The organism is Azospirillum sp. (genome assembly GCF_035627195.1).
Taxonomy (GTDB): domain Bacteria; phylum Pseudomonadota; class Alphaproteobacteria; order Azospirillales; family Azospirillaceae; genus Azospirillum.
Genome location: NZ_DASPMG010000046.1, coordinates 1 through 57,671, shown reverse-complemented (window position 1 = coordinate 57,671; position 57,671 = coordinate 1). Strand labels below are relative to the sequence as shown.

Below are 57,671 nucleotides of genomic sequence, written 5' to 3'. Positions count from 1 at the left end.
CTCGTAGCGTTCCAGGAAGCGCTTCAGCACCAGCCGGCTGGCCTCCGCCTCGCGTTCCAGGGCGCGCTGCTCGGCGGCGGTGGCGCCGATCGCCTGCACCTTGGCGTGCAGCCCGGCCAGGGTGGATTCCAGCGCGCGCACGCGGCCGGCCGCCATGGCGGCCGCCGTCTCGACCTGGGTGTAGAGGTCGGCGGCCTCGCGGTTCACCTGGTTGGAGACGATGGAGATTTCCGAGCGGATGTTGCGCACCCGCGGGTGGGAGGTGCCGTAGCCGCTGTTGGCCTCGGCTTCCGAGGCGCGCAGGCGCGTCTCCTGCTCGCGCAGGGAGTCGGCGAGCGGCGAGCGGATGACGCCGAAGATGCCGCGCGGGCCGAACTGGCGGATCGCGGCCTCGGCCCGGTCGCGCTGGGCCAGGAAGCCGGCGGCCTCCGACTGCGCGCGGGCGAGCTGGGCGTTGCTTTCGGCGATCTGCGCCTGGATGAGGGAGAGGTTGCTGCTGTCCGGGGCGCTCTGCGCCTTGAAGGCTTCGAGCGCCTCCTCCTGGCGGCGGACCTGGGCCTGCAGCTCCTCCAGGCGCTGGGACAGCCACAGGCTGGTGGCCTGCACGGCCTTGATGCGGTTGTCGACCTGCTGGGCGAGGTACATCTGCATCAGCGTGTCGACGATGCGCCGCGCCAGTTCCGGATCCTGGGAGGTGAACAGCACCTCCACGGCGCGGGAGCGCTCGATGGGCCGCACCTTCAGGGAATCGAGCAGCGCCTCGGTGGCCGGGTCGGTGCGGCCGCCGGACGATTCGAATTGCGGCAGGCCCATCCATTCGATGATCGTCCGCTTCGCCGCGCGCACCGCGCCGCGCACGGCGGCGATGGCGCGCGTCAGCGGGTCGGGCTCGCTGGCCGCCTCGGTCCCGGTGAAGCCGGTGCGGGCGGCGACGCGGCCGGCCAGCTCCGGCGAATAGAGCACCTGGATCTCGTTGTTCACCGACACCGATTCCGGCTTGATCGTGAACAGCGACTGGGGATCGAAGGCGGTCGGCTCCGACGGTGCCACCATCAGCGAGCCGGCGGCGGTGTAGTAGGGCGGCAGCGACAGGACGATGTAGGCGGCCGGCACGGTGACCGCCGTGACGATGGCCATCAGCAGCCAGATGTTGCGGCGCAGCATCTTGAACAGCTGGTGCATGCCCAGCGTCGGGCCCGATGCGCCGGGCGAGGCGGGAAGGTCGCCCAGGTCGATGGTGTCGGGCAGGAAGGTCTTCATGCGCGTTCTCCCGCGGCTTCGTCCCTGGAACCCCGGCGTGCGCCGCCGCAGCCGGACATCACGTCGAGGTAGGCGTCGACGGCGTTGTCGACGGAATGGCGCCACGCCTTGGCCCGCGCTGGCTCCACGTCGGGCCGGCCGTCCAGCGTGGCGCGCAGCGCGAGGCTCAGCGCCTCGGCGTCGCCGACGGGGACCAGCCGGCCGAGGCGCCCGCCCTCCAGCAGATCGCGCGGGCCGACGGTGCAGTCGCTGGCGATCACCGGCGTGCCGCAGGCCATCGCCTCGATCAGCACGGTCGGCATGCCTTCGGAAACCGAGGCGAGGACGAAGACGGCGGCCCTGGACATGACGGCGAAGGGGTTGCCGGCGAAACCGGGCAGGGCGACGTCGCCGGCCACGCCGAGGTGGGCGGCGAGGTGTTCCAGCGCCGCGCGGTCCGGCCCCTCGCCCAGGATCATCAGGCGCGCCGGCCGCTCGCGGCGCAGCAGGGTGAAGGCGCGGATCAGCGTGCCGAAGTCCTTCGGCCAGGCGAGGCGCCCGCACGACACGATGACGGGGGTGGATGCGTCCGCGAACCAGGGGTGCTCCACCGGTTCCGCGGCGCGTCGCAGCAGGTCGTCGGAGACGACGGCGTTGGGGACCACGGCGATGCGCCGGGGGGGCAGGCCGGTGAGGGCGGCCAGCTCCTCCGCCACGCCGCCGGACACGGCGACCACCGCGTCGGCCGCGCGGTAGGCCAGCGGGACGAGGCGGTGCGCCAGCCGCACGGCCGCCGTCCTGGCGTTGCGCCGCGCCTGTCCGGGCTGGCTGTGTTCGGTGAGGATGACGGGGGTGCCGGTGCCCGACAGCGCGCGGGCCAGCACCGCGGCCACGTTGACGTGCGGCAGCGCCGCGACCAGCGCCGCCGGGCGCGTGGCGCGCAGGTGGCGGGCGACGGCCGGCACCGCCGCCAGCGTGCGTCCGGCACCCAGCGGGACGACGCGCACGCCGGGATCCACGGCGGACCGATAGGGGCCGACCGGGTTGACCAGCAGCAGCTCCACCGCCCGCCCGCGCCTGGCCAGCCCGTTGGCGAGCTGCAGCATGACGCGCTCCGCTCCGCCGCCGTTCAGGTCCTGCAAGAAAAGCGTGATCGGCTGCATGCTGTTTTCTTTCGAAGCCAGTTCGTTCCTCAGTAAGCGTTCTCGTCCTTGAAGATGATCATCGCGGTGCGGGCGATGATGTTGAGATCCAGGAGCATCGACCAGTTGTCGATGTAGGCGAGGTCGTACTCCACCCGCCTGCGGGCCTTTTCCGGCGTGTCGATCTCGCCGCGCAGTCCATTGACCTGCGCCCAGCCGGTCATGCCCGGCAGGACGCGGTGGCGGGCGGCGTATTCGGCGATCAGCTGGTCGTAGGGCACGTGGCCCACCCGCATGGCCACGGCGTGCGCGCGGGGGCCGACCACCGACATCTCGCCGCGCAGCACGTTGAAGAGCTGCGGCAGCTCGTCCAGGCTGAAGCGGCGCAGCCAGCGGCCGAGCGGCGTCACGCGCGGGTCGCCGCGCACGGTGCGCAGGCCGCCCGACGGGTCGCTGCGGTCGGCGTACATGGTGCGGAACTTCCACACGCGGATGACCCGGTTCTTGAAGCCGAACCGCTCCTGCTTGAAGAAGACCGGCCCGCGGTCGGTCACCACGATCGCCAGCGCGATCAGCGCCATCAGCGGCGCGGTGAGCAGCAGCAGCCCGCCGGCCAGCAGCAGGTCCTCCGCCCGCTTCGTCACCGCGTTCCAGCCGACCAGGGGGCGCCGGGCGACGTGCAGCATCGGCAGGCCGGCGAAGCGCAGCGTCGCCACGGCGCCGGACGGGACGTCGCGCGGGTCCGGCAGCAGCCAGACGTCCACCGGCAGGCGGCACGCCGCCTCGATCGCGGCGCGCAGGTCCGGGCCGGACGCCCACGGCAGGGCGACGATCACGTCGTCCACGGAATGCTCGCGCAGGTGCCGGGGGAGTTCGTCGAGGCTGCCCAGGACCGGCTGGCCTCGCACGGCGGCGGGCGGCGTCCCGGTGCCGTCGGCGAAGACGCCGACGATCTGAATGGCCGCCGGGCCGCGCGCGGCGAGGCGGTCGAGGACGCCGCCGCCCGCCTCCCCGGTGCCGACCACCGCGACCCGGCGCGCGAAGCGGCCGGCGCGGCGCCAGCCGGCGATCTCCTGCGCCCACATCCGCCGCACCAGCAGCGTGCCCAGCGCCACCATGACGAACCAGACCGCCACCCGGTCGCCCGGCCAGCCGCCCGACCGGGCGAGCCAGCGATCCACCGCCAGCAGCAGCACGGCCGCGACGCCGCTGCCCAGCAGCAGCGCCACGATCTGGTCGGCGAAGCGGTCGAGCCGTTCCAGGCGGTAGAGGCCCAGCAGCTTGAAGGCATAGAGGCCGGCCATGGCCGCGGCGGCGACCGCCGCCGCTTCGCCCGCGCCGGCACCGGGCGGGGCCGGGGGGGCGACGGTCGACCACGCCACCTTCGGCCCGACGAGTGCGGCCGAGGCCAGCGACAGCACGATCAGGTCGCCGGCCAGCACCAGCGCCTGCGCCGCCAGCCCGGCGGAGCGCAAAGGGCCGTCGGCGCCGGGCGGCGCCTGATCGCCGGGGACGGAGACGGATACGGGCGATGTCGCCCGTTCCTCTTTCCCTGTTGTTTTCTGTATTTGGCCGCACACAACCGTTGTGCCGCCCTCAAGTCGAGAGCTGGCGTTGGAGCGGCGCCCATTCATATCGAATGCAGCCATTGTGGCCTTCTCGGAACAGTTGCGTAGTCGGCACGGCTGTCCTTGCTTCCGAGATGACGGGTGATTTCTTCGCCGAAAACAGTGCGGCATTCGCACAGGCCGGTAAATTCGCAATGCGACGGTCCGTCATCGTGCGGAGTGGGTGTGCGGCCGTACCGAATTCGGCCGATGCCTTGCCGCCGTCACCGCGCCGGTCACCCCCGTTCGGCGGATGGCTACGGGTTGGGAGTCCTAAAGGTAGCGGTATGTACAGGTAGGGAGTCCCAAACGGAGAGAAATTCGCCTTTCGCGGTCGGGGACGGCACCGGCGATGCCCCCGTCGGGCGCAGGCCTACATCCCTCGAACGCCTTGCGGGTGCTGGCCGCGCCAAGATATCGAATGAGGTGGCAATACAGCGGTGGCGTTCCTGGAGTCTACGGCCTTTAGCGGGAATGAGATATGAGAGTCACCGAAAAATGCCTCAAATATAGCCCTCACTGGCTCAGTGCGTGTTTCGCTATGGTCCTGGCCACAAGCAATGCAGCGACATGCATGGAGTTCGACGTGAACGAAATTCTTTTCTCGAACGTGACGCCGACCCGATATCTGTGGGTCTCCCCGACCGGCAACAACGCCAACAGCGGCTCCGAGTCCGCTCCGCTGCGGTCGATCCAGACGGCGCTCGACAAGGCGACGCCGGGGACCGCGGTGATGGTGAAGGCGGGCACGTACGACGGCAACGTGCGCTTCTACAACAGCGGCACGCCGGACGCCCCGATCCAGCTGATCTCCGCCGACGGCGCCGGCAAGGCCACCATCCGCGCCACCGACCAGAGCGTGTCCACCGTCAAGGGCCTGGGCGTGCACGACATCGTCGTGAAGGGCTTCACGGTCGATGGTGCGAGCAACTCGAACGGCATCCAGTTCTCGCAGCAGGGCAGCGACTTCTCCAAGCTGGTGAAGAACGTCGTCATCCGCGACAACACGGTGCTGAGCAGCGGCCAGGACAGCATCAAGATCTCCCAGGCTGACAAGATCTGGGTGGTGAACAACCACACCAAGGGCTCGGGCGGCCAGGGCATCGACTTCGTCGCCACCAATGACTCGGTGCTGGCCTACAACCACATCGAAGGCGTCACCAGCGACAACGCGCTGACCGTCAAGGGCGGCTCCACCCGCGTGCTGGTGGAAGGCAATCTGGTGCACGACGCCGACGTCGACGCCATCAAGATCGGCGGCTGGACGGGCGTGGAGTTCTTCCGTCCGGGCTACGACACCTACGAGGCCAAGGACATCCAGGTCATCGGCAACGAGGTGCACTCGGTCGGCCAGCGCGCGCTGATGTTCATCGGCGCCCAGAACTCGATCGCCACGAACAACTTCCTGCACCCCGAGAACAGCTACGGCGCCACCGTCGAGCTGGCCCGCAGCTCGATGTACCACGACGTGTTCAACACGAAGAACATCACGCTGAAGGACAACGTCTTCGAGACGACGAACTGGCTGCGCGTCAATTCGGGCCAGGGCGAGGGGCTGGTCAACACCAGCAACGACACCGACGGCGTGTGGTCGGGCACGGCCGGCTCCATGCCGACGTCGCCGACCCCGACCCCGACGCCCACCCCGGCGCCGACGCCCAGCACCGGTTCGGTCGGCACCTCGGGTGCGGACAACCTGGCGGGCACCACCGGCAACGACACACTGTCGGGCCTGGGCGGCAACGACACCATCAGCGGCCAGGCCGGCGACGACCTGATCAAGGGCGGCTCGGGCAACGACGTGCTGGACGGCGGCACCGGCTACGACACGCTGGACCTGTCGGACGGGACGGCGGCGGTGAAGGTGGACCTGCTGGCCAAGACGGTGACCGGCGGGACGGGTTCGGACAGCGTGACCATGTTCGAGCGCGTGGTCGGCAGCGGCTTCAACGACACCATGAGCGGCGACGACGCCACCAACGTCCTGCTGGGCGGTGCGGGCAGCGACCGTCTGGTCGGCCGCGGCGGCGACGACAAGCTGTTCGGCGAGGCGGGTGCCGACACCTTCGTGGTGGACAAGCTGGGCACCGGCACCGACCGCGTCGTCGACTTCAAGGCGATCGAGGACAAGATCGACCTGACGCCGATGATCGACGTGCTGAAGGCCGCGGGCAAGACGCTGCCGGCCAACGGGCTGAGCTTCGTCCAGGTCGGCACGAGCACAGAAGTGCGCGTGGACGTGGACGGCCCGACGGGCGCGGGCGCCTCGCAGACCGTGCTGACGCTGGACAACGTCACGTCGTCGGCGCTGAAGGTCGGCACCAACGTCATCGCGCCGGGCCTGGGGACCACGACCACCCCGACGACGGGCGGGACGGCGACGAACACCATCACGGTGAACGCGCATTCCAACTTGGCGGGCGGCGTCGGCGGGCACTTCAAGGTGCTGGTGGACGGCAAGCAGATCGGTGAGGCCACGGCCAACACCACCACCTCGCAGCCCTACACCTTCAAGGCGAGCCTGACGCAGGACGCGGCGCATAAGATCCAGGTGCAGTACGACAACGACGCCGTGGTCAACGGCGTGGACCGCAACCTGCACATCAAGGGCATCGCCGTGGACGGCAAGGCCATGGCCTCCACCGCCACCGGCGTCACCTACGACAAGTACGCCCTGGACGGCCAGGACGTCATCCCCGGCCAGACCGGCATGTGGTGGAACGGCACGCTGACGTTCAACCCGACCAAGGACTACTTCCACGCCTCGGCGCCGGTGGCGTCGGCGGCCCCGGCGGAAGCCGGTTCGGTCGACCTGTGGAACCACGTGGCCATGCAGCAGGCGCCGGCGGTCTCCGCCGAGGCGGTTGCGGCCCAGGCCACGACCTTCGACGCGGCGGCGCTCAATGCCCTGCACGCCGACCCGCTGTTCGATCAGCACGACCTGTCCGGCACCAACGCCGGCTAACGGGTCAACGGTTCGGCACACCTTCGGGGGCCGGCAGCGCGCGCTGCCGGCCCCTTTCCTTTTGCCGGGAAAGCAAGGCCGACAGGCCGGCCGCCAGGGCGAAGAAGACCACCAGCCACACCACGCGCGACTGGTAGCGGTCGCGCACGCTGGACAAGGCGCCGGTGATGAAGGCGTTGCCCGCCAGCCCGGCCAGGATCACCACGAACAGCGCCGTCCCGTGCCGGTCGCCCCGGCGCAGGAACCACGCCAGCCCCGCCACCGCCGCCGCGGCGCCGGCCAGCGTCAGGGGGCCGTGCAGGCGGCGGATGGCGTCGATGGGGAGCCGCCCGGTGCTTTGCAGGGATGCCGTGTAGGCGGCGTGGCTGGCGGGGAAGTGTTGGCGGATGCTGGGGTCGGGCTGCACGTCGGCGCCGAGGAAGGGGTGCAGGCGGTCGGCGCTGCGGGCGGTGACGAACTGCGTGGCGAAGTTGCGCAGCGCCGCCAGGGCCTGCCGGCCGGGGTAGGCGGCCAGCGTGCCGCGGATGATCTCCCCCGCCTCCTCCCGCACCGCCTGCGGGCCGCCGGCCTTGTAGAGCGGGCTGTCCGTCTTCCACAGGAAATCGTTGGAATCGGGGGTGATGCCGTCCAGGTAGGGGCACAGGCGGTAGGGCTTGGCCGGGCAGGCGTCGGCGAGATAGTCGCGGGCCGGGCCGTCGCTCAGCATCCGGGCCAGCAGGAACAGGTCGCCGTCGCGGGCCATTCGCGCCTCCCCATGCGCGGCCTTGGTGACGGAGACCATGGCGACCACCGCCAGCACCACCGGCGCCGCCAGCGCCAGCCCGGCGCGCAGCGTCTCCGCCACCGGATCCCGCCGGACCAGCCGCACCGCCAGCACCACCAGCAGCAACCCCGCCGCCAGCGGCACGTGCGAGAAGTGGACGGCCACGGCGCCGGTGGCGAGGAGGACGAGGTACGCGGCCTCCACCCGGCTCAACCGGTCCAGGCAAAAGCCCAGCAGGAAGGCGGCCAGGACCAGTACGGAGGTGAAGACGTCGGGCATCAGCTGCCCGGCGTGCCAGGGCAGGCTGGTGCCGACGGTGAGCAGCGCCGTGACGGCGGGCGTCCACCATGGTCCCGCGCCGGGCACGGTGGTGCGGAGGACGAGGTGCAGCAGGTGCGCGACGATCAGCGCCTGCGCCACCACCACCGGCCACAGCGTCACGCCGCCGCCGTGCAGCGGCATCATGAACAGGCTGTAGAACACCGGCCGGTTGCCCCCGGCGAAGCCCTGCAGCGCCTGGGCGATGTAGGTCCCGGTGTCGCTGAACACCAGCGGGAAGCCGTTGTACAGGGCCGGCAGGCAGAGCAGCGCCGCGGAGAGCGCGAGCGCCGCGACGGTGGCCGCGACGGTGGCCGGGATGGTGGCCGGGATGGTGGCGGTCCGGTCGGGCATGGCCGTTCCCCTCCTAACGGTCCGGCATGGCCTGCGCGGGGCCGTGGAAATCGCGGACCAGCGGCAGGCCGGCGATGGCGGGCAGCAGGTAACGCAGGGTGCACAGCACGCCCAGCGCCGCCGCCGTGCCGGCGTCCATGAACGGCTGGAACAGCAGCACCAGTGCCGCGTCGCGCGTGCCGATGCCGCCGATGGTGACCGGCAGCAGCCCGACCAGGATCGCCAGCGGCGCCAGCGACAGGCAGGCGAGGAACGGCACCCCGGCGCCCAGCGCCACGGTGAACAGCCACACCTGTCCCAGCGACAGCAACCAGATCAGCAGCGACAGCCCGACCACCGCCGCCGCCCGCCGCCGATCGCCCCAGAAGCGGCCGATCACCCCGCCCCAGGCGTCGGCCAGCGCCGTGACGCGGCTTCCCGCCGTCGCCGGAAGGCGGCGCGCGGCGGCGAGGAGGGCGATGCGCGTCACCCCGGCCCAGGTCAGCGCGACCAGCCCGGCGGCGAGCAGCGCCGCGACCACGGCCAGCGCCGGAGCGCGGAACGGCACGGCGGCGCCCGCCGCGAGCAACCCGAACAGGCACCACAGCAGCAGGGCCACCGTGTCCCATCCCTTCTCGGCGACCACCGTCGCCACGGCGTGGGCCAGGGGAAAGCCGCTGCGGCGGCTGAGCGGGTAGGCCTTGGCGATCTGCCCCATGTTGGACGGCAGGATCAGGTTCAGCGTGCCGGCGATCAGCACCAGCCGCACCGCCTCCCCCAACCCGATGCCGCGCCCGGCGGGGAACAGCAGGGTGAAGCGCAGCGCCATCACCACGGTGATCGGCACCGACACCGCCAGCCCCGCCGCCAGCCACAGCGGCGAACTGCGCGCCAAGCTGCCGGCCACCGCCCCCGGATCGACCTGCGCGTAGAGCGCGGCCAGGATCAGCAGGCCGACGGCGATGTGCACGGCCCGTTTCATGGAGCCACGGTCCGGAAGAACGGCTTAAGGCCCCTCTCCCCTCGCGGGAGAGGGGTTGGGGAGAGGGGGCATGGCGGCTGGAAAGCCGCTGACGAGGGCATTTTGTCCGGGCATCCGCCCGAAACCACCCTCTCCCCAACCCCTCTCCCGTCAAGGGAGAGGGGCTTCTTTCGTCCGGTGCGCGCCATGTCGGTTGCCTCACGCCGCGCGGTCGGCACCGCCGCGGCCCAGCGGACGGCGGGCGGACGCCTGCATCTCCGCCTGCCGCAGCTCGGCCTGGCGCAGGCGGTAGCGGATCTCCTCCAGCAGCACGCGGTTGACGGAGATGAGGTCGGCGATCATGCCGACGACCCAGATCAGGAAGCCCATCAGCAGCAGCACCGCCGCCAGGATCAGGCTGGGGATGTGGTAGGTCGGCCCTTCCTCGATGGCGAAGAGGATCAGCCAGCGGATGCCCAGCAGCATGCCCAGCGTGACCGGCACCCCGCCCACCAGCAAAAACCAGCGCAGCGGGCGGTAGATGCTGAAGATCCGCAGGATCACCAGCAGCGACCGGGTGACGTAGGTGCCGATGCTCTTGACGAGGCGCGACGGGCGCAGGTCGCCGTTGACGCGCACCGGCACGGACAGCGTGGCGATGCCGCGCTGGCCGGCCTGGATGATGGTCTCCAGCGTGTAGGTGTAGCCGTTGAAGACGTTCAGCTGCATCGCCGCCTCGCGGCTGAAGGCGCGGAAGCCGCTGGGCGCGTCCTGCACACTCGTGCCGCTGGTCGCCCGCACCACCCAGCTGCCCAGCTTCTGCAGCAGCTTCTTGGTGCGCGAGAAGTGGTCGATGTTGTCGATGGGACGGGCGCCGATGACGATCTGCGCGCGCCGCGCCAGGATGGGGGCCACCAGCTTCTCGATGTCGGCGGCGCAGTACTGGTTGTCGGCGTCGGTGTTGACGATGATGTCGGCGCCGGCCCGCAGCGCCGCGTCCAGCCCGGCCATGAAGGCCTTCGCCAGCCCCTGGTGCGCCGGCAGCACGACCACGTGGTCGACGCCGCAGGCCCGCGCCACGTCCACCGTGCGGTCGGTGGAGCCGTCGTCGATCACCAGCCATTCCACACGGTCGACGCCGGGGAGGGAACGCGGCAGCTCCGCGCAGGTGACGGGCAGCGCCGCCTCCTCGTTGAAGCAGGGGATCTGGATGATGACCTTCATGCCGTACTCCCGCCGGTTGACGCCGGGTTGACGCCGATGGGGAGCATTGTCCGCGCCGCCCCGGCGGCGGGCTAGGCATCACTTCGGCGCAGCGATCCTCACTTTGGGGAATGCCGGAAATGCGTAGCGGACGGTAGGCGGTGCGGGCGGTGGGACAAAAATCCTGCGCCCTGCGCGTAAATAGCAGATGCGCAGTGTAATATTTTTCTGATTGACGGAAATTCACAGGAATAATAGAACAAAAGCACGCGCCGATTTGAGCCATCAGCTTGCGGGCGCGCTAAAAATGCAGCTAAAGCGCGTGGGCATTCCCCGCCCAGTCGCCGGTAGCGCAACGGGCGGGGGCCGTTCCCCGCCTCCTGGAAAACAACAGCCCGCCCGGCGCCGCCCGGGTGCGGGAACGCCGGAGGTACGCCATGATCCTGTCCAAGTCCCTGTCCCGCCGCTTCGTCCTCGCCGCCGCGCTGGCGTCCGGCGTCGCCGCCGCCCTGCCGGGTGCCGCCCGCGCCGCCGGCAAGGTCAGCGAGATCCGCCTCGACTACGCCTATTACAACCCGGTCAGCCTCGTGCTGAAGGAGAAGGGTTTCCTGGAGGAGGAGCTGAAGAAGGACGGGATCGCCGTGCGCTGGGTGCTCAGCCTCGGCTCCAACAAGGCGCTGGAGTTCCTGAACGCCGGCAGCCTGGATTTCGGCTCCACGGCGGGGGCGGCGGCGCTGATCGGCCGGATCAACGGCAACCCGATCAAGTCGGTCTACGTCTATTCCAAGCCCGAATGGACGGCGCTGGTCACCGGCCCCAACGGCACGGTCGCCAAGGTCGAGGACCTGAAGGGCAAGCGCGTCGCCGTCACCCGCGGCACCGACCCGCACATCTTCCTGGTGCGCACGCTGGCGGCGCACGGGCTGACCGACAAGGACGTGAAGCTGGTGCTGCTCCAGCACCAGGACGGGCGGCTGGCGCTGGAGAAGGGCGACGTGGACGCCTGGGCCGGCCTGGACCCGCTGATGGCGCAGGCGGAGCTGGACAATGGCGCCAAGCTCTTCTACCGCAACGCCGCCGCCAACACCTGGGGCATCCTGAACGTGCGCGAGGAGTTCGCCAAGGAGAACCCGGAGCTGGTCGGGCGCGTGCTGCGGGCGTACGAGAAGGCGCGGGCCTACGCGCTGGCCAACCCGGCGGAGCTGAAGACCACCATCGCCACCGCCGCCCGCCTGTCGGAGCCGGTCGCCGCCCGCCAGCTGGAGCGCACGGACCTCAGCCACTCCGCCATTGGCGACACGCAGAAGGGCACCATCGTCGAGGCCGGGCTGGCGCTGCAGCAGGCCGGCGTGCTGGGTGCCGACGTGAACGTGAAGGCCGCCGCCGACGCGCTGATCGACCCGAGCTTCGCCAAGGCGCTGACGCAGTGACCGTGATCGCCGAGGAAGCCCGCAACGGCTCCAAACCCTCCCCCGCCGTGGCGGGGGAGGGGGGGCGGGCGACGGCGAAGGCCGGGTGGGGGGCCGTGTCCGGCACGGCCCTCGCCCTCCTCGTTCCCGTCACCCTGGCTCTGGGGTGGGAGCTGGCGGTGGCCCAAGGTTTGGGCAACGGCCGCCTGCTGCCGCCGCCGTCGCGCATCCTCGCCACGCTGTGGGGGCTGGCGAAGTCGGGGGAGCTGACCACGCACGTGGCCGCCACGCTCTGGCGCGTCGGCGCGGGGTTCCTGTTCGGCGTGCTGGCGGGCACGGTGCTGGGGGCGCTGACCGGCTATTCGACGCTGGCGCGCCGGCTGCTGGACCCGATGCTGCAGGCGCTGCGCTCCATCCCGTCCATCGCGTGGGTGCCGCTGTTCATCCTGTGGTTCGGCATCTTCGAGACGTCCAAGGTCATCCTCATCGCCGTCGGCGTCTTCTTCCCCATCTACCTCGCGCTCTCCGGCGCCATCCTGGGGGTGGACCGCAAGCTGGTGGAGGTCGGGCGCATCTTCCGCCTGTCGGGGTTCGAGCTGGTGTGGCGGGTGCTGCTGCCGGCGACGCTGCCCAGCTACGTCATCGCGCTCCGCGCCGGGCTGGGGCTGGGCTGGATGTTCGTGGTGGCGGCCGAGTTCATGGGGGCCAGCGAGGGGCTGGGCTTCCTGCTGACCGACGGGCAGATGACCGGGCAGCCGCAACTCATCCTCGCGTCCATCGTCACCTTCGCGGTGCTGGGCAAGCTGACCGACGGGCTGCTGGCGGCGCTGTCGCGCCCGCTGCTGCGCTGGCAGGATTCCTTCAAGCCGGAGGCATGAGATGCTGAGCATCGAGGGGCTGTCCAAGCGCTATGGCAACGGCCATCTGGCGCTGAGCGGCATCGACCTGGAGGTGCGGCCGGGCGAGATCCTGGGCATCGTCGGCGGGTCCGGCTGCGGCAAGAGCACGCTGCTGCGCGTCGTCTCCGGGCTGGAGGCGCCGACGGCGGGGCGGGTGGTGCTGAACGGGGCGGAGGTGCGCAGCCCCCGCGACGAGATCGGCTTCGTCTTCCAGGAGCCGCGGCTGATGCCGTGGCTGAGCATCCGCGCCAACGTCGCTTTCGGCATCCGCCACCTGCCCAAGGCGGAGCGCAACGCCCGCACGGACGAGGCGCTGGCCCGCGTCGGCCTGGACCGCTTCGCCGACGCCTGGCCGCGCGAGCTGTCCGGCGGCATGGCGCAGCGCGCGGCGCTGGCCCGCGCGCTGGTCGGGCGGCCGTCGGTGCTGCTGCTGGACGAGCCGTTCAGCGCGCTGGACGCGCTGACGCGGTACGATCTGCAGGACCACCTGTTGGAGCTGTGGTCGTACGACCGGCCGACCATGGTGCTGGTCACCCACGACATCGAGGAGGCGCTGGTGCTGTCCGACCGAGTGGTGGTGATGCAGCCGGGGCCGGGGCGCATCCAGACGGTGGCCGCACCCGCCCTGCCGCGCCCGCGCGAGCGTACCGACCCGCTGTTCGAGGATTGGAAGCACCGTCTGCTGGGCGAGCTGAGCCGCGCCTTCCGCGACCGCCACCCCGGCGAGGAAGCGTTCCCCGCTGCGGCGATCTGACGTAGGGTGGCGCTTTGACGTTGGTTTTTCGCTGCGCTCAACCCAACCTACGTCTTCTTCATCGTCCTGCCCGGCCTTGTGCCGGGCATCCACGCACTCCGACCAATCCAAGGTGCGTGGATGGCCGGGACTGGGCCCGGCCAAGACGATACAATGGGGTTTTCGGTAGGTTGGGTTGAGGCGAAGCCGAAAACCCAACGTCCAACACGCACAAACGCATGAGGAGAGGAATGGACGCCCAGGAACTGCGGGCTCTGCAGGCCCCGCTGAAGGACAAGTACAAGGACACGCCGGACGCCGCCGTCATCACGCTGAAGGCCAAGGGCGAGCTGGACGATTCCCACATCGCCTGCAAGGTGGAGACGGGCCGTGCGCTGGTCACCGCCGGGCTGCACCCGGCGACCGGGGGGCCGGGCACCTTCGCCTGCTCCGGCGACATGCTGCTGGAGGCGCTGGTGGCGTGCGCCGGCGTGACGCTGAAGGCAGTGGCGACGGCGCTGGGCATGGAGCTGCGCGGCGGCACCGTGTCGGCCGAGGGCGACCTGGACTTCCGCGGCACGCTGGGCGTGTCGAAGGAGGCGCCGGTGGGCTTCCGCGCCATCCGCCTGCGCTTCGACCTGGACACCGACGAGCCGCAGGAGCGCATCGACACGCTGACCAAGCTGACCGAGCGCTACTGCGTCGTCTTCCAGACCCTGGCCAGCCCGCCGCCGCTGAGCCTGGATATTACGACGAAGGGGTGATTCCCAACCCCCTCCCTTGCTCGGCGGCGGGGGAGGGGGCGCTCGTCCGCAGGCGGCTGCCGCGCAGCTCGCCGCTCTGGTCCAGGATGGGGTAGGCGACCGAGGCGACGTGCGCGTTGATGCGCTTCAGGTCGCGCAGCACGTCGAGGAACAAGGCGCTCGTCTCGATGCACTCCGCCCGGCCCTGGCGCACGCGGTCCAGGTGGCGGTCGGCGCTGGTGCGCTCCAAGGCGCGGATCGCGTCCTTCTCGGCGATCAGCGCGCGGGCGAGGCGGCGGTCCTCCGACAAAAAGACGCCCAGCGCGGTGCGCAGGTTGCCCAGCGTGCGGGCGTGCAGCTCCTCGATCGCGCGGAAGTCCTCCGCCGCGAAGTGGCGGCGGTGGCGGATCTTCTTGGCCGCCAGCTCCATCAGGTTCTTCTCGATGATGTCGCCGACGTGCTCCAGGTTGATGGCGAAGGCCATCATGGCGCCGACGCGCTTGCCGTCCGCCTCGTCCAGCTGCTCGCGGCCGAGCTTGACGAGGTAGAGCTTGATCGCCGTGTGCAGCGCGTCCACCACATCGTCCATGCGGCTGACCTCGGAGATCGCGCGCTCGTCGTCGTGGCGCAGCACGTCCAGGCTGCGGCGCAGCATCTCCTCCACCACGTCGCCCAGGCGCAGCGTCTCGCGCGCGGCGCAGGCGATGGCGACGGACGGCGCCTCCAGCGCGGATTCGTCCAGGTGGCGGGGGCGCGTGGCGTCGTCGGGGTCGTCCGTGTGCGGGAAGCGGGCGGCGGTCAGCCGCGCCACCGGCCCGACCAGCGGCAGCAGCAGCGCCGCCAGGCCGAGGTTGAAGGCGACGTGCAGCATCATGACGGCGTGCGCGTCGGCCGGCGCGGCCGGCAGCAGGGCGGTGAAGGGCAGCGCCACCGCCGCCCCGGCCCCGCGCATCAGCAGGTTGCCGAAGGGCACGCGCCGGGCCAGCGCCCCATCCTTCAGCGTGGCGATCAGCGGCGGCAGGGCACCACCCAGGTTGGCGCCCAGCACCATGGCCGCCGCCGGAGCCAGGTCGAGGAACCCGGCCGCCGCCAGCGAGGCGATCAGCAGAACCACCGCGAGGCTGGAATAGGTCGCCACCGTCAGCCCGGCCGCCGCCAGCAGCGCCAGCACCGGCGCGGAGCCCAGGGCGGACAGCACGGCGTGGATCAGTTCGGATTCGCGCACCGGGACCGTGGCGTCGGCCAGCAGGCGCAGGGCCAGCAGCACGAGGCCCAGGCCCACCAGCGTGCGCGCCACGGCGCGGCGCCGGCCGCTGGCGTCGCCCAGCGCGAACAGGGCGCCGCCGGCCAGGATCAGCACCGGCGACAGCCAGCGCAGGTCGAGCGCCAGAAGCACCGCCACCACGCTGGTGCCGACGTCCGCCCCCAGCATGACGGCCAGCGCCATGGCCGTGGGCAGCAGCCGCTGCCCGGCCATGGAGGCGGCCATCAGCGCGGTGGCCGCACTGCTCTGCAACGCCAGCGTGGCCGCGAAGCCGCCGGCGAATGCGCGCACGCGGTCGCGCGTGGCGAGCGCCACCCAGCGGCGCAGGCTGGGGCCGAAGGCCCGGAACACGCCCGTGCGCACCAGCCGCAGCCCCCACAGCAGCAGGGCGACGGCGCCCAGGATGTCGACCAGGACCATGGTCGGTGAAATGGCGGCTCTCCTCGGGTCTGGAGGGGCGACGGGCTGTCAGGAATCTGTAACAGTGGGACGCCCGTCCCGGCTCCGCACCCCTGCCGGAAGGGGGAGGCCCTTTTCACATACGACGTCGCATGGGGGCAAAACCGTCCCACGCTACGCCCGCCCGGCGCCCCGCATTCCCGCCAGCCGCTCGCGCACCTGCCGGGCCACGCCGGCGGCGGCCCGCGCGGCGTCCTCGGCGTCCAGGCCGCGGCCGAGCAGCAGCAGGGTGATCATCTCGTCGTACACGGCCAGCGCCGCCTCGCGCGTGTCGTCCGGGTAGTCGGACAGCGTCAGCGCCACGTCGTCCACAAGGGCGGCGACCGGGTCGGTGGGCATGGTTGAAGGCTCCGCGTGCAAAAGGGGCGCGCGGAGCCTACCGCCGGGAGGGCGTCAGCGTTGGTGACAAGTCAGGTCAGGAACGGGTTGGTGCGGCGTTCCTCGCCGAAGGTGCCCATGGGACCGTGGCCGGGGATGAAGGCGATGTCGTCGCCCAGCGGGAACAGCTTCGTGGTGATCGCATCGATCAGGTCGGCGTGGTTGCCGCGCGGGAAGTCGGTGCGGCCGATGGAGCCCTGGAACAGCACGTCGCCCACCACCGCCAGATGGCTGGCGGCGTGGTGGAACACCACGTGGCCCGGCGTGTGGCCGGGGCAGTGGATGACGGCCATCGTCTCCTCGCCCACGCGCACCGTGTCGCCGTCCTCCAGCCAGCGGGTCGGCGTGAAGGCCGGGGCGGGCGGGAAGCCGAACTTCATCGCCTGCTGCGGCATCGCGTCGATCCAGAAGGCGTCCTCGCGCTGCGGCCCCTCGATGGGCAGGCCCAGGCGGTCGGCCAGCGGCTTGACACCGCCGGCGTGGTCGATGTGGCCGTGGGTGACCAGGATCTTTTCCGGCGTCACGCCCAGCTTCTCGACGGCGTAGAGGATGCGCTCCAGGTCGCCGCCGGGATCGACGATGGCGGCCTTCTTCGTGGCCTCGCACCACAGGATGCTGCAGTTCTGCTCGAAAGGCGTCACCGGAACGATGGCGTACTTCATGCCGATCCCTTGCGCTTGGTGTCCGTGGAAGACGCCGGGACCTTACGCCGGACCAAGGTGCTGCGTCCAGCCCACCCCGTCAGGGCATCAGTTCCACGGCGACGAACACGCGGTCGAGCGCGCGCTGCGTCACCTCGCGCAGGATGCCGGCCTCCACCAGTTCGTCGACCATGAGCTGGGCGCCGCGGAAGGTGGTGTCCAGGTGCTGCTGCAGGCGCCGCACGGTCAGCGCCGGCTGGGTGAACAGGAAGTCCAGCACGTCGGGCAGGCGGGAGTTGCTGCGCCGGGCGCCGACGCGCCGGCGCCAGCCGGATGCCGCCTGGTCGAGGGCGGCGGCGCGCCGCCGCTCGCGGTGCGCGGCCTCGGCGACGGCGTTGGCGAGCCAGAGCTGCCAGTCCGCCGCGCCGGCCGAGAGCGCGAGGCGCATTCCCGTGCGTTCGGACAGCAGGGTGGGGGAGGCGGGCAGCCACACCTCCGGCACGCGGCAGGCCCGCGCCAGCGCCGCCGGGGCGATCAGGCGCGCCAGCGGTGCCGCCCAGGCCGGGTCGGCCGGCGGGCGCAGCAGGAGGTCGAGCGCCAGCACGCCGCCGTAAAGCGCCGGGCACCCGAGCGCGTCGTCGGCGCGGCGCAGCAGGGCGCGCGCCTCCGCCCGCTGCCGGTCGGAGAAGGCGAGGCGGGCGGGATCGCGGCCGGAGACGCCGGTCTGCGTGGCGCGCCAGATGCCCTCCAGCCAGGGCGGCGTCCAGGCCGGGGCGGTCCCGTCGCCGTCCGTCTCGGACAGCGGCTCGTCGCCGGCCGGCAGGCTTTCGGCCAACAGGCTTTCCAGGTCGGCGACCGCCTGCCACGCGGCGGCGGCGGCGCCCACCGGCGTCTCGGTGGCGGCGGCGGGGCCGGGTGCCCGCTCGCCTTGCGCCGTCCGCGCGCCCAGCCACAGCGCGTGCGCCGCCTGCGCCTCGCTGCGGCCGGCGGTGGGGACGAGGTCGGGCTCCAGCGTCGCGATCATGAAGTCGGTGGGGTCGACGGCGACGCCGTCCAGCCGCGCCCCGGCGAACGCCTCGCGCCGCGCCGCGTCGGCCCAGAGCCGGGCGCGCAGCTCCCCGTCCCGCATCGCCTCCGCCAGACGGCCGAGCGCGCGCTCGGCGTCCAGCAGCGCGGCCAGCAGGGGCAGGGAAGGCGGGGCGGGCATCATGGACGGGCATCATAACGGAGCGAGCGGGCCGGAGCGAGCGGCGCGCCCCATGGGAATGTGTTCTGCATTGCGGAACGGTGTGATGGGGTTGCTGCGGATAACCACTTGGGTGGCGGGGGTTTGCCGCCCGGCGTGCGGAACGTCGGGGCGTTGCGCCGTTGCGCGTTGCGTGCCATTGTTCGTTGGCAAAGCATTCGAACCGCCCCCCCTCCTGAACAGCGGAAGGAACCGTGTTGATGGTGTCGCCTGCAACGTTGCCGTCCCTGGCCGCGCGGCTGTCCGTTGAGCGTTCGGGCGATACCGCCTTCATCGAAGGGGACCGGCGCTGGTCCTATGCGGAGTTCGAGGCGGAGACGCGGCGCGCCGCGGCGTGGCTGGCGGGGCATGGCGTGCGCCGGGGGGACCGGGTCGCCGTCTGGCTGCCCAACGGCGTTACGTGGCTGGCGCTGTTCTTCGGGCTGGCGCGGCTGGGGGCGGTGATGATGTCGGTCAACACGCGCTTCCGCAGCAGCGAGCTGGAGTACGTGCTGAAGAAGTCGCGCGCCGCGCACCTGATCATGCAGCCGGGGTTCCGCCGCATCGACTTCCGCGCCATCGTCTCGGCGGTCGACCCCGCCGCGGTGCCCGACCTGCGCAGCGTGATCGTCGTCGATCCGTCGGGGGAGGCCGACGCCACCGCCATCCTCGGCCGGCCGACCGTGGCGCTGCGGCTGGACGCGGCCGGGCTGGACGAAGCCGGGCTGGACGAAGCCGGGGGGGCGCCGGCCGAGGCGGCGGAACCGGACCTGCCGTGCATCCTCTTCACCACGTCGGGCACCACCAAGGGGCCGAAGCTGGTGATCCACCCGCAGCGCACGCTGGTCTTCCACAGCGGCCCGGTGGCGGCGCGGACGGGGCTCGACCAGCCGGGGGCGCGGCTGTTGGCCATGCTGCCGTTCTGCGGCGTCTTCGGGCTGGTCGGCACGCTGGCCGCCTTCGCCGCCGGCACGCCGGTCGTCATCCTCGACACCTTCGACGCGGAGCGCGCGGCGGCGCTGATCGGGGCGCACGGCGTCACCCACACCTTCGGCAGCGACGAGATGTACCGCCGCCTGCTGCAGGCGCGCGCCGGCGACCGGCCGTTCCCCACCGCCCGCCTGTTCGGCTTCGCCGCCTTCCAGCCGGGCGCCATCGAACTGGCGACGGAGGCCTGGGCGCGCGGCGTGCCCATGGTCGGCCTGTATGGGTCGAGCGAGGTGCAGGCCCTGTTCGCCATCCAGCCGGAGGGACTGCCGCTGGAGGAGCGCATCCTGGGCGGCGGCCTGCCGTCGGCGGGCGAACTGGCCCGGGTGCGGGTGCGCGACGTCGACACGGGCGACCTGTTGCCGCCGGGGCGGTCGGGGGAAATCGAGATCGCGGCGCCCGGCAACTTCGCCGGCTATCTGGACGATCCGGAGGCGACGGCGGAGGTGATGCTGCCGGACGGCTTCTTCCGCACCGGCGACGTCGGCCACCTGCGCGCCGACGGCAGCTTCGTCTACGAGATGCGCAAGGGGGACGCCATCCGCCTGGGCGGCTATCTGGTGAGCCCGGTGGAGATCGAGGACGTGCTGAAGGGCTTCGACGGGGTGGCCGACGCGCAGGTGGTGGCGGTCGCGGTGGGCACGGAGCTGAAGCCGGTGGCCTTCGTCATCCCGCAGCCGGGAGCCGCGATCGACCCGGACGCGCTGGTCGCGCGGGCGCGGGGCTGCATGGCGGGGTTCAAGGTGCCGTACCGGGTCTGGCCGGTGGAGGCGTTCCCGACGACGGAAAGCGCCAACGGCACCAAGATCCAGCGCGCCCGCCTGCGCACCATGGCCGAGGAGCGCCTGGCGCGGGAGGGGTGAAAGGCCGGATGAACGGCGGAAGCCGGCGTCAGCCGACCCCGTCCGCATCGGCAAGGCGGCTGCGGGCTTCCTTCAGCCACAGGTCGCGGATCGGGCGGCCGCGCTGCGACCAGGGGACGTTGGTGGCGTTCTCGGCCTCGTAGAGGCTCTGGGCGAGCGTTTCGACGGCGACACGGCCGCCGATCTGGCTTTCGCGCACAACGCGCTCGCGGCCGCTTTCCACCGCCTTGACCCGGTACTGGTGCTCCCCGCTGTCCGGGGGCAGCAGGCGTTCGACGCGGTGGTCGCCCGACGGCGCCCCGCGCTTCACCTCCCAGCCGCAGAACTGGACGATCTGGCCGACGTGATACTTCTGATCGTTCATGGGTGACCTCCGGCTGTAAGAGGGCGTCACGCGGTCTTCGTCGCGGCGGCCGTCTTCACCGCCGCCTTCTTCACCACCGTCTTGCGGGCGGCGGGACGGGGCGGGGCGGCGGCGGCCTTGCGCTCCCGGCGCGCGGTGATCTCCGCCTGGATCGCCGGCAGCACCGCCTGCGCCTCCTTGCGCTGCTTCGCGGTTCCGGACTGGGCCAGCCGTTCGGCGTTGGCGCCCAGGGTGTCGAGCGCGGCGTCGGCCATGTCGGGCAGCTTGTCGAGAAGGTTCATGTCACTGTCGCTTTCTTGCTTTGTGTCGTCTCCGGCGGGCGCCGTCGTCGCCCGGGCGGCCGGGGCGTGCGGCGTGCGGGCGCGCCATCCCTCGGACCAGCTCTTGGCGGGCACGCTGCCGGCGGGGTGCGGGTTCGCCGTCCGTGGGGAGCCGCACAGCGCCGCCAGTTCGCCGGTGCGGAACGCGACGCCGGCCCACCGGCCGGCTGGGGGGCGGCCGGCAGGGGCTTTGGCGGGACCGGTCTTCATGCGCGCCATACCCTCGTTCTCCACCGCGTTTGGGAAAATTCCCCGATGAAAATGGGGCTTCGGACCGGGTTTTTCAAAGTATATTATTATGATTACGCCGCCCGTGGCGCTGAAATCGGCAACGCCGGGCGGCAAAAATGATTTTGCGTGTTGTTTTTCCCGGTGGCCTCTGGCGGGTGGAATTGGCGCCGATGATTTTCGGGAATTTGGGCTTTTCAATGGCGCGTCAATGGCGCGTCAGTGGCGCGGCGATTCGCGGGCCGGACGGCGACGCTTCGGGTACCGCATCGGAAGGGGCGGCTATGACGATCCGCGGTCTGGGTCGATAATACGGAATGTGGTATACCAACAATTCGTCCACCGAACTCCAGAGCGGCGGTCGTCCGCGTCCTTCATCGCGGCCGCCCGGTCCGGGAGGAGGCCGAGAGCATGCCCGCGCTCGTCGCGCACCGCCGGAGCCGCCGGCCTGAAAGATTTCCACCATGTGGAAAAGACGGCGGGGCTGGATGCTGCCGCTCCGGCCCCGCCGCACGCTGGCGCAAACCCTTACTTCACAACGGTCACCGGCACCTCGGCCAGATGCAGGACGCGCGTGGTGGTGGAGCCGAGGAGCAGGTTCGGCAAGGGGCTGAGGCCCCGGCTGCCGATGACGATCTGGTCGCAGCCCAGGCTGGCGGCGTGGTCGACGATGGTTTCCGCCACGCCGCCCACCACCAGATGCGCGTGGTGGGCGATGCCCGCCTCCTTCAGCGTGCGGCGCGCGTCGGCCAGGGAACGTTCACCTTCCTCCTGGTGGTAGGCGCTGCGCTCCGCCACGCCGACGAAGTCGCTGACGGCGCTGGGCAGCGGCGCCTGAACATTGATCAGGTGAACCTCGGTCTCCGCGCGCGGGAACGCCTTGGCGATGTAATGGACGGCGCGCAGGGACGTCTCCGAGCCGTCGATGGGAACCAGAATCTTCATCGTTTCCTCCGTCGGTGATTTGTTCGTGCGCGTGTCCGGGCGGCAGGGCTGCCGGACCTCCTTTCGCCGCTGACGGCATCGTCTTTCGGGTTTGAGGCTAAGCAAGAAGGGTGCCACCCCACAACCTAATTGTTTGATGCACCGATCGTCTGTGTAAGAAAGGAGTTGATCTGAACACTGCATGCCAGATACCGTATCCCACGCGGCATATCAGTGTCACCAACCATCCGTGATGCAAACGCAAGCCGCCGCGCCGGAACCAAGAACGCCCGGGAAGGGTGACGCCCCGGTCAGCCAGGGAAGGAAACGAGACATGAAAGAGGTAGAACGTCCGCACGTTACGCGCTTGTCCGCGCTCGGCATGGGCCTCCTCGCGGCTTCGGCCCTGTCGATGTTCCCGAACGCCGCGGTCGCCTGGGAGCCTACCAAGGCGGTGGACTTCATCGTCCCGGCGGGCACCGGCGGCGGTGCGGACCAGATGGCGCGGATGATCCAGGGCATCATCCAGAAGAACAACCTGATGGCCCAGCCCATGGTCGTCATCAACAAGGCCGGCGGGGCGGGTGCGGAAGGCTTCCTCGACGTCAAGGGGTCGAAGGGCAACCCGCACAAGATCATCATCACGCTGTCGAACCTGTTCACCACGCCGCTGGCCACCGGCGTGCCCTTCTCGTGGAAGGACATGACCCCGGTGTCGATGCTGGCGCTCGACAACTTCGTGCTGTGGGTGAACAACGACGCGCCGCAGAAGACGGCCAAGGAATACATCGACGCGGTCAAGACCGCCGGCCCCAACAAGTTCAAGATGGGCGGCACCGGATCCAAGCAGGAAGACCAGATCATCACCGCCGCCATCGAGCAGGCGACCGGCACCACCTTCACCTACGTCCCCTACAAGGGCGGCGGCGACGTGGCGGCGCAGCTGGTCGGCGGGCACATCAATTCCAGCGTGAACAACCCGATCGAGGCCGTGTCGCAGTGGCGCGCCGGGGCGCTGCGCCCGCTGTGCGTCTTCGACGGCGACCGCATCCCGCTGAAGGAGCCGATCGCCGGCAGCCAGTCGTGGAACACCATCCCGACCTGCAAGGAATCCGGGCTGGACGTCGAATACACCATGCTGCGCGGCGTCTTCATGGCGCCCGGCGTGAAGCCGGACGAGGTCGCCTACTACGTCGACCTCTTCAAGAAGGTCCGCGAGACGCCGGAGTGGAAGGATTTCATGGAGAAGGGGGCGTTCAACACGCGCTTCCTGACCGGCGACGAGTTCAACACGTGGCTGGCCGGCGCCGACACCATGCACCGCGACCTGATGCAGAAGGCCGGCTTCGCCAAGTAACCGGCCGCCCCGGCGCCGCGGCCTCCGGGTGACGGCACCCGGAGGCCCGCCGTGCCGCCCTTCCTCGCGCCCCTCCTCGCGGGAGTCGAACCGTGGAACACGAAACGCAAAGCAGCGAACCGGTCGTCACCAACCGGACCATGGAGATCGTGGCGGCCCTGTTCTTCGCCACCGTCGCGGTGATCGTCATGGCCGACAGCCTGCGCGTCGGCGCCGGATGGGCGCCGGACGGGCCGCGGGCCGGGTACTTCCCCTTCTACGTCGGCCTGGTGATGCTGGTCAGCAGCCTGTCGACGCTGGGCATCGCCGTCTTCCGCCGCGCCGGCGACAAGAGCACCTTCGTGGAGCGCGACCAGTTCGCGCTGGTCATGCAGGTCTTCGTGCCCAGCATGGTGTTCGTCGTCGCCGTCGGCTTCATCGGCATCTACGTCGCGGCGATGCTGTTCATCGCCTTCTTCATGCATTGGGTCGGCAAATACCCGCTCCGGACCATCCTGCCGGTCGCCGTTCTGGTCCCGGCGGCGCTCTTCGTCGCCTTCGAGATCTGGTTCCTGGTGCCGCTGCCCAAGGGTCCGCTGGAAGCGATGCTCGGGTACTGAAGCCGCCGCCCCGTCCCCAAAAAACACCCCGTCCCCAAAAAACACAAAGAGCGGGGCGCGCCAGCCGGGCAGCCATAAAGGGAGGGAACATTGGAAGCGCTCGCTTCACTGATCCAGGGATTCGGCGTGCTCGCCGACCCCATGAACATCGTCTACATGTTCGTCGGCATCACGCTGGGCGTGCTGATCGGCGTGCTGCCCGGCCTCGGCGGGGCGAACGGCGTGGCCATCCTGCTGCCCCTGACCTTCAGCATGTCGCCGACCTCGGCCATCATCATGCTGTCGTGCATCTACTGGGGGGCGCTGTTCGGCGGGGCCATCACGTCGGTGCTGTTCAACATCCCGGGCGAACCCTGGTCGGTGGCGACCACCTTCGACGGCCACCCCATGGCCCAGAAGGGGCGGGCGGGGGAGGCGCTGACGGCGGCCTTCACCTCGTCCTTCTTCGGGGCCTTCGTGGCGGTGGTGCTGATCACCTTCCTAGCCCCCCTGATCGCGCGCTTCGCGCTGCGCTTCGGCCCGGCCGAGTTCTTCGCGGTGCAGATGCTGACGTTCTGCAGTTTCGTCGGCATGGGCAGCGAATCCCCCTTCAAGGTGCTGTGCGCCATGATGTTCGGCTTCGCGCTGGCGGCCGTCGGCATCGATACGGTGACGGGCGAGCTGCGCATGACCTTCGGGTCCGTGGAGCTGCTGCGCGGCTTCGACTTCCTGATCGCGGTCATCGGCCTGTTCGGCATCGGCGAGATCCTGCTGACCATGGAGGAAGGGCTGGCCTTCCGCGGCAAGAGCGCCAAGATCAGCGCGACCGTGGTGTGGAACACCTGGAAGCAGCTGCCGCGCTATTGGATCACCGCCATCCGCGGCTCCATCGTCGGCTGCTGGATGGGCATCACGCCCGGCGGCGCAACCCCGGCTTCGTTCATGAGCTACGGCCTCGCCAAGCGCTTCTCGCGCGACGGGCAGAAGTTCGGCACCGGCCAGATGGAAGGCGTCGTGGCGCCGGAAACCGCCGCGCACGCCGCCGGCACCAGCGCGCTGCTGCCCATGCTGACGCTGGGCATTCCGGGCTCGCCCACCGCGGCGGTGCTGCTGGGCGGGTTGCTGATCTGGGGCCTGCAGCCGGGGCCGCTGCTGTTCGTGGAACAGAAGGAGTTCGTCTGGGGCCTGATCGCCAGCATGTACATCGGCAACATCGCCGGCCTGATCGTGGTGCTGACGACGGTGCCGCTGTTCGCCTCCATCCTGCGCATCCCGTTCAGCATCATAGCACCCATCATCATCGTGGTCTGCGCGGTCGGCGCCTACACCGTGCACAACGCCTTCTTCGACATCGTCATGATGATGTTCTTCGGGGTGCTGGGCTACGTCTTCAAGAAGCTGCACTACCCGCTGGCGCCGCTGGTCCTGGCGCTGGTGCTGGGCGACATGGCGGAAAGCTCGTTCCGGCAGGCCATGCTGGTGTCGCAAGGCGACCTGGCCATCTTCTGGTCGAACCCGCTGGTGGGCGGCATCATCTCGCTGGCGCTGGTCATGCTGTTCTGGCCGGTCCTCGCGCTCTTCCTGCGCAAGCGCCAAGCGCGCCGCGTGGAGAGCACCGAGGCGGCGATCCCGGCCAAGTGAGCCACGGCATGCGGGGGACGCCCGAGGCGGCGTTCCCCGCCCTTTTCCGCACACGCGACGACCGTCCGGAGACACGTCCGATGGACACGACCGATTTCGTGATCGCGTTGCTCCAGATCATCTGGATCGACATCCTGCTCAGCGGCGACAACGCGGTGGTCATCGCGCTGGCCTGCCGGTCGCTGCCGCCCAAGCAGCAGAAGATCGGCATCATGCTCGGCACCGGGGCCGCCATCGTGCTGCGCGTGCTGTTCGCCGTCATCATCGTCTGGCTGCTGGCGATCCCCTACGTGAAGATCATCGGCGGCCTGCTGCTGTTCTGGATCGCCGTCAAGCTGGTGATCCCCGAACCGGAGGCGGAGCACGGCGGGCACGTGCAGTCGGTGTCCGGCCTGATGGGCGTGATCCGCACCATCGTCATCGCCGACGCGGTGATGAGCCTGGACAACGTCATCGCCATCGCCGCGGCGTCGCACGGCAACACGGTCCTGCTGATTCTGGGATTGGCGATCAGCATCCCGCTGATCGTGTTCGGCAGCACGCTGATCCTGAAGGCGATCGACCGGTTCCCGGCCCTGATCTACGCGGGTGCCGGCCTGCTGGGCTACATCGCGGCGGAGGTGATGCTGACCGATCCGCTGGTGCACGGCACCGCCGTGCAGGCGCTTCCGCTGGTGGAGGGGGCGGCGCCCTTCGTAGGCGCGGCGGCGGTGATCCTCATCGGCCACCTGTTCGCCCGCGTGGTCGCCGAACGGCGGCGCCAGCAGACCGACGCGGCGTCATGACGCCGCGCCGGGAAAAGGAGCCGGGGTCAGGCGGCGTTGTGGGCGTGGACACCGCGGGTGGCGGCGGCGCGGCGGTCTTCCGGCGGAACGTGGGCGCCCGGGCGGGCCATGGCGCGGACGTCGGTCACGATTTCCACCAGCAGCTTGGGATCGCGCGCGACGATCTCGCTGACCACCGCGGCGAAGCCGGCCACGGCGACGACGAGGGCCACGATCTCAAGCGCGTAGTCGAAAGACATATCCAGCTCCTCTTTCGGGGGTGTTTTGTGCGGCGCCGCATATATGGCAGAACCGCTTCCCGATTGCAAGGCGACCGTATGCCGCAGACGGTATCTGGCATACCAGATACGTACGGTGTGCATGCCGCGCTGTCCGTCCCGCACCAACAGGCCGGCGGCGCGAAGGTGCGGGCCAGTGAACCAAAGGACACATAAACGGAGGGCGCACGAGCGAAGGGCACTGGGGTAAACGCGAGTCCGAGAGGAGGGTCCGATGCAAGCCAAGCACGTCATGACATCGCCGGTGATCACGGTGACGCTGGACACCACCGTGCCCGAGATCGCCGAGCTGCTGCTGTCGCGCCGCATCAGCGGCGTTCCGGTGACCGACGCCGAGGGCAAGGTGATCGGCATCGTCACCGAGGGCGACCTGCTGCACCGCGCCGAAACCGGCACGGAGCGCCGCCGCTCGCGCTGGCTGGAGCTGCTGACCGGGCCGACCGGACAGGCGTCGGAGTTCGTGAAGTCGCATGGGCGCCGTGCCCGCGACGTGATGACCCGCCGGGTGATCTCGGTAACGCCCGACACCGAGCTGTCCGACATCGCCCAGATCATGGAGAGCGAGCGCGTGAAGCGCGTGCCCGTGCTGGTGGACGGCAGGGCGGTGGGCATCGTCAGCCGCGCCAACCTGCTGCACGGCCTCGTCGCCTACCGCCACGCGCCGCAGGGGGCGGCGGCGGGAGCGGGGACCGAGGGGGACATGGCGATCCGCGCCGCCCTGCTGGAGCGGCTGTCGGGCGAGCGGTGGATCGACCTGAACCAGGTGAACATCGTGGTGGCCGACGCGGTGGTGCAGCTGTGGGGCGTGGTCGAGAACGACGACCAGCGCCGCGCCCTGCGCATCGCCGCCGAGAGCGTGCCCGGCGTGAAGCGGATCGAGGAGCACCTGCACCGCAACCGCTTCGTCGGGTAGGGCGCAATGCGTAACGATCCAAAGCCCCTCTCCCTTTGAGGGCGAGGGGAGAAGGGCTTCAAGGAGTCCAGACAGAGGAGCAACACCGGATGCCCCCTCCCGCAATCAACGTCCAGCCGCTGGACGTCGGCGCCACGTTCCGGAGCCGGGTCTACCGGGCGCTGAAGAGCGCCATCGTCGAGATGGACATCTACGACCATCCCGGCGAGGTGCGCCTGGACGAACGCCAGCTCAGCGACCAGCTGGGCGTCAGCCGCACGCCCATCCGCGAGGCGCTGACCCTGCTGGAGCAGGAGGGGTTCGTCCGGCTGGAGCCGCGCCGCGGCATCTTCGTGGTGCGCAAGACCAAGACCGAGATCATCGAGACGATCATCGCCTGGGCCGCCCTGGAAAGCATGGCCGCGCGCCTCGCCGCCCAGCGCGCCAGCGACGACGACATCCGGGGCTTGTGGACGCTGTTCGCCGCCTTCGAGCAACGCAACCCGTCGGAGCACCTGAAGGAATATTCGGACGCCAACATCGCCTTCCACAAGGCGATCATCCGGCTGAGCCGGGCGAAGATGCTCCAGGAGATGACCGACAACCTGTTCATCCACATCCGCGCCATCCGCAAGCTGACCATCGCCCAGGACAACCGGGTGGAACGCTCGGTCCACGACCACCACGGCATCATCACCGCGCTGGAGCGGCGCGACGCCGACCTGGCGGAGCGGCTGGCCCGCGACCACACGCTGGGCCTGGCGGAGCACGTGGAGAAGCACGGGGACTTCCTGGACTGGCTGAACCAGCTGTCCGACGGGCGGGCGCGCGGGGACGGCGGCTTCACGGTGACCCTCGGCGCGCCGTAGCGCCGCCGCATACCATCTTGGGGCCAACAATTCGTGTGCCCAACGAATCCGCTTGACGGTGTGGCATTCTGTATACCAGTATAAGGCATCCCACAACGCGGCCGTTGCGAACCCCTGTCCGGAACGCGCGGGCACGCCAGGGAGGGAGCCGTTCAGAGGAGGGGTGTCATGAAGGTCGAAGAGATTCTCCGGACGAAGGGGACCCGGATCAACATGGTGCGGGTCAACGAGACGGTGGAAACCGCGCTGAAGCTGATGCGGCGGGAGAACATCGGTGCCCTCGTCGTCAAGGACGTCTGCCGGACGGAGGGCAACACCATCGTCGGCGTCATCTCGGAGCGCGACGTGGTGCGCGGCCTCGTCGACAGTGGCCCCGCCATCCTCCAGCAGCCGGTGTCGGCGCTGATGAGCCGCAACCCCATCACCTGCCGGCCGTCCGACCCCGTGCGCCACGTCCTTCAACTGATGGACGAGCATGCGATCCGCCACGTCCCGGTGCTGGACGGCTTCACGCTGGTGGGTGTGATCAGCGTGCGCGACCTCATCAAACGCCAGCTCGCCGAGGCGCCGGAGGAGGAGTGGGATTATCCGATCGCCGTGAACCAGTAACGGCCACGCCGATCCCGTAGGTTGGCGCCAAGCGCAGCGCGGCCCGACATCCGCCGTCATGGCAAGGGGTGTTGGGCCGTGCTTGCGCTTGGCGCCGACCTACGCGTGCCCCCCGCACACAAAAATCCCCCGAGCGCGGGGCGCCGGGGGAGTTAGGGAGAATCCAGCGGGAGGACACCGCGTAGACCCGGTTCCTTTGTACCCCGTTGGAGCGCAGCACGACCATCTGGGATTCCGTATGCCAGCCATGCGCTGAGCGTATTTGGTATACCAGAAGGGCTGGCGAGGCTTGTCGCCGGGGCGGCGCAGCCAGGGCGTTGCCGAAAGCCCAGGAAAACCGCCGTTTTTGCCGAGGGCATCGGTGGAACCGAGGGCGTTGCGCACCGTGCCAATCGCCCGCTTGGCCCATCTATCCGCCATTTGGACAGTTGGCGACGCCAGCAAATGGGCTTGCCGCAGTTAGGCATCTGGTATACCGTATCATTTATTCAGAGACGCGGGCCTCGACGCCCGGACTCTCCGCGCCGGACGCCGTTCTGGCCGTCCGCCCCGCGTGCGACGCGAAAAAAGCAATTGCGGCCGACCCGGCAAGGGCGCTCCCGCACGGACGCATTCACAGGAGGAAGACACCCATGGCGAACGACGTTGCCACCGCCGCGCCCACCGTGGCGGCCGCACCCGCCTCGACGACGACGGCGGACGACACGCTGAAGAGGAAGACCAAGGACGGCAACGTCGTCTCCGGCGGCCACCTCGTCGCCAAGGCGCTCAAGAACGAGGGGGTGGACACCATCTTCACGCTGTGCGGCGGCCACATCATCGACATCTACGATGGCTGCATCGACGAAGGCATCCGCATCATCGACGTCCGGCACGAGCAGGTCGCGGCCCACGCCGCCGACGGCTACGCCCGCCAGACCGGCAAGCTGGGCTGCGTCGTCACCACCGCCGGGCCGGGCTGCACCAACGCCGTCACCGGCATCGCCACCGCCTTCCGCTCGGAAAGCCCGGTTCTGCACATCGGCGGCCAGGGGGCGCTGACGCAGCACATGATGGGCTCGCTGCAGGACCTGCCGCACGTCGACATGATGCGGCCGATCACCAAGTTCGCGGCCGGCGTGCGCTCCACCGAACGCATCGCCGACATGATCTCCATGGCCGCGCGCGAGTGCTTCGCCGGCGCCCCCGGCCCGGCGTACCTGGAGATCCCGCGCGACGTGCTGGACCGCGAGGTGGACATCAGCCGCGCCGTCATCCCGCAGCCGGGCGCCTACCGCGCCTCCACCCGCTCCATCGGCGACCCGGCCGACATCGAGACGCTGGCCGACCTGCTGGCGCACGCCGAGCGCCCGGTCATCCTGCTGGGCAGCCAGGTGTGGACGGCGCGCGGGCACGAGGCGGCGATCGACCTGGTGCGTGCGCTGGACATCCCAGCCTACTTCAACGGCGCCTCGCGCGGCCTGCTGCCGCCGGGCGACCCGCACCACTTCGACCGCACCCGGCGCGAGGGGTTCGACAAGGCCGACGTCATCGTCATCGTCGGTACGCCCTTCGACTTCCGCATGGGCTACGGCAGGCGGCTGGGCCGCAACGCGTCGGTCGTGCAGATCGACATGGACTACCGCACCGTCGGCAAGAACCGCGACATCGCGCTGGGCCTCGTCGGCCATCCGGGCGCCATCCTCGCCGCCGTGCGGCAGGCCGCGTCGGGGCGCATCGAGCGCGGCGCGCAGGCCAAGCGGCGGGAGTGGATGCAGGAGCTGCGCGCGGCTGAGGAGGTGGCGACCGCCAAGCTGATGCCGCTCTTCACCTCCGACCAATCGCCGATCCACCCCTACCGCGTGGCCTGGGAACTGAACGAGTTCCTGACCGACGACACGATCTACATCGGCGACGGCGGCGACGTGGTCACCATCTCCGCCCAGGCCGTGCGGCCGCGCCGGCCGGGCCACTGGATGGACCCCGGCGCGCTGGGCAGCCTGGGTGTCGGCACCGGCTTCGCGCTGGCGGCCAAGGCGGCCAACCCGGAGAAGGAGGTGCTCTGCTACTACGGCGACGGCTCCTTCGGCATGACGGCCTTCGACATGGAGACGGCCAACCGCTTCGGCCTGCCGTACTTGGCGGTGATCGGCAACAACTCCGCCATGAACCAGATCCGCTATGGACAGATCACCAAGTACGGCGAGGAGCGCGGCGACGTCGGCAACCTGCTGGGCGACGTGCCCTTCAGCAAGTTTGCCGAGATGCTGGGCGGCTACGGCGAGGAGGTGCGGGAATCCTCGCAGATCGCCCCGGCGCTGCGGCGCGCGCGCGAGGCGGTGCAGCGCGACGGCAAGTCGGCCGTGGTCAACATCTGGGTCGACCCGCGGGAGTACGCGCCGGGCACCAAGGCCCAGACGATGTACAAGTAAAGCTCGTTAAAAGCCCCTCTCCCCTTGAGGGAGAGGGGTTGGGGTGAGGGGTATTACGGCTCGGAGAGCCGGAAAAGTGGACTCATTTTCCCGCCCTCCGGGCGGTAACGACCCCTCATCCCAACCCTTCTCCCTCAAGGGGAGAAGGGCTTCAAAAAGAACTGCATTCGCACTGAAGCCCAAGGGAGGGGCATATGGGCAAAGCACTGGACGGCGTGCGCATCCTCGATTTCACCCATGTGCAGTCGGGACCGACCTGCACGCAGCTGCTCGCCTGGTTCGGGGCCGACGTCATCAAGGTGGAGCGGCCCGGCGAAGGCGACATCACGCGCGGCCAGCTGCGCGACGTGCCGGACGCGGACAGCCTCTACTTCACGATGCTGAACCACAACAAGCGCTCCATCACGCTCGACACCAAGAACCCACAGGGCAAGCAGGTGCTGGAGGCGCTGGTGAAGAGCTGCGACGTGCTGGTGGAGAACTTCGCCCCCGGCGTGCTCGACCGCATGGGCTTCACCTGGGAACGCATCCAGGAGCTGAACCCGCGCATGATCGTCGCCTCGGTCAAGGGCTTCGGCCCCGGCCCGTACGAGGACTGCAAGGTCTATGAGAACGTCGCCCAGTGCGCCGGCGGTGCCGCCTCCACCACCGGGTTCGACGACGGGCCGCCGCTGGTGACGGGTGCGCAGATCGGCGACAGCGGCACGGGGCTGCACCTTGCGCTGGGCATCGTCACGGCGCTGTACCAGCGCAACAGCACGGGGCGCGGGCAGCGGGTGCTGGCGGCCATGCAGGACAGCGTCCTCAACCTCTGCCGCGTCAAGCTGCGCGACCAGCAGCGCATGGCGCACGGGCCGCTGAAGGAATACCCGCAGTACCCCAACGGCCACTTCGGCGAGGCGGTGCCGCGCGCCGGCAACGCGTCGGGCGGCGGGCAGCCGGGCTGGATCCTGAAGTGCAAGGGATGGGAGACGGACCCCAACGCCTACATCTACTTCATCACCCAGGCCCCCGTGTGGGGCGCCATCTGCGACGTGATCGGCAAGCCGGAGTGGAAGACCGACCCGGACTACGCCACCCCCGTCGCCCGCCTGCCGCGGCTGATGTCGATCTTCGCGGAGATCGAGAAGTGGACCATGACCAAGACCAAGTTCGAGGCCATGGAGATCCTCAACCAGTACGACATTCCCTGCGGCCCCATCCTGTCCATGAAGGAGATCGCGGAGGAGCCGTCGCTGCGCGCCACCGGCACGGTGGTGGAGGTCGACCACCCCACCCGCGGCACGTACCTGTCCGTCGGCAACCCGATCAAGCTGTCCGACAGCCCGACCGAGGTGAAGCGCTCGCCCCTTCTGGGTGAGCATACGGAGGAGATCCTGCGCGACGTGCTGGGCTTCGACGACGGCGCCATCGCGGACCTCCGCGGCGCCGGCGCCATCGGCGCGCCGCGCCTGCTGGCGGCCGAGTAGGGCCGGCGCCAGCCATTCCGACGAGAACCGGCCGCGCCGGGGGCCGCCCGCCCCCGGCGGACGCCCGAACCGTGCCCGCGAACGGCGGGTGCCAGAAGCCAGAAGAGACACCAGAGGAGGGAAACGCCATGACTGCAGTCATCGACCCGCCGCGGACCGCTCCGGCCCCCGACGTCGTCCGCCGCATCCTCGACACGGCGAAATCCGAGGGGCGCAGCGCGCTGACCGCGCCGGAAGCCAAGGAGCTGTGCGACCTCTACGGCATCCCGGTGCCGCAGGAAGGCGTCGCCAAAACGGCGGACGAGGCGGCGCGGCTGGCCGACGGCATGGGCTACCCGGTCGTTCTGAAGATCGTCTCGCCGCAGATCCTGCACAAGACGGAGGCCGGCGGCGTGATCGTCGGCGTGAACTCGGCCGACGACGTGAAGAGCGGCTTCCAGACCATCATGGACCGCGCCCGCCAGTACGACCCGAACGCCGAGCTGATCGGCGTGCAGGTGCAGCAGATGCTGAAGGGCGGGCAGGAGGTCATCGTCGGCTCCATCACCGACCCCAGCTTCGGCAAGCTGGTGGCGTTCGGCCTGGGCGGCGTGCTGGTGGAGGTGCTGAAGGACGTGACCTTCCGTCTGGCCCCCGTCAGCCGGGCCGACGCGCTGACCATGCTGGACGGCATCCAGGCGGCCGAGGTGCTGAAGGGCGTGCGCGGCGCCAAGCCCGCCAACCGCGAGGCGCTGGCCGACATCATCGTCAACGTCTCCAACTTGGTGAACGACATCCCGGAGATCGTCGAGCTGGACCTGAACCCGGTGTTCGCCCGCGAGGACGGCGCCACGGCGGCCGACGTGCGCGTGGTGCTGGACTTCGAGCCGAAGGCGAAGCGCTACCTGCCGTCCCAGGACGAGATCGTGCGCCAGATGAACCGCATCATGAAGCCGGAAGCGGTGGCGGTGATCGGCGCCTCGTCCGAGGACGGGAAGATCGGCAACTCGGTCATGAAGAACCTCGTCAACGGCGGCTACCAGGGCAAGATCTACCCGATCCACCCGAAGGCCGACGAGATCCTGGGCTACAAGGCCTTCAAGAGCGTCAAGGACGTGCCGGGCGAGGTGGACGTGGCGGTCTTCGCCATCCCCGCCAAGTTCGTGGCGCAGGCCCTGACAGAAGTCGGCGAGAAGAAGATCCCCGGCGCCGTGCTGATCCCGTCGGGCTTCGCCGAGACGGGCAACGTGGAGGGGCAGGATGAGATCGTCGCCATCGCGCGCAAATACGACGTGCGCCTGATGGGGCCGAACATCTACGGCTTCTACTACACGCACAAGAACCTGTGCGCGACCTTCTGCACGCCGTTCGACGTGAAGGGCAAGGCAGCGCTGTCGTCGCAGTCCGGCGGCATCGGCATGGCGATCATCGGCTTCAGCCGCTCCACCAAGATGGGCGTCTCGGCCATCGTGGGCCTCGGCAACAAGTCGGACATCGACGAGGACGACCTGCTCGCCTTCTTCGAGCAGGACGACAACACCCAGGTCGTCGCCATGCATTGCGAGGACCTGAAGGACGGCCGCGCCTTCGCCGAAGCCGCCAAGCGCGTGTCGAAGAAGAAGCCGGTGGTGGTGCTGAAGGCCGGCCGCACCTCGCTGGGCGCCCGCGCCGCCAGTTCCCACACCGGCGCCTTGGCCGGCAACGACAAGATCTACGAGGACGTGCTGCGGCAGTCGGGCGTGGTGCGGGCGCGCAGCCTGCAGGACCTGCTGCAGTTCGCCCGCGGCATCCCGGTGTTGCCGACGCCGAAGGGCGAGAACGTGGTGATCATCACGGGGGCCGGCGGGTCGGGCGTGCTGCTGTCGGATTCGTGCGTGGACAACGGGCTGTCGCTGATGGCCATGCCGCCGGACCTGGACACGGCGTTCCGCAAGTTCATCCCGCCGTTCGGCGCGGCCGGCAACCCGGTGGACATCACCGGCGGCGAGCCGCCCACCACCTACAAGAACACCATCCGCCTGGGCCTGGAGGACGAGCGCATCCACGCGCTGATCCTGGGCTACTGGCACACGATCATCACGCCGCCGATGGTGTTCGCCAAGCTGGTGATCGAGGTGAAGGAGGAGATGAAGGCCAAGGGCATCGAGAAGCCGATCGTCGCCTCGCTGGCCGGCGACGTGCAGGTCGAGGAGGCGGCCGAGTACCTCTACGACCACGGCGTCGTCGCCTACCCGTACTCGACCGAGACGCCGGTCGCGGTGCTGGGTGCGAAGTACCGCTGGGCCCGCGCGGCCGGGTTGTTGTGACAAGGGGACGCCGTAGGTTGGGTTGAGCCGAGGGCGAAAACCCAACGTGCCCGCCATGCAGGGGACGTTGGGTTTTCGCTGGCGCTCAACCCAACCTACGGCCCGATCCAAGGCCGGTCCGCACATGCCCTTTCGGGCCGTCGCGTGGCGCGCGCGGGTGCGGTAAGCTCTGGGCGGCAGCCCGGCCGGCCCTAGGTTCGACCATGCCGTCCGCAATGAACAGCGATGATAAAAGGGAGGGGAGGCGACCTATGGATACGGCCATCCCGGACAAGGCACGCGCCATCCACCCCGGCTCCGGCCGGCGGAACACCAGGGGTCAGCCCAAGGGACGGCAGGTCGACCCGGCGGCGCTGGCCGAGGTCCGGGACCTGCTGGGCACGCGGTCCCGCCAGCCCGATCTGCTGATCGAGCATCTGCACCTCCTCCAGGACACCTATCACGGGCTGCACGCCCGCCATCTGGCGGCGCTGGCGCACGAGATGCGGATGGCGCTGGTCGAGGTGTACGAGGTCGCCTCCTTCTACGCCCACTTCGACATCGTCATGGACGGGGAGGAGGCGCCGCCGCCCGTCACCGTCCGCGTCTGCGACAGCCTGTCGTGCTGCATGGCCGGCGGCGAGGAGCTGCTGAAGGCCCTGCCCGGCACGCTGGGCCCCAACGTGCGCGTCGTGCGCGCCCCCTGCATGGGGGCATGCCACAACGCGCCCGCCGTGGCCATCGGCCACGCGCTGCACGAGAACGCCACGCCGGAGAGCGTCACGGCCGCCGTCGCGGCCGGCGACACCCACCCGCACATCCCCCGCTACATGGGATTCGGCGAGTACCGCGCGGGCGGCGGCTACACGCTGCTGTCGGAATGCCTGGCGCACCGCTACGAGGTCGAGGACATCCTCCAGCGCCTGGAATCGGCCAACCTGCGCGGCCTGGGCGGCGCCGGCTTCCCGACGGGCCGCAAGTGGCGCTATGTCCGGCACGAGCCGGGGCCGCGCCTGATGGCGGTGAACGCCGACGAGGGCGAGCCCGGCACCTTCAAGGACCGCCACCACCTGGAGACGGACCCCCACCGTTTCCTGGAAGGCATGCTGATCGGCGCCTGGGCGATCGAGGCCACGGACGTCTACATCTACCTGCGCGACGAGTACCCGCAGATCCGTGAGATCCTGCTGAAGGAGATCGCCGTTGTGGAATCCGCCGGCCTCGCCCGGCACACCCGCATCCACCTGCGCCGGGGTGCCGGTGCGTACATCTGCGGCGAGGAATCGGCGATGCTGGAAAGCATCGAGGGCAAGCGCGGCCTGCCGCGCCACAAGCCGCCGTTCCCCTCCGTCGTCGGGCTGTTCGGGCGGCCGACGCTGATCAACAACGTCGAGACGCTGTTCTGGGTGCGCGACATCGTCGAGAAGGGCGGTGCCTGGTGGGGCAGCTTCGGGCGCAACGGGCGCACCGGCCTGCGCAGCTATTCGGTGTCCGGCCGGGTGAAGGAGCCGGGCGTCAAGCTGGCCCCCGCCGGCATCACCATCCGCGAGCTGATCGAGGAACACTGCGGCGGCATGGCCGAGGGGCACAGCTTCAAGGCCTACCTGCCGGGCGGGGCGTCGGGCGGCATCCTGCCGGCCAGCATGGACGATATCCCGCTGGACTTCGGCACGCTGGAGCCGCACGGCTGTTTCATCGGCTCGGCCGCCGTGGTGGTGCTGTCCGACAAGGACGACATGCGCGCCGTGGTGCGCAACCTGCTGGCCTTCTTCGAGGACGAGAGCTGCGGCCAGTGCACGCCCTGCCGCGTGGGCACCGAGAAGGCCATGGCGCTGGTCAGCCGGCCGGAGTGGGACCAGCCGCTGCTGCTGGAACTGGCCAAGGTGATGGGCAGCGCCTCCATCTGCGGGCTGGGGCAGGCGGCCATGAATCCGCTGAAGAGCGTGCTGAAGCATTTCCAGGATGAGTTCGCCGCACCGGCCGTTGGGCCACAGGCGAACCGGGAGGACGTGGGATGAGCGAGGGCGTCACTTTCCATCTCGACGAGGTCGAGGTCGAGGCGCGGCCCGGCGAGACCATCTGGCAGGTCGCCACGCGCCTGGGCACCGAGATCCCGCACCTCTGCCACTCGACGGCGCCCGACTACCGCCCCGACGGCAACTGCCGCGCCTGCATGGTGGAGATCGACGGCGAACGCGCGCTGGCCGCGTCGTGCATCCGCAGGCCGACGCCCGGCATGCGCGTGCGCACCGCCAGCGACAGCGCCAAGGCGGCGCGGCGCATGGTGTTCGAACTGCTGGTCGGCGACCAGCCGGACCGGGCGCGCGCGCATGATCCCGACTCCAAGTTCTGGAACTGGGCCGACCGGGTCGGCGTGACGGAGAGCCGCTTCCCGTCGCGCGCGGCACCGGTGGACAAGGACTTCAGCCACCCGGCGATGGCGGTGCAGCTCGACGCCTGCATCCAGTGCACCCTGTGCGTCCGCGCCTGCCGCGAGGTGCAGGTGAACGACGTCATCGGCATGGCGTTGCGCGGGCACAGCGAGAAGATCGTCTTCGACTTCGACGACCCCATGGGCAGCAGCACCTGCGTCGCCTGCGGCGAGTGCGTGCAGGCCTGCCCCACCGGCGCCCTGATGCCGAAGACGCAGGTCGACGCGGTGACCGGCGTGTTCACCGCCGCGCCTGATCGGAAAGTCGACAGCGTGTGCCCGTACTGCGGCGTGGGGTGCCAGCTGACCTACAACATCAAGGACGACGCGCTGCTGTCCGTCACCGGGCGCGACGGGCCGGCCAACCACGGGCGGCTGTGCGTCAAGGGCCGCTTCGGCTTCGACTACATCCACCACAAGCACCGGCTGACCAAGCCGCTGATCCGGCGCGACGGCGTGTCCAAGCACGACGCCGACATCGACCCAGCCAACCCGCTGACCCACTTCCGCGAAGCGACGTGGGAGGAGGCGCTGGCGCTGGCGTCCGGCGCCCTGAAGGGCATCCGGGACGCGCACGGCGGGCGCGCACTGGCCGGCTTCGGCTCGGCCAAGGGGTCGAACGAGGAGGCGTACCTGTTCCAGAAGCTGGTGCGCACCGGTTTCGGCTCCAACAACGTCGACCACTGCACGCGGCTCTGCCACGCCTCCTCGGTAGCGGCGCTGATCGAGGGCATCGGCTCGGGCGCCGTGACGGCGCCGTTCAACGCGGCCGAGGACGCCGAGGTGATCGTGGTGATCGGCGCCAACCCGACCGAGAACCATCCGGTCGCCGCCACCTTCTTCAAGAACGCGGTGGAGCGCGGTGCCAAGCTGGTCGTCATGGACCCGCGCGGGCAGGCGCTGAAGCGCTTCGCCACGCACATGCTGCAGTTCAAGCCGGGCCGCGACGTGGCGATGCTGAACGCGCTGCTCAACGTCATCATCACGGAAGGCCTGTACGACCGCCAGTACGTGGAGGCCAACACCGAGGACTTCGACCGGCTGAAGGCGCACATCGCCGGCTACACGCCGGAAGCCATGGCCGACGTCTGCGGCATTCCGGCGGCGACGCTGCGCAACGTGGCGCGGCTGTACGCGCGCGCCCAGGCCTCCATCATCTTCTGGGGCATGGGCGTGTCGCAGCACACGCACGGCACCGACAACGTGCGCTGCCTGATCGCGCTGGCGCTGACCACGGGGCAGGTCGGCCGCCCCGGCACCGGCCTGCACCCGCTGCGCGGGCAGAACAACGTGCAGGGCGCCTCCGACGCCGGCCTGATCCCGATGATGTACCCGGACTACCGCCCGGTGACGAACCCGGAGGTCCGCGCCTTCTACGAGGACTTCTGGAAGACGGAGCTGGACCCCGAACGCGGCCTGACGGTGGTGGAGGTGATGGACGCCATCCACGCCGGACAGGTGCGCGGCATGTACATCATGGGCGAGAACCCGGCCATGTCCGACCCGGACGTGCAGCACGCCCGCGAGGCGCTGGCGAAGCTGGACCACCTCGTGGTGCAGGACATCTTCCTGACGGAGACCGCCAAGTACGCCGACGTGGTGCTGCCGGCCTCGGCGTGGCCGGAGAAGGACGGCACGGTGACCAACACCAACCGGCAGGTGCAGCTGGGCCGCACCGCCCTGCCCATGCCGGGCGACGCGCGCCAGGACTGGTGGATCGTGCAGGAGCTGGCCCGTGGGCTGGGGCTGGACTGGGCCTACACGCACCCGCGCGACGTGTTCGCCGAGATGAAGGGGGCGATGCCGTCGCTGGACAACATCAGCTGGGACCGGCTGGAGCGCGAGGGCTCCGTCACCTATCCCAGCCTGTCGCCGGAGGATCCGGGGCAGCAGATCGTGTTCGGCGACGGCTTCCCGACGTCCAGCGGGCGCGGGCGGCTGGTGCCGGCGGCGGTCATCCCGCCGGCGGAGGAGCCGGACGCCGACTTCCCCATGGTGCTGACCACCGGCCGCCAGCTGGAGCACTGGCACACCGGCGCCATGACGCGCCGCGCCCAGGTGCTGGACGATTTGGAGCCGGAGGCGGTGGCCTACATGGCGCCGGCCGACCTGCGGCGCATGGGCGTGGAGGCCGGTGCCCCGGTGCGCGTCACCACCCGGCGCGGCCGGATCGAGCTGAAGGCGCGCTCCGACTCCGCCGTGCCGTCGGGGCTGATCTTCGTGCCGTTCTGCTACGCGGAAGCGGCGGCCAACGTGCTGACCAACCCGCAGCTGGACCCCTTCGGCAAGATTCCGGAGTTCAAGTTCTGCGCGGCGAAGGTGGAGCCGGCGGCATAGAAGGTGAAACGTAGCATCGTAGGTTGGGCCAAGCGCCAGCGCGGCCCAACCTACGGGGGAGGGGAACATGGAAAAGGCCGCCAAGGGCCAGTCGGTGCAGTCGCTCACCCGCGCGATGAGCCTGCTGACCATCCTGGGCCGGGCGGGCGGGCCGATGCACCTGTCCGATCTGGCGCAGCAGGCGGCGCTGTCGCCCTCCACCGCGCACCGGCTGCTCACCACGCTCCAGCAGGAACGCTACGTCCGCTTCGACCAGGCGGCGCGCGGCTGGGCGGTGGGGGTGCAGGCCTACATCACCGGCGCCAACTTCCTGAAGACGCGCAGCCTCCTCGACGTCGCCAAGCCCCGCATGCGGCGGCTGATGGAGGAGAGCTGCGAGATCGTCAACCTCGCCGTCGAGGAGGACGGGGAGGCCGTCTACCTCGCCCGCGTCGGCGGCCCGCGCGTGGTCGACCCGGCGGTGCCGGAGGGCGACCGCACGCTGCTGCACTGCTCCGCCGTCGGCAAGGCGCTGCTGTCCGGCATGCCGGAGGCGCGCGTGCAGGACATCCTGACCCAGCGCGGCATGCGCCGGTTCACCCGCACGACCGTGTCGTCGCTGCCGGCCCTGCACGCCGAGCTGGCGCTGATCCGCAGCCGCGGCTACGCGCTGGACCAGGAGGAGCGGGTGCCCGGCCTGTGCTGCGTCGCCGCCCCCATCCACGACGAGAACGCGCGGGTGATCGGCGCCCTGTCGCTGTCCGGCTGCAACCGGCGCATGGCCGACGGCCGCGCGGCGGCGCTGGGCGAGATGGCCCGGCGCACTGCGGCGGCCGTGACCATGGAGATCGGCGGCCGGCTGCCGGCGTGACGCGGTGACGCCGTGGCGTGTTGTTAAGGAACGCCCTGGAATTCCTGGCCGGGCGTGTGCATCTGGTGTATGAGATACCAGATGCGCCGGGCGCCCTTTCCCGGCAGGGCAGGGGATCGTTGAAGACGATGAAGGCACCCGCACTGAACGTCCAGCCGCTCGACACCGGAACCACGTTCCGCAGCCAGGTCTACCATGCGCTGAAGCAGGCGATCACGGAGATGGACATCTATGACCATCCCACCGAGATCCGTCTGGAGGAGCGGCAGCTCAGCGACCTTCTCGGCGTCAGCCGCACCCCCATCCGCGAGGCGCTGAGCCTGCTGGAGCAGGAGGGCTTCATCCGCCTGCAGCCGCGCCGCGGCGTGTTCGTGGTGCGCAAGACCAAGACCGAGATCGTCGAGATGATCCAGGCCTGGGCGGCGCTGGAGAGCATGGCGGCGCGCCTTGCCGCGCAGCATGCGGCGGACGAGGACATCCGCACCCTGTGGGACCTGTTCCGCAACTTCGAACAGCGCAGCCCGATGGACCACGTGACCGAGTATTCGGACGCGAACATCGCCTTCCACAAGAACATCATCCGCCTCAGCGGCTCGTCGCTGCTGCAGGAGATGACGGACAATTTGTTCATCCACGTCCGCGCCATCCGCAAGCTGACCATCGGGCAGGACAACCGGGCGGAACGGTCGATCCACGACCACAAGGAAATCATCAAGGCGCTGGAGCGGCGCGACGCCGATCTGGCCGAACGGCTGGTGCGCGAGCACACGCTGGGCCTTGCCGCGCACGTCGAGAAGCACTGCGACTTCCTGGACGACTGACCAACTTTATGGAGTGAAGTCGGCTGCGGTGAAGGCGGCGAGCAGGCGGGCCGTCGCCTCCGCCGTGTCGGCGCGCAGCAGCGCGCCCATCACCGCCACACCCGCCGCCCCGGCGCCGCGCACCGCCGCGGCGTTGCCGGCGTCGATCCCGCCCAGCGCCAGCACCGGCAGCGGCGCGTTCGCCGCGAGGCGGGCGAAGCCGTCCAGGCCCAGCGGCGGCCCGTACCCCGGCTTGCTGGGGGAGGGGAACACGGGCGAGAGTGTTGCGTAGTCCGCGCCCTGCGCCGCCGCCCGCGCGAGTCCGGCGCCGTCGTGCGCCGACACGCCGATCAGCGCGCGCGGGCCGAGCAGGGCGCGCACGGCGGTCGCGTCGCCGCCGTCCGGCAGGTGCACGCCGGCCGCGCCGGCGGCACGGGCCAGTTCGGGATCGCCGTGCACGGTGACGGTGGCGTCCCATGGGCGGGCGCGCGCGACCAGGGTGCGGGCCAGGGCCGCGCGCTCGGCATCGGGCAGGCCCTTGTCGCGCAGCGACAGCCAGCGCAGGCCGGCGGCGAAGGCACGTTCCGCCAGCTCGGGCAGCGGCTGGGCGGCCTGATGGCGGTCGGTGATGAGGAGGACGGGCGGGGCGGGGAGCATGGCGCGCAGTGTAGCGCGAAGTGCGAAGCGCGTGTGCCCCCTCCCGCCCTCCGCCGGCGCTCCGGGCACCCTCCCCCGCTACGCGGTGGAGGGGGAAAGCGGCGGCAGTCCCCTCCACCTTGAAGAGGGGGAGGGTTAGGGAGGGGGCAAAACGTCGCCTACTTCCGCCCCTTCCCGACCGACCAATACAACATCCCCGCGAGAACCAGCAGCGCGAAACCGATGAGGACGGCGTCGCCGGGCAGGGTCTGGAGCGCGCCCTGGAAGGCGGCGATCTGGCCGGCGGGATCGGGGTGCTCCATGGCTCCGCCTCCTCATGCGGGCGTTACTCATGCGGGCGTTACTGCGCGGCGACGGCCGGCTGCGGGTCCTGCTCCGGCGTGGGCGGGTGCGGGCGGGTGTAGAGGCCGGCAACCTCGCCGCGCTGACGCACCAGGGCCAGGACCACGTCGATGGTGGGCGTGGCGACGCCGACCATGCGGGCCATCTCCTGCACCACCGACAGCAGCGCGTCGATCTCCATGGGCCGGCCGCGCTCCAGGTCCTGGAGCATGGAAGTCTTGTGCGCGCCCACGGCACCCGCGCCGTTGATGCGCCGCTCCACGTCCACGCGGAAGTGGACGCCCAGGCGGTCGCCGATCTCCTTGGCCTCCAGCATCATCGCCTTGGCCACCGCGCGCGTTTCCGGATCCGACGCGATGACGTCCAGCGTCGCGTGGGTCAGCGCGCTGATCGGGTTGAAGCACAGGTTGCCCCACAGCTTCAGCCAGATCTCGTCGCGCACGCGGTCGCGCACCGGGGCCTTCAGCCCGCCGGCCTCCATCATCCGGCTGAGCGCCGTGACGCGCTCCGACATGGAACCATCGGGCTCGCCCAGCGCGAACTTGTCGCCATAGACGTGCTTGATGACGCCGGGGGAGACCACTTCCGTGGCCGGGTAGACGATGCAGCCGATGGCGCGCTCCGGCCCCAGGCCGTGCCACTGGCGCCCGCCCGGGTCCACCGTTTCCAGGGTGCGCCCCTCGAACGGGCCGCCGTGCTTGTGAAAGTACCAGTAGGGGATGCCGTTCACGGCGGTGACGATCGCGGTGTCCGGCCCCAGCAGCGGCTGCATGGCGTCGACCACGCCGGGCACCGAATGCGCCTTCAGGCCGATGATGACGTAGTCCTGCGGCCCCAGCTCCGCCGCGTTGTCGGTGCAGCGCGCCTTCACGGTCTGCGCCTCGTCGCCGACCAGCAGGGTGACGCCGTTCTCGCGCATGGCCGCCAGATGCGCGCCGCGCGCCACGAGGCTGACCTCCGCCCCCGCCTGATGCAGCCGAACGCCGAGGTAACCGCCGATCGCCCCGGACCCGTAGATGCAGATTTTCATGATGCCCTGGCCCCCTCCCATCGTCGATGCCGGCGGCGGACGTCGTGCGCGCGACAGGTCGTGCGCGTGGCTGATTGTCGGAACCGCCATCGGGCTGAGCTTGGTATACGGTATACGCAATGTCAACAGCAACGAACGGGAACTCTCCGTATGGGTTTATAGAACGGAGTTGCGTGGTATACGATATCCAGAATACCGTACTGGTCCGCTGCGGCGATCCGTGCGGCAGCGCGCAATCCATCCTGGGAGGAATGAGCCACATGGAGCAGGGCACCATCCGGATCGAACCGGCGACCACCGACGCGGACATCACCGCGTGCTTCCCCACCATCCGGCAACTGCGCACGCACCTGACCGACGAGGACGCCTTTTGCCGGCAGGTGCGCCGGCAGATGGACGACGGCTACACGCTGGCCGTGCTGCGCTTCGACGGCGAGATCGCCGGCTGCGCCGGCTTCCGCATGCACGAGACGCTGTCGCGCGGGCGGTACATGTACGTGGAGGATCTGGTCACCTCGTCCGCCCACCGCTCGCACGGGCTGGGCGACGCGCTGTTCGACTGGCTGGCGGGCGAGGCGCGCGGGCGCGGCTGCGCGCAGATGGAGGTGATCTCCGGCGTGCAGCGCACCGACGCCCACCGCTTCTACCACCGCAAGCGCATGGTCATTAAGGCGTTCCAGCTGGTTCTGGCGCTCGAGTAGGCGCGGTGCGGTAGGGGGCAAGCCAGCCGAGCCCGTCCGACGTGCGGCCGGCCGGCTTGTACTCGCACCCCACCCAGCCGCCGTATCCGAGCCGGTCGAGGGCGGCGAAGAGGTATCCATAGTTGATCTCGCCCGTGCCCGGCTCGTTGCGGCCGGGGGTGTCGGCGACCTGGACGTGGGCGATCTTCGGCAGCAGGCGCTGGATGGTGGGGGTCAGGTCCCCCTCCATGATCTGCATGTGGTAGACGTCGTACTGGATGAACAGGTTGTCGGAGCCGACCGCCTCCAGCAGCCGCTCGGCGTGCGCGGTGGTGGACAGGTGGAAGCCGGGGATGTCGCGGGTGTTGATCGGCTCGACCAGCAGGCGGATGCCGGCGTCCTTCAGCGCGCGGGCGGCGAAGGTCAGGTTGTCGACCAGCGTTTGCTCAAGGCGTTCCGCCGGCACGCCGGCCGGGGCCTTGCCGGCCAGGCAGTTGACCTGCGGGCAGCCGAGTGCGGTGGCGTAGGCGATGGCCTTGGCGACGCCGTCCTGAAACTCGCCCGTGCGGCCGGGCAGGCAGGCGATGCCGCGCTCCCCCGCGTCCCAGTCGCCGGCCGGCAGGTTGTGCAGCACCTGGGTCAGGCCGTGGCGCCGCAGGTGCTCGGCCAGCGTGTCGGCGGGGTGGGCGTAGGGGAACAGGTACTCGACCCCGGTGAAGCCGTCCGCCGCGGCGGCGGCGAAGCGGTCGAGGAAGTCGTGCTCGGTGTAGAGCATCGTCAGGTTGGCCGCGAACTTCGGCATGGTGGGTTTCTCCCCAGGAAATGTCAGACGTGGACCGGATCCAGCGCCGGTTCGGGCAGGTCCAGCACCTCCTCGAACTCGGTCACCGCGTCGATCTCCGGGCCCATGGCGATGTTGGTGACGCGCTCCAGGATCACCTCCACCACCACGGGCACCTGATGCTGCTGCGCCATCGCCTGGGCGTCGGCGAAGGCGGATGCCAGCCGGTCGGGGTCGGTGACGCGGATCGCCTTGCAGCCGAAGCCCTCCGCCACCGCCACGTGGTCGACGCCGTAGCCGGCCGTGTGCGGCGCGTTGATGTTCTCGAACGCCAGCTGGACCTGGAAGTCCATCTGGAAGGCGCGCTGCGCCTGCCGGATCAGGCCGAGGTAGGCGTTGTTCACCAGCACGTGCACGTAGGGCAGCTTGAACTGCGCGCCCACCGCCAGTTCCTCGATCAGGAACTGGAAGTCGTAGTCGCCGGACAGCGCCACGATGGGGCGCCTGGGATCGGCGACGCGCACGCCCAGCGCCGCCGGCAGCGTCCAGCCCAGCGGCCCGGCCTGACCGCAGTTGATCCAGTGGCGCGGCTTGTAGACGTGCAGGAACTGGGCACCCGCGATCTGCGACAGGCCGATGGTGCTGACGTAGCAGGTGTCGGGACCGAAGGCGCGGTTCATCTCCTCATAGACGCGCTGCGGCTTGATGGGCGTGGCGTCGAAGTCGGTGCGGCGCAGCATGGTGCGCTTGCGCCTCGCGCAGTCGGCGGCCCAGGCGCTGCGGTCCTTCAGCGTGCCGGCTGTCTTCCATTCCTCGGCGACCGAGAGAAAGAGGTCCAGTGCGGCGGCGGCGTCCGACACGATGCCGTAGTCGGGCATGAAGACGCGGCCGATCTGCGTGGGTTCGATGTCCACGTGCACGAAGGTGCGCCCGCGCGTGTAGACGTCGACCGATCCCGTGTGCCGGTTGGCCCAGCGGTTGCCGATGCCCAGCACGAAGTCCGATTGCAGCAGCGTGGCGTTGCCGTAGCGGTGCGCGGTCTGCAGCCCGGCCATGCCGGCCATCAGCGGGTGGTCGTCCGGGATGGCGCCCCAGCCCATCAGGGTCGGGATCACGGGAACGCCGGTCAACTCGGCGAACTCGACCAGCCGCTCGCACGCGTCGGCGTTGATGATGCCGCCGCCGGCCACGATCAGCGGCCGTTCGGCCGCGTTCAGCATGGCCAGCGCCTTCTCCGCCTGGGCGCGGGTCGCGCGCGGCTTGTAGACGGGCAGGGGGTGGTAGGTGTCGGGGTCGAACTCGATCTCCGCCGTCTGCACGTCGAGCGGCAGGTCGATCAGCACCGGCCCCGGCCGGCCGGAGCGCATGGTCTGGAACGCCTGAGCCACGGTGTAGGGGACCTGCCCTGGCTCGCGCACGGTGACGGCCCACTTGGTGACCGGCTTGGCGATGGATTCGATGTCCACCGCCTGGAAATCCTCCTTGTAGAGGCGCGCGCGGGGCGCCTGCCCGGTCAGGCACAGGATGGGAATGGAATCGGCCCAGGCGGAGTAGAGGCCGGTGATCATGTCCGTGCCCGCCGGGCCGGAGGTGCCGACGCACACGCCGATGTTGCCGGCCCGCGCACGGGTGTACCCCTCCGCCATGTGGGAGGCGCCCTCGACGTGGCGGGCCAGGACGTGGCCGATGGTGCCGCGGCGGAAGAGCGCCGCATAGAAGGGATTGATGGCGGCACCCGGCACACCGAAGCAGACCGTGACGCCCTCCTTCTCCAGGACGTGGACCGCCGCCTCGATCGCTGTCATCCTTGCCATGGTCGAACCTCCCTGGATGGCGTTTCGCCAGCGTCCCGTGACACTGGGCGCGGGCTGGAGCGGGCGGCCACCGCTTTTCCTTTTGTTTCCACATGGTGGAAGGCGGCGGCGCTTCGGGGCCGCACTTTCCCGCATCGTGGAAAAGCGGGCCCCCGCGCGTTGTCCGGGGCCGGCGGTTGCGCCCACGCTGCCCGTCCAAACCGCGAGCACGGGGAGAGACGCCATGAAGATCGGATTCATCGGGCTGGGCATCATGGGACGGCCGATGGCCGGGCACCTGATCGCCGCCGGGCACACGCTGTTCCTGCACGACCTCGCCCCCCTGCCGCAGGACCTGCTGGACGCCGGGGCCACCGCCTGCCAAAGCGGCCGGGCCGTGGCGCAGGCGGCCGACGTGGTCATCACCATGGTGCCCGACACGCCGCACGTGGAGGCCGCCCTATTCGGCCCCGACGGCGTGGCGGAGGGGTTGAACGCCGGCAAGATCGTGGTGGACATGAGTTCCATCTCCCCCGTCGCCACCAAGGAGTTCGCCCGGCGCATCAACGACCTGGGCTGCGCCTACCTGGACGCGCCGGTGTCGGGCGGCGAGGTGGGGGCGAAGGCGGCGTCGCTCACCATCATGGTCGGCGGGCCGGAGGCGGCGTTCGCGGTGGTGAAGCCGCTGTTCGAGCTGATGGGCAAGAACATCACGCTGGTCGGCGGCAACGGCGACGGGCAGACCACCAAGGTCGCCAACCAGATCATCGTGGCGCTGACCATCGAGGCGGTGGGCGAGGCGCTGCTGCTGGCATCCAAGGCCGGCGCGGATCCGGCCAAGGTGCGGCAGGCGCTGATGGGCGGCTTCGCGTCGTCGCGCATCCTGGAGGTGCACGGGGAGCGCATGGTGAAGCGCACCTTCGACCCCGGCTTCCGCATCGAGCTGCACCAGAAGGACTTGAACCTTGCCTTGAGCACGGCGCGGTCGCTGGGCGTGGCGCTGCCCAACACGGCGACGGCGCAGGAGCTGTTCAACGCCTGCGCGGCGCGCGGCGGCAAGGCGTGGGACCATTCCGCCATGGTCCGCGCGCTGGAGACGCTCGCCAACTTCGAGATCGGCCAGAAGGAGTGACGGCCGGAACGCCCCGGGGCATGGGGCGTTACACCTGCGGATAAGGGAACCCGGCGCCGCCCCCTCCTGGGGCGCCGGGATTCCGCAGGGGGAGGACGGCCGATGCTCCAGCTCACGCAAGCGCAGGTGCGTCTCGGGTTCTCGGCGGCCAGCAAGGAGGAGGCGATCCGCCTCGCCGGGCAGACCATGGTCGAGAGCGGCCTGATCGAGCCGGGCTACGTCGACAGCATGCTGGGGCGCGAGCGCGTCGCCGCCACCTACCTGGGCAGCGGCATCGCCATCCCGCACGGGTTGCCGGAGGCGCGCCACCTCGTGCGCCGGACCGGCGTGGTGGTCGTGCAGTTTCCGGGCGGCGTCGACTGGGGCGGGGGCGAGCCCGCCCGCCTCGTGGTCGGCATCGCCGCCAAGTCGGACGAGCACATCGCCGTGCTCCAGCGCCTGACCGGCGTGCTGGGCAACCCGGAGGAGGCGGAGCGGCTGGGCCGCACCACCGATCCCCGCGCCGTGATGGCCGTGCTGAACGGCGCGGAGGGGGCCGCCGCCCCGGTGTCGGCGCCGGTGTCCTTACCGGATGGGGGAGTGTCCATCGACGTCACGGCACCGTCGCCGCACGGGCTGCACGCCCGGCCGGCCACGGCGCTGGTCGCGGTGGCGAAGCGCTTCCGCGCGGAGATCGCCGTGCGGCACGGCGACGGCGTGGGCAACGCCAAGAGCCTCGTCTCCCTGCTGCGCCTCGGCGTGTCGGGCGGGCAGCCGCTGACCGTCACGGCCGCGGGGGAGGATGCGGAGGCCGCGCTGGTCGCCATCGGCGCCGCCTTCGCCGACGGGCTGGACGAGCCGGCGGTGGCCGGCACCCCGCCGCCGCCCGCCCCGGCGCCCGCCGCGGCGGTGCCGGTGGACCTGGACTACGACGGCGCGGTGATCGCCGGCATCTCGGCCTCGCCCGGCGTGTCCGTCGGCACCGTGTGGAAGTTCCAGCGCGAGGAACTGACGGTTGCGGAGACGGCGGCCGATCCCGCCGTGCAGCACCGCCGCCTGGACCAGGCGCTGGCCGGGGCCGCCGCCGACCTGCGCAACCTGCATGAGGAGTTCTGGAAGAAGGCCGGTGCGGCCAAGGCCGCCATCTTCAAGGCGCACCTGGAACTGCTGGACGACCCGGAGATGGTGGCCGACGCCCACGCCGGCATCGACGGGGGGAAGAGTGCGGGCTGGGCGTGGCGGGCGGTGTACGAGGACCGCGCCGGCATGCTGGCGCAGCTGGCCGACCCGCTGCTGGCCGGGCGCGCCGCCGACCTGCGCGACGTGGGCCGCCGCGTGCTGCGCCTGCTGGCCGACGCCACGGGAAGCACGGCCGTGCTGCCCGACCACCCGGTGATCCTGCTGGCCGAAGACCTGGAGCCGTCGGACACCGCGAAGCTCGACCCCGCCATGGTGCTGGGGCTGTGCACGGCGGGTGGCGGGGCGACCTCGCACACGGCGATCATCGCGCGCTCGCTGGACATCCCCGCCGTGGTGGCGGCCGGGCCGGCGGTGCTGGACCTGGAGAATGGGCGGGAGGCCATCATCAACGGCGACGACGGCGTGCTGGTGGCCGGCCCGTCGGAGCGCGACCGTGCCCGCGCCGCCGCCGCCCGCGTGGCGGTGAAGGAACGGCGCGACGCGGAGCACCTCGACCGCTACAAGCCGGCGATCACCACCGACGGGCGGCGGGTGGAGGTGGCCGCCAATATCTCCGACCCGCTGGCCGCCGCCAAGGCGGTGGAAGCGGGGGCGGAGGGCATCGGCCTGATGCGCACGGAATTCCTGTTCCTCCAGCGCGAGTTCCCGCCCACCGAGGAGGAGCAGTTCGAGGCCTACCGCACCATGGTGCGGGCGATGAACGGGCTGCCCATCATCCTGCGCACGCTGGACATCGGCGGCGACAAGAACGTCCCCTACCTGCGCATGCCGGCCGAGGAGAACCCGTTCCTGGGCGTGCGCGGCATCCGCCTGTGCTTCGAGCGGGAAGACCTGTTCCGCACGCAGCTGCGCGCCATGCTGCGGGCATCCGCCGAGGGGCCGGTGCGCATCATGTACCCGATGATCGCCACCCCCGCCGAACTGGCGAAGGCCAAGGCGATCACCGAGGAGGTGCGGCGGGAGGTGGGCGCCGATCCGGTCGAGGTGGGCGTGATGATCGAGGTGCCGTCCGCCGTCATGATGGCCGACCAACTGGCGCGGGAGGTGTCCTTCTTCTCCATCGGCACCAACGATCTGACGCAGTACGTGCTGGCCATGGACCGGCTGCACCCGGTGCTGGCGCCGCAGGCCGACGGGCTGCACCCTGCGGTGCTGCGCATGGTGGAGCGCACGGTGGCGGCGGCGCGCGCGGCCGGCGTGTGGGTGGGGGCCTGCGGCGGCATCGCCGGCGACCCGGCGGGGGCCGTGCTGCTGGCCGGGCTGGGCCTGACGGAGCTGAGCGTCGCCATTCCCAGTGTGCCGGCGGTGAAGGCGCGGCTGCGCACCATATCGATGGCCGAGGCGGAGAGTGCGGCGAAGGCGGCGCTGGACTGCGCCGACGCGGGCGCGGTGCGCGCGCTGGTGCGCGAGCGCTTCGGCGGAGGTGCGGCATGAAGGGCGCCCCGAAGACGGGTATCGTCACGGTCACGCTCAACCCGGCGGTCGACCAGACGCTGGACGTGCCGGGCTTCACCGCTGGGGCGGTCAACCGCGCGGTGGCGGAGACGCGCACGGCCGGCGGCAAGGGCATCAACGTCGCGGCCTTCCTTGCGTCCTGTTTTCCTGGGGGCGGCCCCGTCCCGGTGACGGCGACGGGCTTCCTGGGCGAGGACAACGTGGGCGTCTTCGAGGCGCTGTTCCGCCGCCGCCACATCCACGACCATTGCCTGCGCGTGCCCGGCAGCAGCCGCGTCAACGTGAAGGTGGTGGACCGCGAAGGCCGCTCCGTCACCGACATCAACCTGCCGGGGCTGGAGGTGCGGGCGGAGAGCTGGCGCGCACTGCTGGCCGCGGTGGATGGGCTGGCCGCAAGCAACGGCACCTTCGTGCTGGCCGGTAGCGTGCCGGCGGGGGTGCCGGAGACGGCCTATGCGGAACTGACGGCGCACCTGCGGGCGCGCGGCGCGTTCGTGGCGGTGGACGCCAGCGGCGCGCCGCTGCGCCACGCGGTGGCGGCCCGGCCGGATATGATCAAGCCCAATGTGCACGAGCTGTCCGACCTGCTGGGCCGCCCGCTGTCCACGCGTGAGGAGGTCGTGGCCGCGGCGCGGGAACTGTGCGGCACGGGAATCACGCTGGCCGTGGTGTCCATGGGTGCGGACGGGGCGGTGTTCGTGGAGGGCGGGCGCGCCCTGCTGGCCGTGCCGCCGCCGGTGACGGTGGCCAGCACGGTGGGGGCGGGCGACGCCATGGTGGCGGGGGTGCTGGCGGCCCGGCTGGAGGGCGGCGACCTGGAGGCCTGCGCCCGGCGTGGCACCGCGTTCGCCGCCGGCACGCTGGCCCGCCTGGGTCCGGAGCTGCCGCCCCCCGACCGCATCGCCGAGCTGATGGCGGCCGTGCGGGTGGAGGAGCTCCAGGGATTCGGAACGTCGTAGGTTGGGTTGAGCGCCAGCGAAAACCCAACGTGTCCGCATGGCGCCGGGTGTTGGGTTTTCGCCTGCGGCTCAACCCAACCTACGGAGCTTCACGTGCGTCGGAGGGGTTCGACATGGCAAGACTGGTGGCGGTCACCGCCTGCCCCACGGGCATCGCCCACACCGTCATGGCGGCCGAGGCGCTGCGCCGCACCGCCGCGCTGAAGGGGCACAGCATCGCGGTGGAGACGCAGGGCGCCGAAGGGCCGGGCGCGCCGCTGGACGCCGCCGACATCGCCGCCGCCGACGCGGTCGTCGTGGCCGCCGACATCGCGGTGGACGAGGCGCGCTTCGCCGGCAAGCCGGTGGTGCGCACCACCACCGCCCGCGCCATCCGCGAGACGGAGACGGTGCTGAACGAGGCGCTGGCGCACGTCCACCAGCCGGTGAAGGAAGCGCCCGCCGCCGCACCGCCGCCGGCCGCACCCACGTCCGCCTCCGGCGCTTCCGGCCTGCTGGTCGCCATCACGGCGTGCCCGACCGGCATCGCCCACACCTTCATGGCCGCCGAGGCGCTGAAGCAGGCCGCGCAGGCCAAGGGCTACCGCATCAAGGTGGAGACGCAGGGCTCCGTCGGCGCCAAGAACGCCCTGACGGCGGAGGAGATCGCCGAGGCCGACGCGGTGATCATCGGCGCCGACACGCACGTCACCACCGAGCGTTTTACCGGCAAGCGGGTGCTGAAGACTTCCGTCGGCGACGCGCTGAAGCACGCCGGGCGCGTGGTGGATGACGCGCTGGCCCTGCCGCCCCCGGCGGCCGGCGGCCCCGGTTTCGCGCAGGAGGTGGCGCGGGCCAAGGCGCAGCAGAAGGGGGAGTCGTCGGGTCCCTACAAGCACCTGCTGACCGGCGTGTCCTTCATGCTGCCCTTCGTGGTGGCGGGCGGGCTGATCATCGCCCTGTCCTTCGTCTTCGGCATCGAGGCGTTCAAGGAGCCGGGAACGCTGCCGGCCGCGTTGATGCAGATCGGGGGCGAGGCGGCGTTCGGGCTGATGGTGCCGGTGCTGGCCGGCTACATCGCCTATTCGATCGCCGACCGGCCGGGGCTGGCGCCGGGCTTCATCGGCGGCATGCTGGCGGCGAAGATCGGGGCGGGGTTCCTGGGCGGCATCGTCGCCGGGTTCCTGGCCGGCTACGTCGCGCGCTGGCTGCGCGACACCATCCGCCTGCCGGTGAACCTGGAGGGGCTGAAGCCGGTGCTGATCATCCCGCTGCTGGCGACGCTGGTGGTGGGCTTGATGATGGTCTACGTGATCGGCACGCCGGTGGCGGCGATCATGGCCGGGCTGACCGGGTTCCTGCAGAGCATGACCGGGGCGAACGCCGTGGCGCTGGGCCTGCTGCTGGGCGGCATGATGGCGCTGGACATGGGCGGGCCGGTCAACAAGGCGGCCTACACCTTCGCGGTCGGCCTGCTGGCGTCGAACACCTTCACGCCGATGGCCGCCGTCATGGCGGCGGGCATGACGCCGCCGCTTGGGCTGGCGCTTGCCACCATGGTGGCGAAGAACCGCTTCACCGTGCAGGAGCAGGAGGCGGGCAAGGCGGCGGGCGTGCTGGGGTTGGCCTTCATCACCGAGGGCGCCATTCCGTTCGCGGCGAAGGACCCGTTGCGCGTCATCCCGGCGTGCATCGCCGGCTCGGCCGTGGCGGGGGCGCTGTCCATGTGGTTCGGCTGCGGGCTGCGGGCGCCGCACGGCGGCGTCTTCGTGCTGGCGATCCCCAACGCGGTGACGCCGCTGGGCGGCTACGTCCTGGCGATCCTGGCCGGCACGCTGGTGACGACGCTGGCGCTGGTCGTGCTGAAGCGCCCGGTCGAGACGGTGGAGGCGGGGGTGGCGGCCCTGGACGCGAAGCGCGCCTAACGCGCAGCCACGGCCGGTGTTACCGGCACGATGCGCACGTTCTCGGGCACGATCTTCGTTGCGTCCGTGCCCTGCAGCGTCAGCGTCTCGCCGTTGTCGAAGGTCAGCACCACGTCCGGGCCGCGCTGGCGCATCGCCGCCTTCACCGCCGCGAGGTCGCTGAGGCCGTAGCCGGCCAGTTCCAGCACGTCGCTGTCCGGCTCCGCGCCGGGCTTGAAGTCGGTGACGGTGTCGCGGCCGCGGCCGGCGCGGATCCAGAACACGTCGCGGCCGGGGCCGCCGGTCAGCACGTCGTCGCCGCCGCGCCCGTCCAGCAGGTCGTCGCCCGGCCCACCGCGCAATGTATTGCTCAACCCGTTGCCCACCACCTGGACGCCGTAGCGGGCGCGGACCACCGCGTTCTCCACGTTCGGCGGCAGGGTGGTGTGCGCCCACAGCTCCAGCGTGTCGATGCCCTCGCCCGGCTGCTCGACCACCGACTGGCGGAAGTCGGTGACCTTGTAGGTGTCGTTGCCGGCGTGGCCGGCGCGCGGGCGGGTGTCGCGGTGGCGGCTGCCCAGGTAGTCGTCGCCGGCCGTGCCGTCGGCCACGTCGTCGGGGATGCGGGTCGTCCAGGGCTGCGGCGGCTGCGCCGGCTCGGCGCGCGGGGAGGCGGCGGGCGTGGGGGTGCGCGGCGCGGCCTCGCGCGGTGCCGCGGCGGCCATCGCGCCGGCCGGTGCATTCGGCCGTTGGGCGTAGGCGCGGATGTGGTCGATGCGCATCTCGGCCGGGAAGGGGGTGGAGGCGTCGGGCTTGCCCGGCCAGTTGCCGCCGACCGCCAAGCTCGCCAGCAGGTACATGGGCGTGTGCATGGTCTCCGGCGTCGGCAGCTCGGCGATCTTGCGGCCGTCGAAGTAGTAGCTGACCACCGTCGGCGTCCAGTGGGCGCCGTAGGTGTGATAGCCGTCGGTCACGTCGCCGGTCACGTCGATCCACTTGGTGCCGGGGTTGGCGGATTTCTTGACGCCGATGGCGTTGACGTGGATGCGGTGCGGCTTGTCGCCGTGCACCTCGAACACGTCGATCTCCGGCGGCCAACGCTTGTGCGTCGGCAGCAGCCAGAAGCACGGCCACATCCCCTTGCCTTCGGGAAGCTGGGCGCGCATCTCGAAATAGCCGTAGGTCTGGGAAAACGACATCTCGGTGGTGATCAGGCCGGTGCTGTAGGGCAGGTCGCGCGGCAGGCCGGCGGCGGGCTTCGCGGTGATGACCAGGGCGCCGTTCTCCAGCCGGAAGGGGTCGGGGCCGACCGTGGCGTCGGAGTAGAAGCCCAGTTCCCCATTGCGGCTGAGCGTGCGGCCGTCGAAGTAGAACTTCGTCTTCCAGCGCGCGTGGCCGTCGGCGCTCCAGTCGAAGGCATCGAACTCCTCGGCGAAGGTCAGGACGTAGCCGGGAGGAAGGTCGGGCGGCAAATCCATCATGGCGAACCCATCACTTGGCCGCATCTCCCGCGCGCGGGGCCAGACGCGTCAGCACGCCGGCGGCGGACAGGGCGCGGCGCAGCAGGCGCGGGCGCGCCGTGGGGGAGAAGCGCCAGCGCACCAGCCGCCGCGCCAGCGGCTTCGGCCCCAGCAGCACGCCGGCACTCCACACCAGCATCGCCGCCTTGCCCTTGGCCGACATGCCGTCGAAGGCCAGCACGGCGCGCGCCATGCGGGCCAGCAGCCCGGCGGTGCGGTCGCCGGCCACCGGATGCTCGTCGGGGAACAGGCGGTGGCAGGCGATGCGGTATTGCAGGTGGTTCGGGCTGCGCTCCAGCGCCCCTTCCGGCAGGTCGAAACCGAGGTCCGGCGCCCTGGCGCGCAGCCGCTTCAGGTTGGCCTGATCGACGCGGATGCGGCGCACCAGCGCCTTGGCCCCCTGGTCGGAGGCGACCGACAGGTTGGAGCCGTGGATCCTGTAGAAGACGAGCGGCTTGGGGATGGTGACCACGTCGCCGCTCATCACCGCCATGCCCAGCAGCATGGTGTCGTTGCCGACGCGCAGGCCGTCCAGCGTCTCCGGATGCGGCATCACGCGCTCCAGGAACCAGCGGGCGTAGAGGTTGGCCGAGCCCGGCGGGGTGGGATAGGCATAGGAGGTGCGCAGCATGGCGCGGATCCGCTCCGGCGTCAGGCCGGGCGGGAACTGCGGGAAGACGGTGCCCAGCGGCCGGCCGTCGCGGTCGATGGTCGCCATCTGGCACTGAACCTTGGACACGCCCGCGTGCCAGACGCGCGCCACCTCCCGCATCAGGTCGGGGTGCAGCAGGTCGTCGGCGTCCAGGAAGGAGACGACGGCGCCGGTGCTGGCGGCGAATCCGGCGCTGCACGCACCGCTGGGGCCGACGTGCGGCGTCTCGATCAGGCGGACCGCCGGTTCGAAGCCGCGGATGATCCCCGGCGAGCCGTCGGTGGAGCCGTCGTCCACCACGATCACCTCCACGCGCGGCCAGCGCAGGGCCAGCGCGCTGCGGATCGCGTCGCCGACGAAGGCGCCGTAGTTGTGGCAGGTGATGACGACCGACAGCGTCAGGTCCTCGGTGGGCGCCGTGGCGGCGGTGTCCGGCATGATGTCCGGCATGGGCGTGGCGCTCTCGTTGTGTGGGGATGGGCCCCGTCGCGGGGCGAACCCTCATCCTACCGGGCGGGTTCCGCCGCCCGAAGACGTTCAGTGTGGTTAGGGCTCACCCGCACGGGGGTACCGAAGGCGGTAAAAACGGCCGGAGTCCGCGCTTCTTCTTTGAACGATTCTGACCCGAGACAGGGTAACACCGGCGGTGCCGCCACAACCGTCGCCTTATCCAGCTTCTGTGTAGATGAACCTTCGGATACGGGCAATGGTGCAAGAAAATCAACGCATCCGGCGGGAAAGTCGCCGTCGCCAGCGAGAGGTTGGCCGTGCATCGCTGTTGCCCAATGAGCGTCCAGGCTGCACGGCCGACATGCATTTCGACGCAGCGGCGCGCCGCAACGGTGGCTGTAGGGGTAGTTTGTAATTCGTTTTCCCGCTTTGCGGCGGCGAAGGACCCCCCGTATGGTTCGGTTCCTGCGCCAGTTATCGTTGAAAGCCAGTTATCTTTGAAAGATTGTACGGCATGCAGGTTGAATAATTGCTTGAATAGCAAATCATCAAAGATCTTTTCATCTCGATTTTTATAAACAAAGTCTCCGATATCTAAAAATTTTCGGATTTTTTCGACGCTCGTCACCAATGCGTCTGATGATACCACTTTTGATTGTTGAATAAAATCATTCCCAAGCTGTTGAGTTGCTCCGTACACGGCAAAACAAAAACACGGGCGCCGAATACCGGCGTCTGAAAGAGACGCCAAGAACACGCGGCAAGAAACTGGGCGAGGGCAAGGTCGCGATGACAGAGGTCACCAGCCAATCCTCATTTCCGGCCGGGGGCACGGACGTGTCGGATGATTATGGTACCGTGCCGCCCCAGGTCGGGGCCGTGGCGCTGGCCAGCCCCGCCGCCATCCCGATCGCCGTTCCCATCGACGCCGCCTCCCCCGACCTGGGCGGCCATGCGGGTGATCGCGACCAGGCGTGGCGCATGCCGGTCTGGCGGGAGGGGCTGCTGATCCTGCTGTCCGGGGTCGTCACCCTGCCGTTCGCCCTGCCGGCGACGTCGCATTCCCTGGCCTTCACCTTCGAATTCAGCGCGGCCTATGCGGTGGCCCTGCTGGGGGCATTGTTCACCGCCAACGCGCTGCACCGGCTGCGCCGGTCGCGGGTGGCAAGGCGCGGCTTCATCCTGGCCCGCGCGCTGGCGATGATGGCGACGGTGCTGCCGGCCTGCCTCGTGCTGGCCGCCGCCGTGGCGCCGGCCCTGGCGCACGACGTGAACATCGCCTTCGCCTGGGGCGGGACCTGGGGCCTGCTGGCGCTGGGCCTGATCGCGGGGTCGCGCACGCTGGAGACGCGCTTCGTCGCCGACGCGCCGGCCGGGGTGCGCCCCGGTGCCGCGCGCCGGCGCCGCCCGGCGGCCATGAGTGCGTGCGTGGCGACGCCGCTCGCGCTGGGGGCCCTCGCACTGGGGAGCGTGGCCGGCCGCGCCATGGCCGGCCCCGGCGCCGCGGCGGCGGCACCGGGGCGCGGACACACGCTGTTCACCGCCGCTGGCGACGCCGTTGAGGCCGACCCCGCGCGCGCCGCCGAGATGGCCGTGGCCGGGCTGGACCTCGACCGCAT

At 70.5% G+C, this 57,671-nt stretch carries 48 protein-coding genes and 1 riboswitch (1 of these 49 running past the window's edge); of the genes, 26 read left to right on the top strand and 22 right to left on the bottom strand.

Translation table 11 applies throughout. The features are described 5' to 3' along the window. The 3 genes in view from VED21_RS04215 to VED21_RS04205 are tightly spaced (at most 29 nt apart) and all read right to left on the bottom strand, a layout consistent with a single transcriptional unit that may run on beyond the window. Window positions 1–1,260, bottom strand: the 5' portion of a protein-coding gene (locus VED21_RS04215; protein ID WP_324881066.1) for a GumC family protein. 1,020 nt of this gene lie to the left of the window's left edge; 1,260 of the gene's 2,280 nt are visible here — the first part of the coding sequence; the start codon lies at window positions 1,258–1,260; its stop codon lies off the left edge, out of view. Continuing rightward, entirely contained in the window at window positions 1,257–2,402 is a 1,146-nt protein-coding gene (locus VED21_RS04210) for a glycosyltransferase (RefSeq protein ID WP_324881065.1), read from the bottom strand. The genes VED21_RS04215 and VED21_RS04210 overlap by 4 nt, the downstream gene beginning before the upstream one ends. Window positions 2,403–2,431: 29 nt before the next feature. Next, a complete protein-coding gene (locus VED21_RS04205; RefSeq protein WP_324881064.1) occupies window positions 2,432–3,856 on the bottom strand; it encodes an undecaprenyl-phosphate glucose phosphotransferase in 1,425 nt (474 codons plus the stop codon). Between the two features lie 718 nt (window positions 3,857–4,574). On the opposite strand from VED21_RS04205, the gene VED21_RS04200 reads away from it, so the two are divergent. Next, on the top strand, window positions 4,575–6,953 hold the full coding sequence (locus VED21_RS04200) for a carbohydrate-binding domain-containing protein (protein WP_324881063.1): 2,379 nt from the start codon (window positions 4,575–4,577) through the stop codon (window positions 6,951–6,953). A 4-nt stretch (window positions 6,954–6,957) separates the two neighbouring features. On the opposite strand, the gene VED21_RS04195 is transcribed toward VED21_RS04200, so the two are convergent. The 3 genes from VED21_RS04195 to VED21_RS04185 all read right to left on the bottom strand — a co-directional run bounded on the left by VED21_RS04195 (window position 6,958) and on the right by VED21_RS04185 (window position 10,552). Continuing rightward, complete coding sequence (locus VED21_RS04195; RefSeq protein ID WP_324881062.1) at window positions 6,958–8,388, bottom strand: hypothetical protein; 1,431 nt, start codon at window positions 8,386–8,388, stop codon at window positions 6,958–6,960. Between the two features lie 13 nt (window positions 8,389–8,401). Then, window positions 8,402–9,349, bottom strand: a complete 948-nt coding sequence (locus tag VED21_RS04190; RefSeq protein WP_324881061.1) for a lysylphosphatidylglycerol synthase transmembrane domain-containing protein — start codon at window positions 9,347–9,349, stop codon at window positions 8,402–8,404. Window positions 9,350–9,547: 198 nt separating this feature from the next. After that, window positions 9,548–10,552 (bottom strand): glycosyltransferase family 2 protein, encoded by a 1,005-nt coding sequence (locus VED21_RS04185; RefSeq protein ID WP_324881060.1) that lies wholly within the window; start codon window positions 10,550–10,552, stop codon window positions 9,548–9,550. A 238-nt stretch (window positions 10,553–10,790) separates the two neighbouring features. After that, window positions 10,791–10,867, top strand: a riboswitch (SAM riboswitch). Window positions 10,868–10,968: 101 nt separating this feature from the next. On the opposite strand from VED21_RS04185, the gene VED21_RS04180 reads away from it, so the two are divergent. The 4 genes from VED21_RS04180 (at window position 10,969) to VED21_RS04165 (ending at window position 14,336) form a co-directional block, all read left to right on the top strand. After that, window positions 10,969–11,961, top strand: coding sequence for an aliphatic sulfonate ABC transporter substrate-binding protein (locus tag VED21_RS04180; RefSeq protein WP_324881059.1), 993 nt, complete (start codon window positions 10,969–10,971; stop codon window positions 11,959–11,961). After that, window positions 11,958–12,818: an ABC transporter permease gene (locus VED21_RS04175; RefSeq protein WP_324881058.1), complete on the top strand. Its 861-nt coding sequence runs from the start codon at window positions 11,958–11,960 to the stop codon at window positions 12,816–12,818. The genes VED21_RS04180 and VED21_RS04175 overlap by 4 nt, the downstream gene beginning before the upstream one ends. 1 nt (window position 12,819) lies before the next feature. Further along, window positions 12,820–13,593, top strand: coding sequence for an ABC transporter ATP-binding protein (locus VED21_RS04170; protein WP_324881057.1), 774 nt, complete (start codon window positions 12,820–12,822; stop codon window positions 13,591–13,593). Window positions 13,594–13,823: 230 nt separating this feature from the next. Next, a complete protein-coding gene (locus tag VED21_RS04165; RefSeq protein ID WP_324881056.1) occupies window positions 13,824–14,336 on the top strand; it encodes an OsmC family protein in 513 nt (170 codons plus the stop codon). Here VED21_RS04165 and VED21_RS04160 read toward each other — a convergent pair. From VED21_RS04160 to VED21_RS04145, 4 genes are all read right to left on the bottom strand, one after another. After that, window positions 14,320–15,999 carry a Na/Pi cotransporter family protein gene (locus VED21_RS04160; protein ID WP_324881054.1) on the bottom strand — a complete coding sequence of 560 codons (1,680 nt, stop codon included), beginning with the start codon at window positions 15,997–15,999 and terminating at the stop codon, window positions 14,320–14,322. The two genes, VED21_RS04165 and VED21_RS04160, sit on opposite strands and share 17 nt — an antisense overlap. Window positions 16,000–16,152: 153 nt before the next feature. After that, window positions 16,153–16,377, bottom strand: a complete 225-nt coding sequence (locus VED21_RS04155; RefSeq protein ID WP_324881053.1) for a hypothetical protein — start codon at window positions 16,375–16,377, stop codon at window positions 16,153–16,155. A gap of 71 nt (window positions 16,378–16,448) precedes the next feature. Then, complete coding sequence (locus VED21_RS04150) at window positions 16,449–17,078, bottom strand: MBL fold metallo-hydrolase (protein ID WP_324881052.1); 630 nt, start codon at window positions 17,076–17,078, stop codon at window positions 16,449–16,451. A gap of 79 nt (window positions 17,079–17,157) precedes the next feature. Continuing rightward, window positions 17,158–18,267: a hypothetical protein gene (locus VED21_RS04145; RefSeq protein ID WP_324881051.1), complete on the bottom strand. Its 1,110-nt coding sequence runs from the start codon at window positions 18,265–18,267 to the stop codon at window positions 17,158–17,160. Between the two features lie 236 nt (window positions 18,268–18,503). On the opposite strand from VED21_RS04145, the gene VED21_RS04140 reads away from it, so the two are divergent. Continuing rightward, window positions 18,504–20,132: an AMP-binding protein gene (locus VED21_RS04140; protein WP_324881050.1), complete on the top strand. Its 1,629-nt coding sequence runs from the start codon at window positions 18,504–18,506 to the stop codon at window positions 20,130–20,132. A 28-nt stretch (window positions 20,133–20,160) separates the two neighbouring features. Here the strand turns inward: VED21_RS04140 and VED21_RS04135 are convergent, their stop codons facing one another. The 3 genes from VED21_RS04135 to VED21_RS04125 form a co-directional block, all read right to left on the bottom strand. Then, window positions 20,161–20,496: a hypothetical protein gene (locus VED21_RS04135; RefSeq protein WP_324881049.1), complete on the bottom strand. Its 336-nt coding sequence runs from the start codon at window positions 20,494–20,496 to the stop codon at window positions 20,161–20,163. A gap of 26 nt (window positions 20,497–20,522) precedes the next feature. Continuing rightward, window positions 20,523–21,035, bottom strand: coding sequence for a hypothetical protein (locus tag VED21_RS04130; protein ID WP_324881048.1), 513 nt, complete (start codon window positions 21,033–21,035; stop codon window positions 20,523–20,525). A 537-nt stretch (window positions 21,036–21,572) separates the two neighbouring features. After that, entirely contained in the window at window positions 21,573–21,989 is a 417-nt protein-coding gene (locus VED21_RS04125; RefSeq protein WP_324881047.1) for a universal stress protein, read from the bottom strand. 313 nt (window positions 21,990–22,302) lie between these two features. On the opposite strand from VED21_RS04125, the gene VED21_RS04120 reads away from it, so the two are divergent. The 4 genes from VED21_RS04120 to VED21_RS04105 all read left to right on the top strand — a co-directional run bounded on the left by VED21_RS04120 (window position 22,303) and on the right by VED21_RS04105 (window position 26,329). Then, the gene (locus VED21_RS04120) at window positions 22,303–23,325 is read left to right on the top strand and encodes a Bug family tripartite tricarboxylate transporter substrate binding protein (RefSeq protein ID WP_324881046.1); all 1,023 of its coding nucleotides are present in this window, start codon (window positions 22,303–22,305) and stop codon (window positions 23,323–23,325) included. A gap of 92 nt (window positions 23,326–23,417) precedes the next feature. Beyond that, window positions 23,418–23,924, top strand: coding sequence for a tripartite tricarboxylate transporter TctB family protein (locus tag VED21_RS04115; RefSeq protein ID WP_324881045.1), 507 nt, complete (start codon window positions 23,418–23,420; stop codon window positions 23,922–23,924). Window positions 23,925–24,014: 90 nt separating this feature from the next. After that, window positions 24,015–25,544: a tripartite tricarboxylate transporter permease gene (locus VED21_RS04110; RefSeq protein ID WP_324881044.1), complete on the top strand. Its 1,530-nt coding sequence runs from the start codon at window positions 24,015–24,017 to the stop codon at window positions 25,542–25,544. 80 nt (window positions 25,545–25,624) lie between these two features. Then, window positions 25,625–26,329, top strand: coding sequence for a TerC family protein (locus tag VED21_RS04105; RefSeq protein WP_324881043.1), 705 nt, complete (start codon window positions 25,625–25,627; stop codon window positions 26,327–26,329). A 26-nt stretch (window positions 26,330–26,355) separates the two neighbouring features. Here the strand turns inward: VED21_RS04105 and VED21_RS04100 are convergent, their stop codons facing one another. Then, window positions 26,356–26,568, bottom strand: coding sequence for a hypothetical protein (locus VED21_RS04100; protein ID WP_324881042.1), 213 nt, complete (start codon window positions 26,566–26,568; stop codon window positions 26,356–26,358). A 253-nt stretch (window positions 26,569–26,821) separates the two neighbouring features. Between VED21_RS04100 and VED21_RS04095 the strand changes: the two genes are divergently transcribed. The 10 genes from VED21_RS04095 to VED21_RS04050 all read left to right on the top strand — a co-directional run bounded on the left by VED21_RS04095 (window position 26,822) and on the right by VED21_RS04050 (window position 41,560). Then, a complete protein-coding gene (locus VED21_RS04095; protein WP_324881041.1) occupies window positions 26,822–27,520 on the top strand; it encodes a CBS domain-containing protein in 699 nt (232 codons plus the stop codon). 89 nt (window positions 27,521–27,609) lie between these two features. Continuing rightward, a complete protein-coding gene (locus VED21_RS04090; protein WP_324881040.1) occupies window positions 27,610–28,368 on the top strand; it encodes a GntR family transcriptional regulator in 759 nt (252 codons plus the stop codon). A gap of 168 nt (window positions 28,369–28,536) precedes the next feature. Next, window positions 28,537–28,977, top strand: a complete 441-nt coding sequence (locus VED21_RS04085) for a CBS domain-containing protein (protein WP_324881039.1) — start codon at window positions 28,537–28,539, stop codon at window positions 28,975–28,977. A 632-nt stretch (window positions 28,978–29,609) separates the two neighbouring features. Continuing rightward, entirely contained in the window at window positions 29,610–31,388 is a 1,779-nt protein-coding gene (locus VED21_RS04080; RefSeq protein WP_324881038.1) for a thiamine pyrophosphate-binding protein, read from the top strand. A 194-nt stretch (window positions 31,389–31,582) separates the two neighbouring features. Further along, window positions 31,583–32,857, top strand: coding sequence for a formyl-CoA transferase (frc, locus tag VED21_RS04075; RefSeq protein ID WP_324881037.1), 1,275 nt, complete (start codon window positions 31,583–31,585; stop codon window positions 32,855–32,857). A gap of 128 nt (window positions 32,858–32,985) precedes the next feature. After that, window positions 32,986–35,142, top strand: a complete 2,157-nt coding sequence (locus VED21_RS04070; RefSeq protein ID WP_324881036.1) for an acetate--CoA ligase family protein — start codon at window positions 32,986–32,988, stop codon at window positions 35,140–35,142. A 251-nt stretch (window positions 35,143–35,393) separates the two neighbouring features. Further along, on the top strand, window positions 35,394–37,139 hold the full coding sequence (locus tag VED21_RS04065; RefSeq protein ID WP_324881035.1) for an NAD(P)H-dependent oxidoreductase subunit E: 1,746 nt from the start codon (window positions 35,394–35,396) through the stop codon (window positions 37,137–37,139). Further along, entirely contained in the window at window positions 37,136–39,889 is a 2,754-nt protein-coding gene (gene fdhF / locus VED21_RS04060) for a formate dehydrogenase subunit alpha (protein WP_324881034.1), read from the top strand. Before VED21_RS04065 ends, fdhF begins: the two co-directional genes overlap by 4 nt. A 67-nt stretch (window positions 39,890–39,956) precedes the next feature. Next, window positions 39,957–40,739: an IclR family transcriptional regulator gene (locus tag VED21_RS04055; RefSeq protein WP_324881033.1), complete on the top strand. Its 783-nt coding sequence runs from the start codon at window positions 39,957–39,959 to the stop codon at window positions 40,737–40,739. 128 nt (window positions 40,740–40,867) lie between these two features. Then, window positions 40,868–41,560: a GntR family transcriptional regulator gene (locus tag VED21_RS04050; protein WP_324881032.1), complete on the top strand. Its 693-nt coding sequence runs from the start codon at window positions 40,868–40,870 to the stop codon at window positions 41,558–41,560. A 6-nt stretch (window positions 41,561–41,566) separates the two neighbouring features. On the opposite strand, the gene VED21_RS04045 is transcribed toward VED21_RS04050, so the two are convergent. From VED21_RS04045 to VED21_RS04035, 3 genes are all read right to left on the bottom strand, one after another. Then, window positions 41,567–42,196 (bottom strand): thiamine phosphate synthase, encoded by a 630-nt coding sequence (locus tag VED21_RS04045; protein ID WP_324881031.1) that lies wholly within the window; start codon window positions 42,194–42,196, stop codon window positions 41,567–41,569. A gap of 158 nt (window positions 42,197–42,354) precedes the next feature. After that, window positions 42,355–42,498, bottom strand: coding sequence for a hypothetical protein (locus VED21_RS04040; protein ID WP_324881030.1), 144 nt, complete (start codon window positions 42,496–42,498; stop codon window positions 42,355–42,357). Between the two features lie 38 nt (window positions 42,499–42,536). Next, a complete protein-coding gene (locus VED21_RS04035) occupies window positions 42,537–43,568 on the bottom strand; it encodes a 2-dehydropantoate 2-reductase (protein ID WP_324881029.1) in 1,032 nt (343 codons plus the stop codon). A gap of 260 nt (window positions 43,569–43,828) precedes the next feature. Here VED21_RS04035 and VED21_RS04030 point away from each other — a divergent pair, with 260 nt between their 5' ends. Continuing rightward, window positions 43,829–44,269, top strand: a complete 441-nt coding sequence (locus VED21_RS04030; protein WP_324881028.1) for a GNAT family N-acetyltransferase — start codon at window positions 43,829–43,831, stop codon at window positions 44,267–44,269. Here the strand turns inward: VED21_RS04030 and hyi are convergent. After that, a complete protein-coding gene (gene hyi, locus VED21_RS04025) occupies window positions 44,235–45,050 on the bottom strand; it encodes a hydroxypyruvate isomerase (protein WP_324881027.1) in 816 nt (271 codons plus the stop codon). The genes VED21_RS04030 and hyi overlap by 35 nt on opposite strands. Before the next feature lie 23 nt (window positions 45,051–45,073). Beyond that, complete coding sequence (gcl, locus tag VED21_RS04020; protein WP_324881026.1) at window positions 45,074–46,843, bottom strand: glyoxylate carboligase; 1,770 nt, start codon at window positions 46,841–46,843, stop codon at window positions 45,074–45,076. Between the two features lie 223 nt (window positions 46,844–47,066). Between gcl and glxR the strand changes: the two genes are divergently transcribed. The 4 genes from glxR (at window position 47,067) to VED21_RS04000 (ending at window position 53,451) form a co-directional block, all read left to right on the top strand. Further along, window positions 47,067–47,954, top strand: coding sequence for a 2-hydroxy-3-oxopropionate reductase (gene glxR / locus VED21_RS04015; RefSeq protein WP_324881024.1), 888 nt, complete (start codon window positions 47,067–47,069; stop codon window positions 47,952–47,954). A gap of 102 nt (window positions 47,955–48,056) precedes the next feature. After that, a complete protein-coding gene (ptsP, locus tag VED21_RS04010) occupies window positions 48,057–50,567 on the top strand; it encodes a phosphoenolpyruvate--protein phosphotransferase (RefSeq protein WP_324881023.1) in 2,511 nt (836 codons plus the stop codon). After that, the gene (gene pfkB, locus VED21_RS04005) at window positions 50,564–51,547 is read left to right on the top strand and encodes a 1-phosphofructokinase (protein ID WP_324881022.1); all 984 of its coding nucleotides are present in this window, start codon (window positions 50,564–50,566) and stop codon (window positions 51,545–51,547) included. The genes ptsP and pfkB overlap by 4 nt, the downstream gene beginning before the upstream one ends. Before the next feature lie 113 nt (window positions 51,548–51,660). Further along, window positions 51,661–53,451 carry a PTS fructose-like transporter subunit IIB gene (locus tag VED21_RS04000; RefSeq protein ID WP_324881021.1) on the top strand — a complete coding sequence of 597 codons (1,791 nt, stop codon included), beginning with the start codon at window positions 51,661–51,663 and terminating at the stop codon, window positions 53,449–53,451. On the opposite strand, the gene VED21_RS03995 is transcribed toward VED21_RS04000, so the two are convergent. The 3 genes from VED21_RS03995 to VED21_RS03985 form a co-directional block, all read right to left on the bottom strand. Continuing rightward, window positions 53,448–54,911 (bottom strand): family 16 glycosylhydrolase, encoded by a 1,464-nt coding sequence (locus VED21_RS03995; RefSeq protein ID WP_324881020.1) that lies wholly within the window; start codon window positions 54,909–54,911, stop codon window positions 53,448–53,450. The genes VED21_RS04000 and VED21_RS03995 overlap by 4 nt on opposite strands. A gap of 10 nt (window positions 54,912–54,921) precedes the next feature. Beyond that, the gene (locus VED21_RS03990) at window positions 54,922–56,052 is read right to left on the bottom strand and encodes a glycosyltransferase family 2 protein (RefSeq protein WP_324881019.1); all 1,131 of its coding nucleotides are present in this window, start codon (window positions 56,050–56,052) and stop codon (window positions 54,922–54,924) included. Between the two features lie 103 nt (window positions 56,053–56,155). Beyond that, entirely contained in the window at window positions 56,156–56,680 is a 525-nt protein-coding gene (locus VED21_RS03985; RefSeq protein ID WP_324881018.1) for a hypothetical protein, read from the bottom strand. A gap of 230 nt (window positions 56,681–56,910) precedes the next feature. Here VED21_RS03985 and VED21_RS03980 point away from each other — a divergent pair. Beyond that, window positions 56,911–57,671: hypothetical protein (locus VED21_RS03980; protein ID WP_324881017.1), on the top strand; the 761-nt coding region annotated here is incomplete at its 3' end.

Coding starts and splice junctions, on each gene's coding strand:
- VED21_RS04210 (WP_324881065.1), bottom strand. CDS start 2,402: ATGCAGCCGATCACGCTTTTCTTGCAGGACCTGAACGGCGGCGGAGCG.
- VED21_RS04195 (WP_324881062.1), bottom strand. CDS start 8,388: ATGCCCGACCGGACCGCCACCATCCCGGCCACCATCCCGGCCACCGTC.
- VED21_RS04190 (WP_324881061.1), bottom strand. CDS start 9,349: ATGAAACGGGCCGTGCACATCGCCGTCGGCCTGCTGATCCTGGCCGCG.
- VED21_RS04185 (WP_324881060.1), bottom strand. CDS start 10,552: ATGAAGGTCATCATCCAGATCCCCTGCTTCAACGAGGAGGCGGCGCTG.
- VED21_RS04180 (WP_324881059.1), top strand. CDS start 10,969: ATGATCCTGTCCAAGTCCCTGTCCCGCCGCTTCGTCCTCGCCGCCGCG.
- VED21_RS04170 (WP_324881057.1), top strand. CDS start 12,820: ATGCTGAGCATCGAGGGGCTGTCCAAGCGCTATGGCAACGGCCATCTG.
- VED21_RS04165 (WP_324881056.1), top strand. CDS start 13,824: ATGGACGCCCAGGAACTGCGGGCTCTGCAGGCCCCGCTGAAGGACAAG.
- VED21_RS04160 (WP_324881054.1), bottom strand. CDS start 15,999: ATGGTCCTGGTCGACATCCTGGGCGCCGTCGCCCTGCTGCTGTGGGGG.
- VED21_RS04155 (WP_324881053.1), bottom strand. CDS start 16,377: ATGCCCACCGACCCGGTCGCCGCCCTTGTGGACGACGTGGCGCTGACG.
- VED21_RS04150 (WP_324881052.1), bottom strand. CDS start 17,078: ATGAAGTACGCCATCGTTCCGGTGACGCCTTTCGAGCAGAACTGCAGC.
- VED21_RS04145 (WP_324881051.1), bottom strand. CDS start 18,267: ATGATGCCCGCCCCGCCTTCCCTGCCCCTGCTGGCCGCGCTGCTGGAC.
- VED21_RS04140 (WP_324881050.1), top strand. CDS start 18,504: ATGGTGTCGCCTGCAACGTTGCCGTCCCTGGCCGCGCGGCTGTCCGTT.
- VED21_RS04135 (WP_324881049.1), bottom strand. CDS start 20,496: ATGAACGATCAGAAGTATCACGTCGGCCAGATCGTCCAGTTCTGCGGC.
- VED21_RS04130 (WP_324881048.1), bottom strand. CDS start 21,035: ATGGCGCGCATGAAGACCGGTCCCGCCAAAGCCCCTGCCGGCCGCCCC.
- VED21_RS04125 (WP_324881047.1), bottom strand. CDS start 21,989: ATGAAGATTCTGGTTCCCATCGACGGCTCGGAGACGTCCCTGCGCGCC.
- VED21_RS04120 (WP_324881046.1), top strand. CDS start 22,303: ATGAAAGAGGTAGAACGTCCGCACGTTACGCGCTTGTCCGCGCTCGGC.
- VED21_RS04105 (WP_324881043.1), top strand. CDS start 25,625: ATGGACACGACCGATTTCGTGATCGCGTTGCTCCAGATCATCTGGATC.
- VED21_RS04100 (WP_324881042.1), bottom strand. CDS start 26,568: ATGTCTTTCGACTACGCGCTTGAGATCGTGGCCCTCGTCGTCGCCGTG.
- VED21_RS04095 (WP_324881041.1), top strand. CDS start 26,822: ATGCAAGCCAAGCACGTCATGACATCGCCGGTGATCACGGTGACGCTG.
- VED21_RS04090 (WP_324881040.1), top strand. CDS start 27,610: ATGCCCCCTCCCGCAATCAACGTCCAGCCGCTGGACGTCGGCGCCACG.
- VED21_RS04085 (WP_324881039.1), top strand. CDS start 28,537: ATGAAGGTCGAAGAGATTCTCCGGACGAAGGGGACCCGGATCAACATG.
- VED21_RS04080 (WP_324881038.1), top strand. CDS start 29,610: ATGGCGAACGACGTTGCCACCGCCGCGCCCACCGTGGCGGCCGCACCC.
- frc (WP_324881037.1), top strand. CDS start 31,583: ATGGGCAAAGCACTGGACGGCGTGCGCATCCTCGATTTCACCCATGTG.
- VED21_RS04070 (WP_324881036.1), top strand. CDS start 32,986: ATGACTGCAGTCATCGACCCGCCGCGGACCGCTCCGGCCCCCGACGTC.
- VED21_RS04065 (WP_324881035.1), top strand. CDS start 35,394: ATGGATACGGCCATCCCGGACAAGGCACGCGCCATCCACCCCGGCTCC.
- fdhF (WP_324881034.1), top strand. CDS start 37,136: ATGAGCGAGGGCGTCACTTTCCATCTCGACGAGGTCGAGGTCGAGGCG.
- VED21_RS04055 (WP_324881033.1), top strand. CDS start 39,957: ATGGAAAAGGCCGCCAAGGGCCAGTCGGTGCAGTCGCTCACCCGCGCG.
- VED21_RS04050 (WP_324881032.1), top strand. CDS start 40,868: ATGAAGGCACCCGCACTGAACGTCCAGCCGCTCGACACCGGAACCACG.
- VED21_RS04045 (WP_324881031.1), bottom strand. CDS start 42,196: ATGCTCCCCGCCCCGCCCGTCCTCCTCATCACCGACCGCCATCAGGCC.
- VED21_RS04040 (WP_324881030.1), bottom strand. CDS start 42,498: ATGGAGCACCCCGATCCCGCCGGCCAGATCGCCGCCTTCCAGGGCGCG.
- VED21_RS04035 (WP_324881029.1), bottom strand. CDS start 43,568: ATGAAAATCTGCATCTACGGGTCCGGGGCGATCGGCGGTTACCTCGGC.
- VED21_RS04030 (WP_324881028.1), top strand. CDS start 43,829: ATGGAGCAGGGCACCATCCGGATCGAACCGGCGACCACCGACGCGGAC.
- hyi (WP_324881027.1), bottom strand. CDS start 45,050: ATGCCGAAGTTCGCGGCCAACCTGACGATGCTCTACACCGAGCACGAC.
- gcl (WP_324881026.1), bottom strand. CDS start 46,843: ATGGCAAGGATGACAGCGATCGAGGCGGCGGTCCACGTCCTGGAGAAG.
- glxR (WP_324881024.1), top strand. CDS start 47,067: ATGAAGATCGGATTCATCGGGCTGGGCATCATGGGACGGCCGATGGCC.
- ptsP (WP_324881023.1), top strand. CDS start 48,057: ATGCTCCAGCTCACGCAAGCGCAGGTGCGTCTCGGGTTCTCGGCGGCC.
- pfkB (WP_324881022.1), top strand. CDS start 50,564: ATGAAGGGCGCCCCGAAGACGGGTATCGTCACGGTCACGCTCAACCCG.
- VED21_RS04000 (WP_324881021.1), top strand. CDS start 51,661: ATGGCAAGACTGGTGGCGGTCACCGCCTGCCCCACGGGCATCGCCCAC.
- VED21_RS03995 (WP_324881020.1), bottom strand. CDS start 54,911: ATGATGGATTTGCCGCCCGACCTTCCTCCCGGCTACGTCCTGACCTTC.
- VED21_RS03990 (WP_324881019.1), bottom strand. CDS start 56,052: ATGCCGGACATCATGCCGGACACCGCCGCCACGGCGCCCACCGAGGAC.